The sequence below is a fragment of the Marivivens marinus genome, from assembly GCF_035969385.1.
Taxonomy (GTDB): Bacteria; Pseudomonadota; Alphaproteobacteria; order Rhodobacterales; family Rhodobacteraceae; genus SELP01.
This window is the reverse complement of sequence record NZ_JAYKKJ010000001.1, coordinates 449,206-504,940: the sequence shown is the minus strand read 5'-3', so window position 1 is coordinate 504,940 and position 55,735 is coordinate 449,206. Positions and strand designations below refer to the sequence as shown.

General features: G+C 62.0%; 57 protein-coding genes and 1 tRNA gene (2 of these 58 running past the window's edge). 21 read left to right on the top strand and 37 right to left on the bottom strand.

Annotation, left to right across the window (positions count from 1 at the left end):
* The 5 genes in view from U3648_RS02610 to U3648_RS02590 are tightly spaced (at most 5 nt apart) and all read right to left on the bottom strand, a layout consistent with a single transcriptional unit that may run on beyond the window.
* Positions 1 to 880: the start of a prohead protease/major capsid protein fusion protein gene (locus tag U3648_RS02610; RefSeq protein WP_420857668.1), read on the bottom strand. Its footprint begins 1,175 nt before the window's first position; the window shows 880 of its 2,055 coding nt (coding positions 1-880); its start codon is at positions 878 to 880; its stop codon lies off the left edge, out of view.
* A 5-nt stretch (positions 881 to 885) separates the two neighbouring features.
* On the bottom strand, positions 886 to 2,442 hold the full coding sequence (locus U3648_RS02605) for a phage portal protein (protein WP_420857667.1): 1,557 nt from the start codon (positions 2,440 to 2,442) through the stop codon (positions 886 to 888).
* Positions 2,442 to 2,651 (bottom strand): phage head-tail joining protein, encoded by a 210-nt coding sequence (locus tag U3648_RS02600; RefSeq protein ID WP_037207673.1) that lies wholly within the window; start codon positions 2,649 to 2,651, stop codon positions 2,442 to 2,444. Before U3648_RS02600 ends, U3648_RS02605 begins: the two co-directional genes overlap by 1 nt.
* A gap of 2 nt (positions 2,652 to 2,653) precedes the next feature.
* Positions 2,654 to 4,657, bottom strand: coding sequence for a phage terminase large subunit family protein (locus U3648_RS02595; protein WP_420857666.1), 2,004 nt, complete (start codon positions 4,655 to 4,657; stop codon positions 2,654 to 2,656).
* The gene (locus tag U3648_RS02590; RefSeq protein ID WP_420857665.1) at positions 4,605 to 5,165 is read right to left on the bottom strand and encodes a hypothetical protein; all 561 of its coding nucleotides are present in this window, start codon (positions 5,163 to 5,165) and stop codon (positions 4,605 to 4,607) included. The genes U3648_RS02595 and U3648_RS02590 overlap by 53 nt, the downstream gene beginning before the upstream one ends.
* A gap of 146 nt (positions 5,166 to 5,311) precedes the next feature.
* Here U3648_RS02590 and U3648_RS02585 point away from each other — a divergent pair, with 146 nt between their 5' ends.
* The 3 genes from U3648_RS02585 to U3648_RS02575 all read left to right on the top strand — a co-directional run bounded on the left by U3648_RS02585 (position 5,312) and on the right by U3648_RS02575 (position 6,138).
* On the top strand, positions 5,312 to 5,581 hold the full coding sequence (locus U3648_RS02585) for a hypothetical protein (protein WP_420857664.1): 270 nt from the start codon (positions 5,312 to 5,314) through the stop codon (positions 5,579 to 5,581).
* A gap of 5 nt (positions 5,582 to 5,586) precedes the next feature.
* A complete protein-coding gene (locus tag U3648_RS02580; RefSeq protein ID WP_420857663.1) occupies positions 5,587 to 5,805 on the top strand; it encodes a hypothetical protein in 219 nt (72 codons plus the stop codon).
* Positions 5,806 to 5,895: 90 nt separating this feature from the next.
* Positions 5,896 to 6,138, top strand: a complete 243-nt coding sequence (locus U3648_RS02575) for a DUF3489 domain-containing protein (protein WP_116904122.1) — start codon at positions 5,896 to 5,898, stop codon at positions 6,136 to 6,138.
* Here U3648_RS02575 and U3648_RS02570 read toward each other — a convergent pair.
* The 16 genes from U3648_RS02570 to U3648_RS16305 all read right to left on the bottom strand — a co-directional run bounded on the left by U3648_RS02570 (position 6,120) and on the right by U3648_RS16305 (position 19,647).
* The gene (locus U3648_RS02570) at positions 6,120 to 6,440 is read right to left on the bottom strand and encodes a DUF7220 family protein (protein WP_420857662.1); all 321 of its coding nucleotides are present in this window, start codon (positions 6,438 to 6,440) and stop codon (positions 6,120 to 6,122) included. The genes U3648_RS02575 and U3648_RS02570 overlap by 19 nt on opposite strands.
* Complete coding sequence (locus U3648_RS02565) at positions 6,437 to 7,696, bottom strand: site-specific DNA-methyltransferase (RefSeq protein ID WP_420857661.1); 1,260 nt, start codon at positions 7,694 to 7,696, stop codon at positions 6,437 to 6,439. The genes U3648_RS02570 and U3648_RS02565 overlap by 4 nt, the downstream gene beginning before the upstream one ends.
* 595 nt (positions 7,697 to 8,291) lie before the next feature.
* The gene (locus U3648_RS02560) at positions 8,292 to 8,672 is read right to left on the bottom strand and encodes a DUF6362 family protein (RefSeq protein ID WP_420857660.1); all 381 of its coding nucleotides are present in this window, start codon (positions 8,670 to 8,672) and stop codon (positions 8,292 to 8,294) included.
* Complete coding sequence (locus tag U3648_RS02555) at positions 8,665 to 8,862, bottom strand: hypothetical protein (RefSeq protein WP_173485024.1); 198 nt, start codon at positions 8,860 to 8,862, stop codon at positions 8,665 to 8,667. The genes U3648_RS02560 and U3648_RS02555 overlap by 8 nt, the downstream gene beginning before the upstream one ends.
* A complete protein-coding gene (locus U3648_RS02550) occupies positions 8,859 to 9,347 on the bottom strand; it encodes a crossover junction endodeoxyribonuclease RuvC (protein WP_420857659.1) in 489 nt (162 codons plus the stop codon). Before U3648_RS02550 ends, U3648_RS02555 begins: the two co-directional genes overlap by 4 nt.
* A 390-nt stretch (positions 9,348 to 9,737) precedes the next feature.
* Positions 9,738 to 12,017, bottom strand: a complete 2,280-nt coding sequence (locus U3648_RS02545) for a DUF3987 domain-containing protein (RefSeq protein ID WP_420857658.1) — start codon at positions 12,015 to 12,017, stop codon at positions 9,738 to 9,740.
* Complete coding sequence (locus tag U3648_RS02540) at positions 12,017 to 12,241, bottom strand: DUF6511 domain-containing protein (RefSeq protein WP_058243102.1); 225 nt, start codon at positions 12,239 to 12,241, stop codon at positions 12,017 to 12,019. Before U3648_RS02540 ends, U3648_RS02545 begins: the two co-directional genes overlap by 1 nt.
* Positions 12,238 to 13,974, bottom strand: coding sequence for a DEAD/DEAH box helicase (locus U3648_RS02535; RefSeq protein WP_420857657.1), 1,737 nt, complete (start codon positions 13,972 to 13,974; stop codon positions 12,238 to 12,240). Before U3648_RS02535 ends, U3648_RS02540 begins: the two co-directional genes overlap by 4 nt.
* The gene (locus U3648_RS02530) at positions 13,968 to 14,912 is read right to left on the bottom strand and encodes a hypothetical protein (RefSeq protein WP_420857656.1); all 945 of its coding nucleotides are present in this window, start codon (positions 14,910 to 14,912) and stop codon (positions 13,968 to 13,970) included. The genes U3648_RS02535 and U3648_RS02530 overlap by 7 nt, the downstream gene beginning before the upstream one ends.
* Complete coding sequence (locus U3648_RS02525) at positions 14,912 to 15,274, bottom strand: hypothetical protein (protein WP_420857655.1); 363 nt, start codon at positions 15,272 to 15,274, stop codon at positions 14,912 to 14,914. The genes U3648_RS02530 and U3648_RS02525 overlap by 1 nt, the downstream gene beginning before the upstream one ends.
* Positions 15,275 to 15,339: 65 nt before the next feature.
* A complete protein-coding gene (locus U3648_RS02520) occupies positions 15,340 to 15,855 on the bottom strand; it encodes a DUF669 domain-containing protein (RefSeq protein WP_420857654.1) in 516 nt (171 codons plus the stop codon).
* Positions 15,856 to 15,876: 21 nt separating this feature from the next.
* On the bottom strand, positions 15,877 to 16,623 hold the full coding sequence (locus tag U3648_RS02515; protein WP_420857653.1) for an ATP-binding protein: 747 nt from the start codon (positions 16,621 to 16,623) through the stop codon (positions 15,877 to 15,879).
* Entirely contained in the window at positions 16,623 to 17,108 is a 486-nt protein-coding gene (locus tag U3648_RS02510; RefSeq protein WP_420857652.1) for a hypothetical protein, read from the bottom strand. Before U3648_RS02510 ends, U3648_RS02515 begins: the two co-directional genes overlap by 1 nt.
* An 11-nt stretch (positions 17,109 to 17,119) precedes the next feature.
* Positions 17,120 to 17,329 (bottom strand): helix-turn-helix transcriptional regulator, encoded by a 210-nt coding sequence (locus U3648_RS02505; protein WP_027261246.1) that lies wholly within the window; start codon positions 17,327 to 17,329, stop codon positions 17,120 to 17,122.
* A 172-nt stretch (positions 17,330 to 17,501) separates the two neighbouring features.
* A complete protein-coding gene (locus tag U3648_RS02500; protein WP_420857651.1) occupies positions 17,502 to 18,410 on the bottom strand; it encodes a hypothetical protein in 909 nt (302 codons plus the stop codon).
* 13 nt (positions 18,411 to 18,423) lie between these two features.
* Positions 18,424 to 19,647 (bottom strand): hypothetical protein, encoded by a 1,224-nt coding sequence (locus tag U3648_RS16305; protein ID WP_425474823.1) that lies wholly within the window; start codon positions 19,645 to 19,647, stop codon positions 18,424 to 18,426.
* Between the two features lie 158 nt (positions 19,648 to 19,805).
* Between U3648_RS16305 and U3648_RS02485 the strand changes: the two genes are divergently transcribed.
* The 6 genes from U3648_RS02485 to U3648_RS02460 all read left to right on the top strand — a co-directional run bounded on the left by U3648_RS02485 (position 19,806) and on the right by U3648_RS02460 (position 23,667).
* Positions 19,806 to 20,126 carry a helix-turn-helix domain-containing protein gene (locus U3648_RS02485; RefSeq protein WP_420857649.1) on the top strand — a complete coding sequence of 107 codons (321 nt, stop codon included), beginning with the start codon at positions 19,806 to 19,808 and terminating at the stop codon, positions 20,124 to 20,126.
* 2 nt (positions 20,127 to 20,128) lie between these two features.
* On the top strand, positions 20,129 to 21,043 hold the full coding sequence (locus tag U3648_RS02480) for an ImmA/IrrE family metallo-endopeptidase (RefSeq protein ID WP_420857648.1): 915 nt from the start codon (positions 20,129 to 20,131) through the stop codon (positions 21,041 to 21,043).
* Between the two features lie 222 nt (positions 21,044 to 21,265).
* Entirely contained in the window at positions 21,266 to 21,457 is a 192-nt protein-coding gene (locus U3648_RS02475) for a hypothetical protein (RefSeq protein ID WP_420857647.1), read from the top strand.
* A 58-nt stretch (positions 21,458 to 21,515) separates the two neighbouring features.
* Positions 21,516 to 21,941, top strand: a complete 426-nt coding sequence (locus U3648_RS02470) for a DUF2924 domain-containing protein (protein ID WP_420857703.1) — start codon at positions 21,516 to 21,518, stop codon at positions 21,939 to 21,941.
* The gene (locus U3648_RS02465; RefSeq protein WP_420857702.1) at positions 21,941 to 23,266 is read left to right on the top strand and encodes a recombinase family protein; all 1,326 of its coding nucleotides are present in this window, start codon (positions 21,941 to 21,943) and stop codon (positions 23,264 to 23,266) included. The genes U3648_RS02470 and U3648_RS02465 overlap by 1 nt, the downstream gene beginning before the upstream one ends.
* Positions 23,263 to 23,667 carry a hypothetical protein gene (locus U3648_RS02460; RefSeq protein WP_420857646.1) on the top strand — a complete coding sequence of 135 codons (405 nt, stop codon included), beginning with the start codon at positions 23,263 to 23,265 and terminating at the stop codon, positions 23,665 to 23,667. Before U3648_RS02465 ends, U3648_RS02460 begins: the two co-directional genes overlap by 4 nt.
* Positions 23,668 to 24,041: 374 nt before the next feature.
* On the opposite strand, the gene U3648_RS02455 is transcribed toward U3648_RS02460, so the two are convergent.
* Entirely contained in the window at positions 24,042 to 25,055 is a 1,014-nt protein-coding gene (locus U3648_RS02455; protein ID WP_420857645.1) for a hypothetical protein, read from the bottom strand.
* Between the two features lie 517 nt (positions 25,056 to 25,572).
* On the opposite strand from U3648_RS02455, the gene U3648_RS02450 reads away from it, so the two are divergent.
* A complete protein-coding gene (locus U3648_RS02450; RefSeq protein WP_420857644.1) occupies positions 25,573 to 26,415 on the top strand; it encodes a hypothetical protein in 843 nt (280 codons plus the stop codon).
* A gap of 500 nt (positions 26,416 to 26,915) precedes the next feature.
* On the opposite strand, the gene U3648_RS02445 is transcribed toward U3648_RS02450, so the two are convergent.
* The 8 genes from U3648_RS02445 to U3648_RS02410 form a co-directional block, all read right to left on the bottom strand.
* Positions 26,916 to 27,005, bottom strand: a tRNA-Ser gene (locus U3648_RS02445).
* Positions 27,006 to 27,072: 67 nt separating this feature from the next.
* The gene (ychF, locus tag U3648_RS02440; protein ID WP_420857643.1) at positions 27,073 to 28,170 is read right to left on the bottom strand and encodes a redox-regulated ATPase YchF; all 1,098 of its coding nucleotides are present in this window, start codon (positions 28,168 to 28,170) and stop codon (positions 27,073 to 27,075) included.
* Between the two features lie 71 nt (positions 28,171 to 28,241).
* Positions 28,242 to 29,162 (bottom strand): prephenate/arogenate dehydrogenase family protein, encoded by a 921-nt coding sequence (locus U3648_RS02435; protein ID WP_420857642.1) that lies wholly within the window; start codon positions 29,160 to 29,162, stop codon positions 28,242 to 28,244.
* Positions 29,162 to 30,247 (bottom strand): histidinol-phosphate transaminase, encoded by a 1,086-nt coding sequence (gene hisC / locus U3648_RS02430; RefSeq protein WP_420857641.1) that lies wholly within the window; start codon positions 30,245 to 30,247, stop codon positions 29,162 to 29,164. The genes U3648_RS02435 and hisC overlap by 1 nt, the downstream gene beginning before the upstream one ends.
* 159 nt (positions 30,248 to 30,406) lie before the next feature.
* Positions 30,407 to 31,027, bottom strand: coding sequence for a 30S ribosomal protein S4 (gene rpsD, locus U3648_RS02425; RefSeq protein ID WP_420857640.1), 621 nt, complete (start codon positions 31,025 to 31,027; stop codon positions 30,407 to 30,409).
* Positions 31,028 to 31,218: 191 nt separating this feature from the next.
* A complete protein-coding gene (locus tag U3648_RS02420; protein ID WP_420857639.1) occupies positions 31,219 to 32,298 on the bottom strand; it encodes a Hint domain-containing protein in 1,080 nt (359 codons plus the stop codon).
* A 118-nt stretch (positions 32,299 to 32,416) separates the two neighbouring features.
* A complete protein-coding gene (locus U3648_RS02415) occupies positions 32,417 to 33,355 on the bottom strand; it encodes a lipid A-modifier LpxR family protein (protein WP_420857638.1) in 939 nt (312 codons plus the stop codon).
* A 98-nt stretch (positions 33,356 to 33,453) separates the two neighbouring features.
* Positions 33,454 to 35,724, bottom strand: coding sequence for an adenosylcobalamin-dependent ribonucleoside-diphosphate reductase (locus U3648_RS02410; RefSeq protein ID WP_420857637.1), 2,271 nt, complete (start codon positions 35,722 to 35,724; stop codon positions 33,454 to 33,456).
* Between the two features lie 150 nt (positions 35,725 to 35,874).
* Between U3648_RS02410 and U3648_RS02405 the strand changes: the two genes are divergently transcribed.
* Positions 35,875 to 36,306 (top strand): DUF1489 family protein, encoded by a 432-nt coding sequence (locus U3648_RS02405; protein WP_420857636.1) that lies wholly within the window; start codon positions 35,875 to 35,877, stop codon positions 36,304 to 36,306.
* On the opposite strand, the gene hisG is transcribed toward U3648_RS02405, so the two are convergent.
* The 3 genes from hisG to hisS are packed head-to-tail and all read right to left on the bottom strand — an operon-like array spanning position 36,301 to position 39,568.
* Positions 36,301 to 36,993, bottom strand: a complete 693-nt coding sequence (gene hisG, locus U3648_RS02400; protein ID WP_420857635.1) for an ATP phosphoribosyltransferase — start codon at positions 36,991 to 36,993, stop codon at positions 36,301 to 36,303. The genes U3648_RS02405 and hisG overlap by 6 nt on opposite strands.
* Positions 36,990 to 38,078 (bottom strand): ATP phosphoribosyltransferase regulatory subunit, encoded by a 1,089-nt coding sequence (locus U3648_RS02395; protein WP_420857634.1) that lies wholly within the window; start codon positions 38,076 to 38,078, stop codon positions 36,990 to 36,992. The genes hisG and U3648_RS02395 overlap by 4 nt, the downstream gene beginning before the upstream one ends.
* A complete protein-coding gene (gene hisS, locus U3648_RS02390; protein WP_420857633.1) occupies positions 38,075 to 39,568 on the bottom strand; it encodes a histidine--tRNA ligase in 1,494 nt (497 codons plus the stop codon). The genes U3648_RS02395 and hisS overlap by 4 nt, the downstream gene beginning before the upstream one ends.
* A 113-nt stretch (positions 39,569 to 39,681) precedes the next feature.
* On the opposite strand from hisS, the gene U3648_RS02385 reads away from it, so the two are divergent.
* Complete coding sequence (locus tag U3648_RS02385) at positions 39,682 to 39,885, top strand: SlyX family protein (protein ID WP_420857632.1); 204 nt, start codon at positions 39,682 to 39,684, stop codon at positions 39,883 to 39,885.
* Positions 39,886 to 40,070: 185 nt separating this feature from the next.
* Here the strand turns inward: U3648_RS02385 and dnaE are convergent, their stop codons facing one another.
* Positions 40,071 to 43,571 carry a DNA polymerase III subunit alpha gene (dnaE, locus tag U3648_RS02380; protein ID WP_420857631.1) on the bottom strand — a complete coding sequence of 1,167 codons (3,501 nt, stop codon included), beginning with the start codon at positions 43,569 to 43,571 and terminating at the stop codon, positions 40,071 to 40,073.
* Between the two features lie 83 nt (positions 43,572 to 43,654).
* Between dnaE and U3648_RS02375 the strand changes: the two genes are divergently transcribed.
* The 8 genes from U3648_RS02375 (at position 43,655) to U3648_RS02340 (ending at position 53,127) form a co-directional block, all read left to right on the top strand.
* Positions 43,655 to 43,858: a hypothetical protein gene (locus U3648_RS02375; RefSeq protein WP_420857630.1), complete on the top strand. Its 204-nt coding sequence runs from the start codon at positions 43,655 to 43,657 to the stop codon at positions 43,856 to 43,858.
* On the top strand, positions 43,855 to 45,219 hold the full coding sequence (gene xdhA, locus U3648_RS02370) for a xanthine dehydrogenase small subunit (protein WP_420857629.1): 1,365 nt from the start codon (positions 43,855 to 43,857) through the stop codon (positions 45,217 to 45,219). The genes U3648_RS02375 and xdhA overlap by 4 nt, the downstream gene beginning before the upstream one ends.
* The gene (xdhB, locus tag U3648_RS02365) at positions 45,216 to 47,516 is read left to right on the top strand and encodes a xanthine dehydrogenase molybdopterin binding subunit (RefSeq protein WP_420857628.1); all 2,301 of its coding nucleotides are present in this window, start codon (positions 45,216 to 45,218) and stop codon (positions 47,514 to 47,516) included. The genes xdhA and xdhB overlap by 4 nt, the downstream gene beginning before the upstream one ends.
* Positions 47,513 to 48,463, top strand: a complete 951-nt coding sequence (xdhC, locus tag U3648_RS02360; protein ID WP_420857627.1) for a xanthine dehydrogenase accessory protein XdhC — start codon at positions 47,513 to 47,515, stop codon at positions 48,461 to 48,463. The genes xdhB and xdhC overlap by 4 nt, the downstream gene beginning before the upstream one ends.
* Entirely contained in the window at positions 48,444 to 49,973 is a 1,530-nt protein-coding gene (locus tag U3648_RS02355; RefSeq protein ID WP_420857626.1) for an ABC transporter ATP-binding protein, read from the top strand. Before xdhC ends, U3648_RS02355 begins: the two co-directional genes overlap by 20 nt.
* On the top strand, positions 49,960 to 51,045 hold the full coding sequence (locus U3648_RS02350; RefSeq protein WP_420857625.1) for an ABC transporter permease: 1,086 nt from the start codon (positions 49,960 to 49,962) through the stop codon (positions 51,043 to 51,045). Before U3648_RS02355 ends, U3648_RS02350 begins: the two co-directional genes overlap by 14 nt.
* Entirely contained in the window at positions 51,045 to 51,959 is a 915-nt protein-coding gene (locus tag U3648_RS02345) for an ABC transporter permease (RefSeq protein WP_420857624.1), read from the top strand. Before U3648_RS02350 ends, U3648_RS02345 begins: the two co-directional genes overlap by 1 nt.
* An 85-nt stretch (positions 51,960 to 52,044) precedes the next feature.
* The gene (locus tag U3648_RS02340; RefSeq protein WP_420857623.1) at positions 52,045 to 53,127 is read left to right on the top strand and encodes a BMP family ABC transporter substrate-binding protein; all 1,083 of its coding nucleotides are present in this window, start codon (positions 52,045 to 52,047) and stop codon (positions 53,125 to 53,127) included.
* 56 nt (positions 53,128 to 53,183) lie between these two features.
* Here U3648_RS02340 and U3648_RS02335 read toward each other — a convergent pair whose 3' ends face one another.
* Genes U3648_RS02335 through U3648_RS02325 form a run of 3 tightly spaced genes read right to left on the bottom strand, consistent with a single transcriptional unit; the run spans position 53,184 to position 54,556 of the window.
* Positions 53,184 to 53,837, bottom strand: coding sequence for a DUF2306 domain-containing protein (locus U3648_RS02335; protein WP_420857622.1), 654 nt, complete (start codon positions 53,835 to 53,837; stop codon positions 53,184 to 53,186).
* Between the two features lie 46 nt (positions 53,838 to 53,883).
* Positions 53,884 to 54,105, bottom strand: a complete 222-nt coding sequence (locus U3648_RS02330; RefSeq protein WP_420857621.1) for a helix-turn-helix transcriptional regulator — start codon at positions 54,103 to 54,105, stop codon at positions 53,884 to 53,886.
* Between the two features lies 1 nt (position 54,106).
* A complete protein-coding gene (locus U3648_RS02325; RefSeq protein WP_420857620.1) occupies positions 54,107 to 54,556 on the bottom strand; it encodes a hypothetical protein in 450 nt (149 codons plus the stop codon).
* Between the two features lie 189 nt (positions 54,557 to 54,745).
* Here U3648_RS02325 and U3648_RS02320 point away from each other — a divergent pair, with 189 nt between their 5' ends.
* Positions 54,746 to 55,735 carry the 5' portion of an NAD(P)/FAD-dependent oxidoreductase gene (locus tag U3648_RS02320; RefSeq protein WP_420857619.1) on the top strand. 84 nt of this gene lie beyond the right edge of the window, so only the first 990 of its 1,074 coding nucleotides appear in the window; its start codon is at positions 54,746 to 54,748; the stop codon falls past the right edge of the window.

Sequence of the window (55,735 nt, the reverse complement as noted above, 5' to 3'; positions counted from 1 at the left end):
CCCGTTTCACCAGGTCCTCGGCAAAGCTGCGCTCGAGGTTCAGGCGACCCGCAAGATCGTAGATCGTGGAGACGCGGTCACGTTCGGTTTCCCGGGCGCGGGATGCGACAGCTTCGGTATCGAGTGCAGCAGCGGCGTCGGGTTTCTGGGGCTTGGGCTGGGTTCGGGTTTCAACTGCGGCACCCTTCGGATCGGGCGCAGCCGGTTTCGCTTCGGTCATTGTGGTGTCCTCAGTCGCGACTGTGTCGCTGAGCGTTTCATTGGCCGCATCGGCCGGGGCGTTGGATTTCTCCGTCATCGGGATGGCTCCTGTGTTGGTTGGTGGGACGTCCCGGCGATGGAGGACGCAGTCGTGAAGGGGGGATTTGGCGCGAAAGCCCGCGGCGGGGTCCGCGCCGACGGGCACGGCGGACACCTCAAAGGGCGTCCAGTCCACCGCGCGCCAGAGCTCACGGGCCGCTTCGGGTTTTGAGACCTCGAAGCGGTGAACCTGGTAACCGATGGAGACCGCACGGATGTGCCCTGCCTGGATATCGCGCCAGATCGGTTCGACATCGGCGCGCTCACTGATCCGGACCTGTGCGATGCCGCGGCCGTTTTCGATGCGCGCCGAGCCTGGGACGACGGAGCCGATCACGGCATCCAGCGTGTCCACCTCATGCACCTTCAGAAACGGCGCGCCCGCATTCAGCCGATCGAGCCGCACATGGTCCGGATCGAGGCTGAGCTCTTCGTCATAGGGCTCGCCAAACAAGGTCGAGCGGCGGACCCGCGCGCCCGCCGACCAGATCACCTCGACGGTGCGGGCGTCGGTATCTGCTGAGTTCGGCGCAAGCTCCGCCATCCGGCGCAAGGCCGGGATTTCGATCATCGTGTCCATATTGCTCAATCCTGTTGGTCGGCCTGCGCCGGGTCGGTGTCCGTGTCGGCGGCGGGCTCGTCGGCATCCGGATCATCGGCGGCAGGATCGCCGACCCCGTTATTGTATTGGGCGCTACCGGTCTTGGTGACGCGGCGCGGGTCGCTGTCCAGCACCAGCCCAAGATCATCGAGCTTGGCGTTGGTGGCAGCGATCTCCGCCAGCACCGCGTCTGGGTTGCGCCCCTGCCGTGCAATCACCTCCGCCAGGGTCATGGTGCCAGAGCGGATCGACAAGAGGTTCGCCATCGCGTCCTTCTGTGGATCGACCGCCTCGAACTTCGGCGGCGACCATTCGACCGGCACGTCCGGTGTCGGGATCTGCCCCGTCGCCCATGCAGCCTCGGTGAACCAGCGCCAGACAGGGGCGCAGAACATCGGAATGAACAGCTGCCACTGCACGGCATCGATCTGGCGGCGGAACTCCACGAGCCCCGCGCGGATAGAGGAATAGTTGACCTGTGACAGGTCCCCGGTCAGCAGCTCGTAGGGCACCCGGAACCCGGCCGAGATCGTGTGCAGGCTTGCCCGCTTGTATTCGGCATATCCGCCCGTCGCTGAGGGCTGGTTGAAACGGATGTCCTTGCCGCCGCGGGCATAGGCGATCAGCCCCGGCTCGAACTGCTCGACCCTGTTGCCGTCAGCATCCACCACGGAGGGCGCGATACCCTGCTGCGCCTCGTCATCGCCGAAGACGATGGCGGTGACGCAGGCCTCGGTCTTCTTGCGAACCAGTTCGGCCACTTCGTAGTCGTCAAGATCGCGCAAGCTGCGGATCACTGGTGCGCCCCACGGTACGCCGCGCGCCTGACTGCGCTGCTTCTCGTAGACATGGGCGATCTCGGTCGCCGGAACCGGGCGGCTCTGCAACCCGTTCTGCAACGCGCCATAGGCGTCGCCGGGGTGTTCGGCATGCAGCCAATAGGCGCGGCGCTTCCCAACCGGATCGAACTCGATCCCTTGGACGAGGCGACCAGCACCGAGCGCACCGGATTTCGTGGCGTCGAGGAAGTCTGCCTCCAGCACCTGCACTTGCAGCGGCACGGACAGACCGTCGCTCGCGCGCCGCAGACGCCGGCGCACCAGCACCTCGCCCGCCTCGACCATTTCGCGGCAGATCAACGTCTGCAGACCATAGAAGTCGAGCTGGCCGTCGGCATCGGCCGTGTCCGACCATTGCGCGAAGAGCGCATCGACCTTTCGATCCAGTTTGTCATTGCCGCTGGCGGCGCGCGGCATGATGCCCGCGCCGACAATGTTGTTGACCAGCACCGCCACGGCCTTCGCCGCATGCGGGTTGTTGCGCACCAGATCGCGCATCCGGTCGCGCAAGAGCGCCCCGGCCGCGCTGACTTCTGTGTCAGCAGAGGTGCCCGGCGCGCGCCAGCCTTCGGTCCGCCGCCCTTTGGCCGCGCCGTCATAGCCGCGCGTCAGGGTTTCGAACGCCTGCCTGGCAAGAACGCGGCGGGCCGCAGCGCGCGGAGCCACGGTGGCAATCGCATGGTCAAACCAGTTCACCGACATCAGCGATCTCCACGCGAGAAGCCCGCGAGCCCGGCGATCGGCAGTGGCCGTGTCGTCCCCGCAATAGCGCGCTCAATGGTACGAATACGCGCCAGCAGATCTTCAGCCGACCCGTAGTCCACGGATTTGCCATCATAGCTGACTCGGGTCGTGCCGCTCGCATAGGCCCGGCGCAGCGCTGACAGCTCTGTTTCCGTCCAATCGGTCATGTTCAGAACCATCCTCCACGACGCCCGAGCCAGTCGGATTGGCGTTTGGCCTGCGACGTCTGCGCTTGCCTGTTGATCTGCCCCGCGGGATCCGCAGAGGTGTCGGCAACCCCAAGCTGATCCTCGAGGTCGCGCCATTTTTCGTCCGTCCAACGATCCGCGCCCGCGATCCAGGCTGCGGCGCGGGCATAGACGCGGCAGTCCAGCGCCTCGTTGCGTTCGCGCAGCTTCTGCCATTCCAGCCGGGCGAAGCCGCGCTTCGTGCGCACCGTGACCAACTGCTCGGCCACGAACTGCTTCAGCCATTCGTTCTCGACCCAATGCGGCAGATGAACCGTGCCGGGTGAGAACACCGCACCGTCAGCCCGTTCCTCGTCGGTGGGCCGTTCCAGTCGCAGAAAGCGATAGGTCTCGGCCTTGAAGGTCGAGACAGCCACGGTCCAGAGCCGCGCCCCGCGCCGCAGGCGTTTCCCGCCCTCGGTCGCGTCGACGAAGGTCGGACCCGAGACCGGGCTTGCCCGGTTGAACCCTTCGACGCCCTTGACCGGCGATACCTGCGCCAAGCCTTGCGCCCGCGACCAGGAATAGACCGCTGGCGCCTCGTAGCCCGTGTCGATGGCAATCCGCGCAATATGCAGATGCGCGCCGCGTTCATGCGGCCATGTACGTTTCAGCAGCGCCGTCAGGTCGCTCCAAGCCTCATGCCGGTCGGGGCCGCCTTCGATCACGATGTGATCGACGAGCCAGCTTTCCAACCCGCGACCCCAGGCCCAAACGTCGACCTCGATCCGGTCCTTTTGGACATCGGCCCCGGCGGTCAGGAACAACCCACCTGCGGGGACATTGCCCGGCTTCCAGCGTTCGCGCTGGTCATAGAGCCGCTGCCAGTCCGGCGCTTCGCCGGTCTCGACCCATGTCTCGCCGAGGATCGTGTTGCGAAACGCCTTGATCGCCTCATCCGACCCTTGAGCCGCGTCCCAGGCCCGCACGATCCGCTCCCAGCTGAGCCAGCCGATGGGCGAATAAAGCGCCGAGAGGTGGTAGCCGACGGTGTTGGGATCCGCCGCCGTGGCGGTCGGCCGCCATTCGCCTGCCTCCAGCATCGCCGTTTTGTGGTGTTCGGCGATGGGCGTGTCGCAGCCCTCGCAGTGATATTCCGCTGTTTCCGGCTGTCCCTTTTCCCAACGCAGCCGTTCGAACTTCAGCCACTGCTTCGCGCCGCAATGCGGACATGGCACGAAGAACCGGCGTTGATCGCTGGCCTCGTAGTCCCGTTCGATCCGGCTCATCCCCCGTATGGTCGGTGTCGAGACCAGGAACACCTTGCGCCGGTGCGCGAAGGTCAGCGAGCGCGCTTCCGCCAGCGTGACCGGGTCGCCTTCCTCATCGGCCGAGGCTGGATAAGCATCGACCTCGTCGAGGAAGATGTAGCGCGCCGGAGTGGAGCGCAGCCCAACCGCCGAATTCGCCCCGGTCATGATGAGGATGCCGCCCGCGAATTCCTTGGACAGCATTGTATTGCCCGCATCACGCGAGCGCGCCGGTTTGACCCGCTCCCGCAGTTCCGGGCTTTCGTCGATCAGCGGATCAATCCGCTGCCTCGAGTTCCGCTTGGCCAGTTCCACCGTCGGCTGCACCGCGAGCATTGGCCCCGGCGCCTGGTGGATCGCGAAGCCTATCCAGTTGTTCCCGGCCTCGGTTGCGCCGACCTGCGCCGCCTTCATGAACACGATCCGCTGTGTGGGGTCGCCGGGCGAAAGCCTGTCCATGATCTCGGCCATGTAAGGCGTGCGGGCCGTTCGATACCGACCAGGTTCTGCCGACGCGCGCCCCGACAGCATCCGGTGTCGGTCTGCCCATTGGGAGACGGTCAGGTCCGCATCCGGCGTGAGACCCGCGCCCCAGGCACGCAGGATTTCTGCCGCGCCATCGAAATCCGGCATATCGTCCGCATCATCGGAGATCAGGTTTGACCTCGGCAAGATCGTCGAGCTGGGCACGGACATGTTTTTCCAAAACTTTCTGCATTGCGGCGGGCTCAACGCCCAAATCTGCCGCCATCAACGCGGCCGCCCGCGCGGGCCAGTTGACCCAGACATCACGCTCCTGCCGCGCCAGCCGAAAAACCAGCGACAGTGCGCGAGCCCGATCGATCAACTCGCCTTTCAGCTTTTGCAGACGCAGACGACGTTCCTGCGCCTTCAGCACTTCATTGGCCGTCTTGGCCTGCAAAAAGGTGGTGCCACCGCTATTTGCCGGAGCCTCAAGCCCCTGTTCCTTCAGAGTGTCACCGACTGCCGAGACAGCCGCCTCCGGCACAGGCTTGCGTCTTGGCTGCGGCTTCTTGCGGGTTTTGGATGGGTCGGTTGCCTCAGCACGCAGGGCATCGCTTGCGACCGCATCGATGCTGCCATCGTCGTACAGCACCAGCCGTCCTGTCGCCTTGGCCTTCTGGATCGCACCGCGTGAAAGACCAACGCGGGTGGCGTATTGGCGCTCGCTCAAACCCTCCATTGCGCGCTCCGATTATCATTCAAAATCATGTGCTTATGTCGTTGATAAGCCTCCGCAGTAGAGCGAACGTGATCTCACGAAAACGATGCAACTCACCACCGCGCTCAAGCAGCGCAGCGGTCGCGCAAAACCAAGGAGCCGCCACGATGACCCGATTGAACCCGATCACCACGCCTCGCCACCAACTGCGCGCCGAGAAGGCCGCGCGGAACAAGGAGGCAGCATTGAACGCATTCCTTGGCAAGAAAGCTGAGATCGACAACATGCTCGCCCGGCTTCAGAGCCTCAGCGACGAGCATTTCAACTGCCACCCCGATGAAATCGACTGGGGCCATGTTGGCACCCTTGAGCATTACGCCAGCTTCCTGAAGCGCATCACCGACAGCGCCTTCAGTGAAGGCGAGCACGCGGAGTAAGCGCCATGGAAACCAGCACAATTCGTATCGCAATTCGTAAACTGCCCGATCAATTCGATCGCAGCCGCATCACCACAGTCCTTGACGAGATCGAATGCGCCATGATGGACGACGGTGGCGTTTATGTTCGCGCCTTCGCCGACAGCATGACGATCACTATCGAGGTGCCCACCAATCAACTGATTGATGCAGCCGCCTGTCTGAAAGACATCGGTCTGGTCTGAACTGCACAGACCTCAAGATATGCCCCGCGCTCGCGGGGCCTGTCTCGGTAGAAGGACGCATGTCGCGATCCTCAAATACTGGAGACACTTATGGCTCAGAAATCCACACCGAAAACAACCGCTACGGCCTCGCACCAGACGAAGCAGCAGATCGTGATTGACCTCCTACGTCGGCCTGAAGGCGCGACCATCGAAGAGATCGCCAATGCCACCGAGTGGCAATCGCATACGGTGCGCGGCGCCATGTCCGGCGCGCTCAAGAAAAAGCTAGGCCTCGCAATCACCTCGGAAAAGGTGGAGGAGCGCGGACGCGTCTATCGTATCGAAGACTGATCCCGCGCCGCTGTACCGCTGAAGTCGCGGCGGTAAGGGAGCCTTGCGCGAACGGAGCCGTCGCTTGTCTGGAGCGGCGGCTTTGTCGTTCGGACCCGAATGGCCTCGAACACCCGCCGCAGCACATAGGAACGCACGATGCTGACGACGGTAAAGACCGCCCCCATTTGCAGGTTCTGCGCCAGCGTCGTGTTCAGCCCAAACATCGGGAAGATCATGGTCTGCGTCAGCACAGCGACGCTGTATCCCACCGCAACATTCGCAATCGCTTCACAAAATGACATCAGACGGGATTGCCTCATTGGCCGCTCCGCTCTGAGCGCAGGTCATCAAAACTGGTCCCGGCGCCTTCAAGAACAGCGTGCTTGCCAGTAAACTGCTGCCACCGTTGAACAGCCACATCGACATACGCCGGATTAAGCTCAATCCCGTAGCAGACCCGGCCAGTCGTATCGGCCGCGATTAGCGTAGTGCCCGAGCCCATAAAAGGCTCGTAGACAGCTTGGCCCGGGCTGGAATTATTCAGGATCGGACGGCGCATACATTCGACGGGTTTCTGCGTCCCATGCACGGTTTCAGCGTCCTGATCCTTGTTCGCGATCTGCCATAGCGTCGTTTGTTTGCGGTCGCCCGCCCAGTGTCCCTTGCCGGATTTCTTCACCGCATAAAGGCACGGCTCGTGCTGCCAGTGATAATCGCCGCGGCTCAGCACCAGGCGATCCTTGGCCCAGATGATCTGCGACCGGATATTGAAACCGGAGGCCTCTAAGCTCTCGGCAACGGTGGTCGCATGCAACGCGCCATGCCAGACATAGGCCACATCGCCAGGGAAGAGCACCCAGGCCTCACGCCAATCAGCCCGGTCATCATTTAGTACCGTGCCGGTACGTTTTGTTGCGGCGGCTCCTGCCTTGTTACGCCAGCCGGGATCGTATTCGACGCCGTAAGGCGGATCGGTCACCATCAGCTGCGGTTTCACACCACCGAGCAGACGATCGACATCGGTGGCCACGGTCGCGTCACCGCAGAGCAGCCGATGTTTGCCGAGCACCCAAAGATCGCCCGGACGGCTGATTGGGGTCTCGGGGGCCTCGGGAACATCGTCCTCGCCCTCGCGAGAGGCTGTTTCAGGGTCGACCTCACCGGCCAGCAACACCTCAAGCTCGGCATCGTCGAATCCGATGAGCGACAGGTCATAGTCCTCGGCCAGCAGGTCATTCAACTCAGCCAATAGCAACGCTTCATCCCAGGACCCTAGTTCCGTCAGTTTGTTGTCCGCAATCCGGTAGGCCCGACGCTGTGCTTCGGTCAGATGTCCCAGCACGATCACGGGGGCCTCAAGCAGCCCCAGCTGTGTGGCTGCAAGCACACGTCCGTGGCCTGCGATCAATTCTCCGTCGTCCGCGACAAGGCAAGGAACGGTCCAGCCAAACTCGGCCATGCTGGCCGCGATCTTTGCGACCTGATCCGCGCCGTGCATCTTTGCGTTCTTCGCATAAGGCTGGAGCTTGGCAAGCGACCAAGTCTCGATTGCGTCGGGGGCAAAGCTCAGGGTCATTTTTTTCGGGCCTATCTATTGAGCATTTTGGTTTGGCAGCCAGCCGTGGTAGTTGGCACGATCGCGCTTTATCCTCGGGTCATCGCGATGGGAGGGGGATGCGGCTGTGCAAAATGCTCCAGTCGACGTCATTACGCTCGATGATGAGCGGGTTCGACGGCGCTGCTGGGAGGAGGTGTCGTCGAACTGGGCAGTCAAACTTGGACTCCGGACACCAGCAATAAGCTTGGACTCCACGAAGGGTCCAGCGGCGACCAAGGCATCCAGCTCCAAGGGTTTGTTTAATTGTGGTTTTTGTCAGATCACAGGTGGATACCCGCTGGGGTGGCTTCCCAAAAAACGGGCCCTGTCGCTAGCGATATTGCGCGCCTTGCCCCCCCGTATACGTTTGGGGCCAGGAAGGACCCGCGAATTCAGAGGGTTAGTGCGCTGGATGCCAGCTGGAACCCTGGTTGGACGCCAGGAGCCAGCGGAGTAACCACCAACAAAAACGGGGAGAGCCGTCTTCCAACGCACTCTCCCCATTATGCCCTACGGATAGCACGAAACTGTTGCATGTGTCGAACACAAAAGTGTTGCAACATATTGGAGTCGTTCAGACATTCAGGCGCGACGCGATCTTGGTCAGTGCGAGCTTGTGCTTGCGCCATGCCGTCGTGCGGTCAACGCCAAGTTCACCGCTGATCTGCTTCCAAGGCACACGCGCCGCCCGAGACCAGATCAGCTTGCGCTCGGCCTCATCAATCCAAAGCACCCAATCGAAGGTCTGCTCAAGCCGTGTGATCGACGCCGCCGACGGCCAGACTCGCATAGGCTGCGGCTCCATCGCAGCGATCTCACGGCTGGTCCGCGCGATGTCGGGCCAAGCATTGAAGTACCCCTTTGCCTTGACCGATGGCAGCTTGCGCAGCGTGCGGAACGCTTCTTCGAAATGATCCGCGACTTCGTCGGCGGTCCAGGTCTTTTTCTCACCCATGGCGCACCTCCCCAACGGGGCGTGGCCCGTAGAGTTTTGTGCCCAATTGCTCGACCAATTCACGTTCCGGCCAGGTCAGGCGTTGATCGTCGACGCTGACAGCCAGCACACCCTGTTCGTGCCAACCGTCCCGTTTGACCTGATCGGGATCACGGCGGTGTCCGCCATAGCCTCTGGGTGTAAACCTCATGCCACACCTCCCCGGGTCTCGATGGCCCAATGCAGGATGGCGATAGCGTCCGCCTCATTGTCATCAGCGGGGCTGAACCCACGCGTCCGTGCGGCGGCGATCATGGCGTCCTTGTTGGCGTTGCCCTTGCCGGTGGCGTGATGCTTGATGGTGCCGACGGGCACGCCCTCATACGGAATGCCCCTTAGCTCGCCCCAGCTTGTCAGTGACGCCATCAGGCCTCCATAGACATGGGCGGCGTCAGTACCGGCATGACGACGGACTTCCTCGAACCAGATCGTTGCAATCGGTCCAGACAGCCGATCGAGTTCCGATAGCCAGTTGGTGAAGCGCAGATAACGCATGCCACCGCCGTCGTAGCGCCCGGGTTTAAAGCTGGCCGTGCCGCTGGTGATCAGGCCATCAAAGCCGCGCAGGGCCCAGCCGGTGGTGGTGCCGAGATCGAGCGCAAGTATACAGCGCGGGGTTTCTGTGGGTTGGGTCATGTAGACCTCCTCTTCGATTTGATGAGCGAGGCGAGAGGGCTGGCCGGTGAAGGGTGCGGTCTCGCCAGGCCCCGAAGGGTGGTCTGGTCAGGTCAGGCGCGGGGCGACGAGGTCGCCCGGCAGATCTTTCAAAACATTCAGGGAGGGCTCTTGAAAGATTTCCGCCCCTAAGTCGTTGTCCTGTATGTATAATATATAATCTTTCAATTATTCAATATTTCAATAGGTACCTCTCTCCTAATATTTAAACGCGCGCGTACACGCATAGGGATAAGGGGTCCTCTTGAAAGATTGAAGGATTTGAAAGATTTCTTTTGTCCGTTTTAAATCATGGCTTTATCCCCAATACCTGCTTCAAAATCAGCTTCAGTGGGTTTGAAGGATCTCCCGTCACCCGCCAAACCGCGCGAGCCTGTACACCATGGCCTGCTTGGTCGATGAGCCGCGCATGCCCGTCGTGACATCCCCGCTTTCGATCAAGGTCAGCAGGATCTCATCACGGTCACGCGACTTGAGCCATTGTGAGGCGCGCGTGATTTCGGATTTGGCGATGCCTTTCGCACCTGCCGCTCGAATGATCTCCTTCAACCGCTTGAGATGCGCTTCCGTCTCGGTGTCCGCGACATGGCGTTCAACAGCCTCCATGGTCCGCCACGCATAATGGCGCACAAAATCGATCGCCCAGTCTGCTGCCGACAGATTGATCTCAGGGTTTGTCGGATCGCGCCCAACCGCCACAATCAGCGCCAGTTTCAACGCGTTCTCCCCAATTCGGGCCAGGATCGCCGTGAAGGCTGTTCCGCTTGCCGCGCGCAACTCACCCGTCAGCTCTGCGCTGAGCAGCCGAAACCGGGCCCGTGCCTCCTCGGTCATGGGCACGATAGTCGGGTTCACAGCAGTGTTCTGATCGGCCGTCTTGCCCGCAAGATTGCCTTTCTGGTGCCCACCACCAGAGGCCACGCTTTGCAACCCGGCGATCAGCGCGGGATCAGCCTGGCGCATGCCCACGGCGATATTTTCGTCCGGATAATCCTCATCACTCGGCAAGATCAGAAAGCGGGCCAGCGAGCCGTCGACGACGTTTGCGCCCTGCAATGCACCCCAGAAGTGCAAAGGCGTCGTAGTGCCATAGACACTCAAGCAGGGTTGATTGATATCCCGCCGCTCGTTTGAGCCATCACGGTTGGCATATTCCGCACCAAGAAATATCCCGCCCGCGGCCGTGTAAAGCTCGGTCATGTTGTCGAGGATTTCGGTGATATGGCGTGGACTGCGCCGCCGGTCGGCCGCCGCTGCCAAGAACATACCAAACTCATCGATCTGGAAGAGGATCGCAGGCTGGCGGTGCAGCGCGGTCAAAAGCCCCGCGCCGGAGGCGATCTTGTTGCCACCGAGATGATGGGCCAGCCCCGCCTCGAAAAAGACCTCGTTGATGATCTCGCGGGCGTGGTTCTTGCCTGATCCGCTATCCGCAATGCCCACGACATACAGGTTCGAGCGCAGGTTGCTCTCGGTGCGATACTGCCGCCCCATGAGCGCACCAATCGCGCAAAGGCTCGCACCGAGTGACAACAACGGCTGAGGACGCCGGGCTGTCGACAGCATGTAATCGGTCAGATCCCCCACCAATCCATCGGGCATGATCAGCGTGAATGGCGAGGTGGCCAAAGATTCCTCATCACCCTCAGCATGTTCTCCCAGCTTCGACAAGAGATCCGCCGCAGGATGCTGTTCATCGCGGGCTGTCGATCCATCAAAGCGCAGTGAAGCATCAGGTTGCCAGCCGCGCTCCATGGCAAGGTGGTAGATCGTGCCGGCGCCAATGCGATCGGGTTTGAAGCTGGCCCAGGCTTTGATCGTGGCTGCAGGCACATCCTTTGCCGCCTGCGCTGACCAGCCGGCAAAGATATCGCCCCCAGCCTCGCCAAGCGCGCCCTTCAGCGCCATACCAATCCGCACCCAGCTGTCATAATCCAACTCCGCATTGGGCAGCCATTTCAGCGCGGCCTCAATGGCAGGCAATGTCCCCATCTGGCTATGGGCCTGCAGGTGCTCCGTGGCAGGTGATGCTGTCGCAAGGCCACGTTGCCGCAGATGTTCGGGCAACAGCGCATAGGCCTCATCCAGAAAGGCGCGCGCCATCTCTGCGGTGATTTCAGGCAGCTCCGTGATATCGAGATCAGCCAGCCCTTCCTCTGGCCAGGCATAGGGCGCGCCAGTGTCCGGGTGGTTGGCGTAGGCCACGAACTGTTGCCCGAGGCAAAGCACCTCCAGCGGATGACGTTTGATGCCCCGGAAAGGGGTTTGTGTGCGATAAATCAGCATCCGCTTTGGCGCCTTGCCGATGCGCAGCGCCGGGGTATCCCCCAAACGTTCACGCGCCAATTGCTCAATGTGGAGCGCCAGTTCCGCATCCTCAACGACGTCAATATCGACAGCCGCAACCGCGCCGCCAACAAGCCCGATGCCACACTCGGGCCAGGTCGCCCATGTCGTCACCTCAACCTCCGTGGTCGGGCGTTCGGTGTGCCGGTTCCACTCGGGGTAGTCTACCCATGCTCCACGCTTAAACTGGCCAGGCTTTTTGGTGCCCGGACCGATCGGCAGGATGCCATAGCCATTGGTGACCAGCCGTGCGCCGAAGCGCGCCATATACGATGTTTCAGCCATCAGAACGGCACCTCCGGTGTCATAGCGTCGAGCCGAGTGCGGTCTTGTCCCGCCAGCGCGCGCAGTTGATCGCAATATCCGGTAATGACCGCATCAAGGAAGCGATCCCACTCGGTCTCAGTCAGGGTGGCGAGATCCGATTTGCCGATACTCTCGAGGTATTCGCCACCATATTGGCCGCCAACGCTCATTGCCTGCATTTCATTTGGGGTGGGATCGATCATGCCTGACCTCCAGTGACAGATGTTCTGGCAGATGCGAGAACAGAGGTTTTTGCGGCTTTGGTCCCGCCGCTTGTCCGAGACTGTGAATATCGGGTTGAACCAACCAAACCCGCGAGGTTCCCGGTGGCAGACGGCGCAGAGGCCGGAGTTGATGTGGCGCATGGATCAAACCTGTAGCCGGAGATTTCAAGAAAGCGGCCAGACGGGCGCACCGAGATCGCAGTTGGCCGGGTCAGCTGCCCAGCCTGCGCAATGGCATCGTCGACAGTGCGCGGCATCGGGAAGCCCGGCGCGCGCTTGCGCCACCACTCGAGCGCCTTCTGGCGCGCATAGCCCTGATGCTCGACACAGACCCATTCGTTGTAAGACTTGAGCCCGCAGCTATAGGTGACCTTCATTGAGGGCAGGCCGCCGCGCTTGTCATGACGGCTGTAGGACACACCATGCACTGGCAGCCATTGGACCTTCGGAGACAAAACCGGGAGCGTGGCCGCTGTAGAGGCGATCTTCACCTCACGTGCTGGAAAGACATAGCCACAATCAGGGCATTCCGTCGCCGAGAGCGCCATGATGCTGTCGCACTCGGGGCAGACCTTTGTGGGGGCCTCGCCACCGCCCGCCTCACCGGGCCGCCGGGGCCGCACCAGATCGATCGGCCCGTGGCGGCGGACATTGCCCGCAAAATCCAGAACCAGGCAGTTTTCCTTGTCCGGAGCCAAGCGCGTGCCGCGACCGACCATTTGGACATAAAGCCCTGCGGATTTGGTGGGACGCAGCAGCGCGATGAGATCGACGCCAGGCGCGTTGAAACCGGTGGTCAACACGCCCATCGAGGCCAGTGCGCGGATTTCACCGCGCTTGAAGGCCGCGATGATGGCATCGCGCTCCTCCTTTGGCGTGTCCCCGAAGATCGTGCGGCAGGTGATACCTTGACGCGCGAACTCTTCGACCACATGGCGTGCGTGATCCACGCCTGAGCAGAACGCCAGCCAGGATTTGCGGTCTTTTCCGTGGGTGATGATCTCGGTAACGGCCGCACGCGTCGTCGCGTCCTGATCGACTGCGGCTGCCAGATCACGGGCAATGAAGTCCCCTGCACGTGTACCAACCTTCGAGACGTCGAGCCGCGTATTGGGCTGTTTCGACACCAGTGGGCTGAGATAGCCGGCATCAATGAGATCACGTACCGGCGCCTCATAGGCAATGTCAGTGAAGAGTGCGTCCTTGCCCTCATGCAGCATGCCGCTGCCCGTTCGGAACGGCGTGGCGGTGAGGCCAATCACCTTCAGCGCAGGATTGATCGCCTGCAGAGCGTCCAGAAAGCGCCGATACATCGTGCTGGAATTGCCCGGGATCAGATGGGCCTCATCAATCAACACCAGATCGGTGTGGCCGATCTCATGGGCGCGGCGATGGATGGATTGGATGCCAGCAAACAGGACGCGGGCCTGCGCCTCACGTTTCCCCAAGCCCGCCGAATAGATGCCTGCCGGTGCCTCAGGCCAAAGCCCGATCATCTCGGCATGGTTTTGGGCGATCAATTCGCGCACATGGGTCACGATCAGGATGCGCTGATCCGGCCACGCCTTGAGCACCCCTTCGATGAAGGACGCCATGACGAGCGACTTGCCGCCGGCTGTTGGAATGACAACCAGAGGGTTACCTTTGTTGGTCTTGAAATAGCCGTAGATCGAAGAGATCGCAGCGTTTTGGTATGGGCGCAGGGTCAGCATGGCGCGGCCTCCGTGACACGGGCGTCATTTGACCAGGAGGAGCCATCAGCCATGCGGTAGGTGACGATATCCTCCCCCGCATCGATGACCTCACCCGGCACGAGATCGGGGATGAAGAGATGCTTGCCGCAGGCGGCGCGCTGCTCAGCGGGCGACAGCATTCTGTCGTGCCGCGCGCAGTGCCATCCACCATCAACGGCCGTAGAATGCAGACAAGACCGACAGGTCACAGCGGCCCCACCGCCCTCATGACAGGCAGCATGGTGATCGCAAAAACGGCATTCAAACCAAGCCGGATCTTCGCTGATACGCGCAGGCGGGTGCTGAGCGAAGATAACCCGGCCAGCCTTTTCCAGAAGGCGTTCTGCCATGGCAGAATCAACCTCAACCCGTTCGATATGCAGCGCGTCCGTGTTCTTGCAGACCGCCATGTAAAGTGCCCGAGTGATACCGGTCAGGTGCATGTAGATCTGCATCTGCGCGGCATGCTGCGGCTTGGACAGCACGACGCCCTTGGCGGTCAAATCGGCAAAGCTTTTTACGCCATGCGTTTTGAATTCCAGCACATGCCAGGTTTTCGGGGCCTCAAGCAAACCGAGGGCGACGCCATCCAGCGAGCCGCCAAAATGACCGCCATGGGCCTCCACGCGGATTTGCCGTCCTGTTTCGGGGTCTAGTTCCAAAACAGTGGCCCCTGTGGCGCGCAGGTTGCGCACCATACGGTCCTCTTCCAGCTGGCCGGTCTCAAACAGACGCAGCAGGCGGCCGGAAAAGCGTGACGGCGTCACCCAGCGGAAATCATACCAGAGCGCGCGTGCGCAAGATTTACCGATGATGGATGCGCCGAGATGGTCACGGAAGCCATCGCCCTGGCGGGCCTCATAATCGGCGTAGATCGCCGTCAGCGTTGGCGTGGGTGGTGCGGGAAGATTAGCCATCACAAGCCCTCCCGTTCGCTACGGGCTTGGGCCTCGGCCAGAATGCCGCTCCAAGTGTCCGGGTCATGGCGCTCGCGCAGGACGCCGATCAGAGCATCTTTCAGCTTTTCGCGGCGACGACGGCCGGTACCTTTGGCAAGCAACTCGGACCGTTCGCGGCACAGGTGGCGCAGCGCGGTGCGCGCCCGGTGAAACCAGTCAGGGTCGATGGGCTTTTGCCCCCGTTGGCGCGCCAGATCAGCAGTCGCAATCTGCGTGCGGATCTTGGCAATATCGTCGTCGAGTTCGATCAACCGGCGCTGGTCATCAGGCAAGCCGGAGCTGATCACGGCCCGAGGGGCCGCGTTATGCAGGTCAGTCATGGAAATATCCTTAGATGGGGTTGGGCGCTGCCCCGTCAGTCAGGGATGCGGAGCAGCGCGATTGATCAGCCCTTCTTGTTCCAGGGCGCAGAGGCCATCTTGGGCGGGGCGGCAGCGGCTTGCGTTGAGGGCGGTGATGCTGGGGTTGCAGCAGGCTTTGCCGCAGCGGCCGTGGCGCCCCCACCTTCAGGCGGCAAATAAGCAATGGCATTGCTCTCGCCGTAGCCGTTCTTCGGCGGCTTGATCTTCACCTGGATCGTCATCGGGATCAGGTGCAGCTCCTCGCTGTCGCTGACATGCATCCGGTCCGTCGCATGGCAGATGGCCGACAGCGTCCGCTGTGCAATCTCGACCGTGGTCGGGTTCGGGTTCACAAGGTTCAGCTGATCAAAGATCTTCCGGCCCTTATGCTGGCCGTCCAAAATATCCAGCATCAGCCAGAGAAACTGCCCCATACCGTTGCGGGTCACGCGCATTTCACTCTCGACGATCTGAGCACGGTATTTGCCTGCGGGCAGCAGCTCATAGGGGGTGGTGGGTTCAACGCTGGTGGCGTCAAAGGACGTATCAAAACGTGCCATGGTCATATCCTTTCAAGGCAATCATTGGGATTGGGGCATGGCTGCGAGGAACTCTGACCACGAAAGCGGCAGAGTGTCCGGCAGGCCGTAACGGTTTTTGGCGAGGAAGGCGGGGCGCTCCTCGGTGTGCATGACGCGCGCACCGGACCCGAGCGCCCGGGTCACCTTCTTGTTGAAGCCGACATCGGATTTGGCAACCGAGATCTGGTAGTTGGCAAAAAGCACCACATCCGAGTGCTCCTGCAGCAGCGCCGAGGCGCGGGTCTGCAGCTTGATCACATAGCGGTCGTAGGGTTCATGCTCGGGGCTGTCGAAACGCTTGATGTCGGTATGGGCGATCTGGATGACCACCATGCCCTTCCGGTCGCGCAGCGCGTTCAGCTTATCGAGGTATTCGCGCCAAATGGTCAGAGCCTCGGCGTAGCCCTTGCCAAAGCCCGGGGTTTCGATCGACTGCCAGCCATTGCGTTTGCACGCCTCAGCCCAGATCAGCGGCTCGAGCCAGTCGACGCTGTCAACGACGACCGTGCCGTAGTCGTGATCTTCCTCCAGCAAGGCGTCGAGCGATTCCGCCACTTCGGCATAACTCGTCGCCAACGGAAAATGCGGGACCTGCAGTTTGCCAAGCCCATCCTCGGTCATGATGAACACCGGCGCGCCCGCGTCAGCGGCAAAAGTGGATTTACCCACCCCCGCCACGCCGTGGATCAGAATACGCGGTGGTTGGAGCACCGAACTGGTGCGCAGAGATGCAAGAGAAATAGCCATCAGCGCACCTCCTCGCCCAGCACCAAGCGGAACTTGGGTTTGCCGGTCCGGACCGTACGCGCAGGCTCAAAACCCTTGCGCCAGCTTTCTGGCAGCGCCGTGTATTTGCGCTCGGACACCTTCAACGTGGTATCGATGAACTCGGACGGGTCCTCGCCAGCCGAGGCGATGTTTTCTGCGATCTGGGCGAGTTGCGCCTGATCCCAAGCGATCCGCTTGGTCAGGTCCGAAATCACTGTGACGCCACCATCTTCGAAGCGGATCGTGCCGGTGTCCTTGCCTGCCTCAGAGCGGCATTCGGCAGCACGCTCGGCGTATTTCAGTGAGATGGCACCATCGAGCCAATCCGAGACCGTCTTGGCCTGGGTGAGCTGCTGATCAGCCGCATCCCGCAGCATTGCTAGCTGATCAGCGGGCAGTGCCGCGATTTGGCCGATCGGCATGCGGTGGATATCGGCCAGTGTGATGTGGTTAGAAATTGTCATATTCGTCCCCCTTATGCCGACATTGGGCGGTGGGGCTCGTGGTCCGAGCCGCGGATTTGCTCGACCTCAAAAGCCTCGACGTCTTCGAGCCGGTAAATGACCCGACCGCCAAGCTTGATGAATTTCGGGCCTTCGCCCGTCCACCGCCAACGCTCCAGCGTGCGATGTGAAATGTTCCAGCGAGCCGCCAGCTCGATCTGGGAAAGGTGTCTTAGCGCCATGTGAACCTCCTTGGGGTTTTTGCGAACACTTGCGGGATCACCATGGCGGAGGGGCTGGGAGGCACCGTGGAGGCAACCGGGAGGCAAACTGGGAGGCAGCGAAGTTTGACGCCTGAAAATGAAAAAAGCCGCCCCGAAGGACGGCCTTTTCATAGAAACACGAGGGGCAGGATCAGGGATCGATCCAGCAGTTTCCGTTCTCGACCTTGACGAAACGCCATTTGTCGATGCCGCGGCCAAAAGCCTTTTTCAGCGTATTCACCTGACCACCATAGCCAGCCTCTTCAAGAACAGCGGCAAGACGCAGGACTTTTGACTTTGACCAATAGGCCGAAAACAGAATTTCCAAGAAACGCCGCTGTTTGTCCCCGCTGAACGTGAGAGTTTCACCCCGATACCAGACGATCCCGCAATTTTCAGAATGATCAATCGGAAACCGATGCTGCGCCTCGCCCGGGAAGACCCTTGCGCCGACGGCCTGCGGTGAGATGGCCAGCTTTCCAGGTGCTTTGGCCACATCGTTCACGCTGATGACGATGTCCTTCTTTCTCGCAGCAACAGGAAGGCGATCGCCTGGTGTGGACGTCAGGATGACACGAACCTCGTCAGGCGGCCTGCGTTCCAGGAGAGCACCAACCTTTTTCCACACCGCAGGATCTGAAAGCCGACGTGCAAACCAGACCGGCACGGGCGATTTCGCGCCCTTGAGCTGGATGGTGCCAATGTCCCACGCGACACTTTCGATCAACGAGATCGGGCGCGCCGGGGCAGCGCGTTCGAAATCTACCAACATCTTCGCGAAGAGCAGCGGGTAATCAACTGCAAGAGCTACGATCTCCTCGGCATCAACCGCAACCCACCGACCGATGCTGTTGTTGTATCCATACTGCCTGCGGTCGGCGCACCACTCTGCAGGGATGGGCTCGTCTTCGTAGTTATCCATCGCGGTGACGACCGGGATATGTCCGGACGCGACCATTAGCTTGGCCTCGAGCAACTGATCCGTTGCCCGAGGTGAAACTTGCCGCAGGACCGATGCCTGCACCTTGGCGGGGCGGGTCTCCATGACCTGCAGCAGCATATCGACCGCCCGCTTAGTCAATGAGGTCACCGATGTCGGCGCTGTCGGTCAGAATGCCCCAACGGCGAAGATACTTGTCGCCGATCAGGCGCTCATGCGGGGTCATGTCCTTCAAGTTGCAGCCATGTGGCATGGTCACCGTCAGCGTCAACGATTTGCCCCGCCCGCCGCTCGGGCCGGGCTGAAACTTGATTGTGAACCGCGCGCGCGTGACGATCCATTCAGGCGCTTCAGATGCAACGGACAGGACATGCCCCGAACTGCCAATGTCGAGCCCAATTCTTTCTTCTGCCATTTCCCACACCGTGCGGTCGGCGCCCGACATGGATTCGAGGATGATCCGCTCGTTAGGCTGGCCAACCTCCATAAGACGCAATTCTTTCACGGTGACGTCCGCGATGCCGTCATCAACGTCAGTCGGGAAGTCAAAGGGCTTCAACAGCATCCCAAGATCGTATTCCCGCAGCGGTATATGCTTTTCTTCGAAGTCGATCCCAAGCAGGTCCCGCGCCATGTAGGCAGTGAGATCCCTCCGGTCTGCAACTGTATTGGCCACCACCTCTATGACGCCGGTATCCGCCTCGTAAGTCAGCGCAGCCTCAAAAACCGGCTTCACGATGCGGCAGGACAATGTGCTGTTCGCGTCGAACCCAAGCATGTCCTCCGGCCGCCCTTCGCGATAGACAGCGACCTGAACGAGATCGCATTCCTGATCATCGAGGATGACGCGGTGCCGGTCGAAAACATCGACATGAACATGCGGCGTGTCGAAACGCTCGCGGATTGCCTTGGTGAAGTCAGCTACCGATACAGCATCCCGGCGGACCACACGGTCCTTTTCTACTTCAAAGCCACTCCATGACCGGCCACGGCGCCGTTCATCATTGTAGCGGACCTCTTCAGCCTTACGAAACTGGTCTGGTTCATTCAAAAACACCCACAGCGAACGATTATTAGCCCCCTCCAGCGTGTCGAACACCTGCCGGTTGATGACGACATTCTGCAGCGCATTCTGGCCCGGTTCGTCCGCGAGAGCAGCGACCTGACTGGCATTCATGACAACGCGTTGTTTTTCATGATCGTCCATGTCGTCGACTGCTTTGATCAGCGGTTCGACGAGCTCCGCCTCAGGCTTGGTCCAATCGACAGGTGGAAGGGATGTGAACCCGGAGCCGGTAAAATAGTCATGCAAACGGGTGACGGGGGTCTTGCGGAGGAAGGAGGCGATAGCAGTCATGGGAGCCCTTTCTGGCGAGGAGGATGAGGGAATCGGCGCAAAGCGATACGATGTTGTTCGATATATACCGAACAAACTGCCAAGTCTACTTGCGCGGCACGTTTTTGTTCGGCATACCGAACAAGCTTCCTACAGCCAAGGAAAACAAGGATGATACTATGACCACGTCCCTCGGCGCTAAGATCAAGCGCCACCGCCAGGAGAAGGGATACTCCCTCGACAAGCTCGCGGAATTGACCGACTCGAGCAAGAGCTACATTTGGGAGTTGGAAAACCGCGACGCACGCAAGCCGTCGGGAGAAAAATTGACCCGGATTGCTCAGGCCCTAGAGGTCACGACTGATTACCTCCTCGACGAAAGCGCAGAACCCGGTGATGAGGTGTTAAAGGAAGCCTTCTTCCGCAAGTTCAGCAAGCTCGCCCCAGACGACCAGGCGAAGATCAATCAGATGATCGATATGTGGGGAAAGAAGGATTGAGCTTGCCCACGACGCCACAGGGTTGGGCAATCCGCCTGACCAAGATCCTGTCGCTGCATCAGGCAGCCCATGGGCTGCCGCGGTTTCCAATTGATGTGGCTGCGCTAGCACAGGATGTCTCACGACAGGTATTTCCAGATGCACCGATAACTATGGTCGGCGGCCTTGACCTGTCTAAAGGCGTCGAGGGCATGTTGATGCCGAGCCCTGATGGTTCCGGAGAGTGGGGCATCATTTACAACGACACGATCCGTTCGCCGGGGCGGCGGAACTTCACTTTGGCCCATGAACTGGGCCATTACCTGCTGCACCGGCAGACCAATCCCAACGGTCTCGAATGCACCAATCGCAACATGGCTGACTGGGATGAGGGGCGGAATAAGATCGAAGGTGAGGCCAATACCTTCGCCTCCTACCTGTTGATGCCGCTCGACGATTTCCGTGAGCAGATCAAGGGACGCGTCATCGATATCGATGTGATGACTGATTTGTCTGACCGCTATGCCGTGTCGCTCACGGCGGCGATCCTGAAATGGATGACCATCACCGACAAGCGGGCGATGATCGTGGTTGGCAAGGAGGGATTCATCGACTGGGCATGGTCCAGCGAGCCGTTGCTGAAATCCGGTATCTTTTACCGGGCACGCCAAACAGTAACGGAACTGCCAGCCGCCTCCTTGGCCGCGCAGGAAGTGGACTGGGACACTGGTCGCCATGGTCACCTCCACCCCGCAGGTGTCTGGTTGGGGTCTGAGCCCGTCCATGAAATGACAGTGTTCTCGCCCAGTAACGACCAGATGACGATCTCGCTGCTGCTTTATCCTGACCGCGCGCCCTCACGGTGGGAGGTGGCCGAGCTGGAAGAAGAGCAGACCGTCGATACGTTCGACAAATTCATGGACGGTCGGACAGGCTGATTCGGCTCAGCGACAACGATCGGCACTCCGCGCACTCGCATATTCATTACGCAGAGATACGAGGATCTACGCGCAGGGCGAAGATGTCCGTAAAATATTGAATTACTTGTGTTTTCTGGATTTTGGGATACCTTTTGGGCATCATCACAATCGCGAAAAGTCGCCATGCCCAAAAACACATCAGGCCCGATTTCGGGTCCCAATCCCCTATGTCCTGAGCGCATGTCAGCGGACGCGCGCCTCGAAGAAATTGGCCGCATCCTCGCTGCAGCCGTGGTTCGGCTGAACGCCGAACAGTCCAGCGATTTATCTTCTGAGAACGGAGACAGTTTTGTGGACTTCTCGCCCCGAAAGAGCGGTGGTCGTCGTGCAAAACGTATCCGCATCGGAGGAATTAATGAAGCATCACAATAAGATAACCCCAGCATTACCAGGAAGCGATCCAAACCTGGACCAGACGGTGCTGTCGCGCATGGCCGCCCTGAAAGCGATGTCGGTCAAGGAACTCAAAGCCCAATGGGAGAAGCTGATTGGCACTTCGGCGCCGAACAACAGCCGGGCATTTCTTGAACTTCGGATCGCCTATCGGATCCAGGAGCTGACCTACGGCGGCCCAGATCGGGAAACCCGCCGCATGCTGGATCTGCTGGCAGACGAGGTTGAAGGCCATGCCCGCCGCAAACATCAGATCGCCGATCCCCGCAATCCTGTGGCCGGAACGAAACTCCTGCGTGAATGGGACGGCGCCGAGCATACGGTCACAGTGCTGAAGGACGGCTTCGACTGGCAGGGCAGCAAATACAAATCACTCTCGGCGGTGGCCCGCGCAATCACCGGAACACGCTGGAATGGGTATCGCTTTTTCGGGCTGCGTGAACGCAAGCAGGAGGAAGCATGATGGACATTAACGCCCGCCCCAACCGTCGCCTGCGCTGCGCGATCTACACCCGTAAGTCGACGGAAGAAGGGCTCGACATGGAGTTCAATACCCTCGACGCCCAGCGAGAGGCCTGCGAGGCCTATATCGCCAGTCAGAAGTCCGAGGGATGGGTGGCCACCCGCGACCGCTATGACGATGGTGGGTTTTCTGGCGGCAACCTTGAACGCCCCGGCCTGAAGCAATTGCTAGCCGACATCGACGATGGTCTGGTCGATGTCGTGGTCGTTTACAAAATCGACCGGCTGTCGCGCTCGCTGATGGATTTCTCCAAGCTGGTCGAGGTCTTCGACCGCAACGGTGTCACCTTCGTGTCGGTGACGCAGTCGTTCAACACCACAACCTCAATGGGGCGGCTGACGCTGAATATCCTGCTCAGCTTTGCCCAGTTCGAACGTGAGGTCATCGGTGAGCGCATCCGCGATAAGGTGGCAGCATCGCGCAAGCGAGGGATCTGGATGGGGGGCTATGTGCCGCTTGGCTACGATGTGCAGGATCGCAAACTTTTGGTGAACGAGGCCGAGGCCGCATCAGTCCGTCGCATCTTTGGGCGGTTTGTGGAACTCGGCTCCGCCACGGTTTTGGCGCGCGAGCTTCGCCGCGACGGCTTCCGCAACAAGCAGGGCACGCTGATAGACAAAGGCTACCTCTACCGGCTCCTGAACAACCGTGTTTATCGCGGTGAGGCCGTCCACAAGGGCAAGGCCTACCCCGGCGAGCATGACGCAATCATCGACGAGGCACTCTGGGATCAAGTCCACGCAATCCTCAAGGAAAGCCCCCGCAAACGGGCCAACAACAGCCGGTCGCGGACATCCGCGCTCCTGAAAGGGCTGATCTTCAGCGACACCGGCGCTGCCATGACGCCCACCAGCACGAAGAAAGGCGCGAAGCTTTATCGCTACTATGTGTCGATGGACGTGATCCGGAACCGCGAGACCGGCGAAGAGACCGCCCCGATGCGGCTGGCGGCAGGAATGGTCGAGGATGCGGTCGTGAGCGAGGTTCGGCGCATTCTGCAGACGCCGGAGGTGGTATCGCAGGTGCTCGTGGCCTTGAAAAAGGAACAGGGCGCAGTTTCGGAAGCCGACGCCATCGCGGCATTGCATGAGTTCAGCGCGCTCTGGGCGCAATTGTTCCCGGCTGAGCAGGCAAGGATCATCCAGCTTCTGGTGCGGCGCGTCACCGTCACCGCAGCAGGGCTTGAGGTCGATATTCGCCGAGAGGGAATAGCGGGCGTCATCCGCGAGATGGTCGCACCACGTAAACTTGAGGCCGCCGAATGACCCATGCCGATGACACAATTCGCGTCCTGATCCCGTTGAAAGTCCGTAGAAAGAACGGACGGCCAAAAATCCTGCCGCCTGCCGACTATTTACCGAGCGAAGACCAGACGCAGGACCCGCATGTCCTGCGCGCCATAGGACGGGCTTGGGCTTGGCGACGGCGAATGGAGGCCGGTGAGTTCGGCACGATCCAGGAACTGGCCGAAGCCGTCGGTTTGGCTGAACGGCACGTAAGCCGTCAGTTGCGGTTGGCTTATCTCGCGCCCGGGGTGTTGAAGCGGTTAGTCTGCAAGCGGGAGGCCATGGCGGTCAGCCTCTATGACCTGTGTTTTCTGGCCGGGGAGCCTTGGGGGGAGCAGGTGGGGCGAGCAGTTGGCGACTGCGCAGCCAATTCGACTTGATCGGTCCTGAGCGGACGGTCGGTTTTTTCAGCAGACCGAAGTGCGCCCCCCCCACAGCGGCCGTATGTGCGTTGCGCAGCAATTCCTGGCGGACCAACGATGTTGAGGGGACGAAGCGGACCTTTGCAGGTGCGGCGACGACGTCGCGAACCCGGCCCAAGCCCAGAAAAGATCGGCCCTTAGCTTCCTTGGCACTGGATAGGGCGCGGCGCGCCTTCCCTCTCGCAGGGCGCACAGGAAAAAGAACTCTATTTTCGGAGAAAGGCCCCATGCGATTGTAATTTTTGCGTCTCGGCATTGATGCGAGTCATCAGGCAATGGAACCCGAAGAGCCCTCGAATTTGGCAGCTGCAGCTCTGTCGAACCGTCTGATCTCAATAATCGTCCGGGAAGACAATTGTGTTGGCTACCGCATCACACACTGACGTCATGCGACCGTAATCAGGGGGAAGCTCATCCACAGACGGCTTCGTCGGGTCCGCGAAGGCCATGCACTGCAGGATCACGAGGTTGGTCCCTTGCGGCACCATGTAGCTTCGCATAGCCGTAGGCAGGGTTACATCGAGCCGCTGCATATTCGCCGTCTGGTCGATCCGGATCGCGCTCCGGTTCTCGATAACGACAGGCTTCGCTTCAATCAGTTCACCACCACCGACCATGAAAGCGTCCCAGTCGGGCTGGTCGAACGCTTCCTTGATATCCGCGTCGGTAATGGGGGCAGGACCGACGTCCCGGATCATGAGCGCGATGAAGATCCCGCCGGTGCCATTCTGGTTGGTCCAACTCTGTACGATGTGCGGCCGGTCGCCATCCTTACCAAGCCAGCTCACCGGAACCTTCAGATTGACAGTGGACCCGAGCGACTTCGGCAGGCCCTCCGAGCTAAACTCGCGGTAGCGGCGCTCGGCGATCTCCGCGCCGGGCTGTTCAGCGTACTTAAGCCAAAGGATACCTTCCAGAACGGGCGAGGCGATCTGCCCCTGGATGCGGGCCTGGACTTCCTGAAGGAAGGCGATGCTCTCATCGCGGGAGTAGGACCGACGCAGCGTGCCATCGAGCTGCGCGACCATCTGGCTCAGCATGCTGTCGCGCTGCTCAGCGCCAGGAATAGCGGCTGCAAGAACTGCGTAGGCACGAGCGGAGGGATCGCCGTAGGCGGCTGAAAAGAGGACCTTCAGGCGCTCAGTGTCCCGCGCAAGGTCGGGGTGTTGCTCGGCAATCAGATCAAGGACTAGGGTCTGGCCAGAAACGTAGCCGTAGACTGACGAAGCCAGTGCGACGGACTGACGGTTCAGCACCACGACGGAAGGATCAAGAGTGCTTTGTGCGAACGAAGGACCGCTGAGCATGGCAAAGGCGGAAAGCAAAAATCCGAAAAATGTCTTCATGGTAAATCCTGCCGGTCAATGAGGGTCACTTGCGCCAAGTAAGACTAACGGCTGAAGCGGACTGCGAAAAGTTGGATTTTCGCCGATAACAAATGAGCTCCTCACCGAAATTCGGACAGTGACGGAATCTACGATCTGACGTCTGCTGGTCTCTACCCGCACGCCTGAGATACCGGATCGCAGGCTAGAACCGGCATCGGGCTCTGGATCACCTTCCACAACCACCAGCGGCCCCACTTCGCCCATGGCGGACGCCCGCCGCGGTTCACTTCAACACCATCGAAATCGATCAGCAGGCGCAGGCAGTAACTTAACTTGGCCGTAAATCTGTCCAAGTATACGGGAGGAGCTTACTTGTGACGCACGCGTTGGTCACGCTCGTGATCCGATCGATCGATCGATCAAGCCCGAAGCGGGAATGAGCGATCTACAAGGTCTTGCAAGATTTTCCCTACACGGGTTTAATGTTAATCTGAGACTGCGGCAAAGGCAGTCAATTCAAAAAACCGAGGTGTTTATGACCGAAATCATTCTTGGCATGACGAGTAACTACTTCGGCCGCTTCATTTTCGTTCTTTTCCTTTTCGTAGTCGGCCTTGCCGTCTCGTCGACGTTCGACCGCGAGCCCAAAGCAATGGGCCGCCTCGTCTACGGTCTGATTGTGGTATTCACCGCGGCCATCTGGAATGGCGCGCCGGGCCTCTGGGCGGCCGTCTCAGCGACCAACGTCGACACAGCTAGCTGGGTGTACCTTGCAGTTATGGCCGCGGTCGGGCTTCTCCTAGCTTTCGCGTCACGACGCCGCTCGGTCGATGTATACGGAAACGCCGGGAACGCCTACATGGCCGCCATCCCGCTGGTAAACCTTGTCCTGATCTTCAAGGGCCCTGAGAACAAGCGGACAGCAGCGCGTCCGATCTGGGTCTCGCTCATTCGCACCGTCGTGTTCATCGCGCTTGCTGTGGTTGCCATGTTGCCGGGGGTGTTTCTTCAGGTCATCGGCAAAGAGGGAAATATCCAACCCAACCTTGCAGACCTCGCACCTGCTCGAGCAGTCAAGATCACGGCGATGATCAACGACGCGGCGGCACCGGCCGTCATCGACAAGAACACCATGCTGATGGGCGCAAAAAGCGAAGGCATGACGCTGGTGCTGCAGTATCAGGTGTTTGGCGATGTCTTCGACAACGCTTCACCCGAGACCTTCCAGTTGGCGATGACCGGCACGCTCAGCAATGCAGCATGCGCCGACCCGAACTTCAGCCATCTGATCGAGGTTGGAGGTGCCGTCCGCTTCCAGTACGACATCCTGAAGAAGGGTGGGATGGAAAAGGCAGCGGTGACGGTTTCGTCGTGCTGAGCTGAGCGCCCGAAAGGGTCATCGCGAAATTTCCTGCGGAGCGCGTTCTTCCCACGCCGCAGGCAACCCATTTGGGCTCTTCGTGTCGACAGGTTCCCCGCCCCTCTTGAACTAGCAGAGCGTCCAAACTGCGTGCTTCCGAAGATCAGCGCTGAGAGCTTCATCCGTCCACTCCCCGCCCCGAGCGACCTCGGGCCCCTTGACCCACCGCTGATACCCGCACAACCACGCCGCCTTCGGGTGTCTCTGACAGTTTCGACAGCGGTCGAACCCACCTCAACTGCGGCGTAATCCATTTTTGGCAAGCACTTGAAAAGGCGTGCCTTTTTGAATGCGTCTCGATTTGAGTGAAGGGCGGGTGAAAGGAGACACGGGTCGTTCAGAGACCGGTTCTGGTCAAAACGCCAGTCTCCGAAAGTCGGATGGCCTCGCTAAACCCCTTTGAAAAAAAAGAAAAAAGGCCCGCTCTGGGGCCTCGTCTCGGGTTCGCGAATGGTTTGTGGCGGAGCCGAAGGGATTCGAACCCTCGAGACGGTTTCCCGCCTACTCCCTTAGCAGGGGAGCGCCTTCGACCACTCGGCCACAGCTCCGCTGACCCGTCTAATGAAACACGTGCAGGGGGGCAAGAGGGCGAATGCGGGAAAATGACGATCCGGATCAGGTGTTGAACAGGAAGTGCAGAACGTCGCCGTCCTTGACGGTGTAGCCCTTTCCTTCGGCCCGCATCTTGCCGGCTTCCTTGGCGCCCTGTTCCCCACCCAGCGCCACGAAATCATCATAGGCGATGGTTTCGGCCCGGATGAACCCGCGTTCGAAATCCCCGTGGATCACCCCGGCGGCCTGCGGCGCAAGCGTACCCTGGCGGATCGTCCAGGCGCGGGCCTCTTTCGGGCCGACGGTGAAGTAGGTTTCAAGGTGCAATAGCTCGTAGCCCGCCCGGATCAACCGGTCCAGACCGGCCTCATCCAGCCCCATTTCGCCAAGGAACATCTCGGCCTCTTCCGCATCCAGCTGGCTGATCTCTTCCTCGATCTTGGCCGAGATGACGACGGCCCCTGCGCCCTGCGCCGCGGCCATTTCAGCGACCGCCTTGGAGTGGGCATTGCTGGTGGCGGCGTTCTCTTCCTCGACGTTGCAGACGTAGAGGATGGGTTTCTGCGTCAGTAGTTGCAGCATCTTCCACGCCTTGGCGTCCTCGGCGTCCACCTGAACCGAACGGGCGGGACGGTCGTTTTCCAGCGCCTCTTGCGCGGCGGCGAGCAGCCGGTCCTGCTGCTGTGCCTCCTTGTCGTTGCCCTTCAGCTTGCGGACGAGGTTGGCGCGGCGCTTTTCGATACTTTCCAGATCGGCGAACATCAGTTCCAGCTCGATCACCTGCGCGTCGTCGACCGGATCAACCCGGCCCTCGACATGGGTCACGTCGCCGTCTTCGAAACAGCGGACCACATGGGCGATGGCATCGCATTCGCGGATATTGGCCAGAAACTGGTTGCCGAGGCCCTCGCCCTTGGAGGCGCCTTTCACGAGGCCCGCGATATCGACAAAGGTCATCCGGGTCGGGATAATCTGCTTGGACCCGGCGATTTCCGCCAGCTTGTCCAGTCGCGGATCGGGCACCGCGACCTCGCCCACGTTGGGTTCGATCGTGCAGAAGGGGAAGTTCGCGGCCTGCGCCGCGGCGGTCTTGGTCAGCGCGTTGAAAAGGGTCGACTTGCCGACGTTCGGCAGACCCACGATGCCCATCTTGAAACCCATGTCCCGGTCCTTTGCGCGAAGAATGTTCCGGGCGCTTCTACGGCCCCCGAAGGGGCCATGCAAGCAAGGCGTCAGCCTTTCTTCGCAGGGGTCCGGCCAAAGTTCGGGGCATCGGTGTCCTGCCCGGCCTCGATGATCCCGCGGCGGATGGCGCGGGTCCGGGTGAAATAGGCGTGCAGGTGGTCGCCATCGCCGGTGCGGATCGCCCGTTGCAAGGCGAACAGCTCTTCGGTGAAACGGCCAAGGATCTCCAGCGTCGCCTCCTTGTTGGTCAGGAAGACATCGCGCCACATGGTCGGATCACTGGCCGCGATCCGGGTAAAATCCCGAAAACCGGCGGCGGAATACTTGATTACTTCACTGTCGGTCACGCGGCGCAGGTCATCGGCGACGCCGACCATCGTATAGGCAATCAGGTGCGGCGTATGGCTGGTGACCGCAAGGACAAGATCGTGGTGTTCGGCATCCATTTCCTCGACGTTGGACCCCATCCCTTCCCACAGCGCCCGCAGGCGGGCCGTTGCCGCCGCGTCCGCGCCTTCGGGCACGAGAATGCACCAGCGGTTGTCGAACAGCTCGGCAAAGCCCGAGCGGGGGCCGGAATGTTCGGTCCCCGCAAGCGGGTGGGCCGGGATGAAATGCACGCCCTCGGGGATATGCGGCCCGACCGCCTCGATCACCGATTTCTTGACCGATCCGACATCCGACACGGTCGCGCCCGGCTTTAGCACCGGCGCGATTTCGGCGGCGACCGCCCCCATCGCACCCACGGGCACGCAAAGCACAACAAGATCGGCACCTTCGGCCGCCTCCGCCGCGCTGTCGCACACCCGGTCGCATAGGCCAATGTCGCGGGCCGTGGCGCGGGTCTCGGCGGACCGGGCAAAGCCCGTCACCTCGCCCGCCAGCCCGGCGCGCTTGATCGCCCAGAACATCGACGAGGCGATCAGCCCCAGACCGATCAGGGCCACCCGATCATAGACCTGCGCCATCAGCGAACCCCTTTGAACTGGCCAATCACGTGGACAACGCGGCGACAGGCGGATTCCTCGCCCACCGTGATCCGCAGCCCCTGCGGAAAGCCGTAGCCCCCCACCCGGCGCACGATAATCCCATCGGCCCGCAACGCGGCGTCACATCCCGCGGCCTCTTCTTCAGAATTGAACCGCGCAAGGACGAAATTCGCGTGGCTTTCGTCGGCTGCGACACCGATATCGTTCAGCGCCTCGACCAGCCAGGCGCGGTTACGGGCGTTGTCGGTCACGACCTTGGTCAGCCAGTCCTGATCGCGCACCGCCGCTTCGGCCGTGGCCAATTGGGTCGGGGACAGGTTGAACGGCTGGCGGATACGGTTCAGCACCTCGATGATCTCGACCGGGGCATAGCCCCAGCCAATCCGCAACCCACCCAGCCCATAGGCCTTGGAAAAGGTGCGGGTCATGATGACGTTTTCGCGGGCCTCCACCAGGGATGCGCCACCGTCCGACCCATCGGCAAATTCGGTATAAGCCCCGTCAAGCACCAGAAGCGCCTTTTCGGGGATACCATTGGCCAACCGGGCCAGATCCTTCTTGGACAGGATCGTCCCCGTCGGATTGCCGGGGTTGGTGATAAAGACGATCCGTGTTTTGGGTGTGCAGGCCGACAGGACCGCATCGACGTCCACGCGACGGTTCTTTTCCGGCACGCAAACCGGTTTCGCCCCGACCGCATGGGCCAGGATCGGATACATGGCAAAGCCGTGCTCGGTGTGAATGACCTCATCGCCCTTGCCGGCATAGGCCTGCGCCACGAATTGCAGCACCTCGTCCGAGCCGACGCCGCAGATGATCCGCGCGGGGTCCAGACCGTGCACCTCGGCAATAGCGGACCGAAGGTCGGCATGATCGGTGCCGGGATAGCGATGAAGGGTTGCGGCGGTTTTGGCGAAAGCGGCTTTCGCCTTGTCCGACGGTCCATAGGGGCTTTCGTTGGCAGAAAGCTTCAACACCTCGGTCTTGCCCGCAATCGTGGCTTCGCCGCTTTTGTAAAGCGCGATTTCCATGATCCCCGGTTGCGGTTTGATCTTGCTGGCCATGGCCGTATTCCCTGACATCCCAGGCCCTTCCTTAGCGGCGGGGCGACTGGCTTTCCAGAGTCAAGACCGCGCATCTGCCGGTTACCCCAACCCTGTGGCAAAAAGGAAAAGGCCGCGGCGGTTTCCCGTCGCGGCCCCTCGAATGGATCGGCGCGAACCTTAGTTCTGCGCGTAGTATTCGATAACGAGGTTCGGTTCCATCTGCACCGCGTAGGGCACATCCGACAGACCCGGGGTCCGCACGAAGGTTGCGACCATCTTGGAATGGTCAACTTCGATATAATCGGGAACGTCACGCTCCGGCAGTTGCGAGGCTTCCAGAACCAGCGCCATCTGCTTGGACTTCTGACGGACCTCGATCACGTCGCCTTCTTTCACACGGTAGGAAGGAATGTTCACCTTCTTGCCGTTCACGGTCACGTGGCCGTGGTTCACGAACTGGCGGGCAGCAAAGACGGTCGGCACGAACTTGGCGCGGTAGACGACGGCGTCCAGACGGCGCTCCAGCAGGCCGATCAGGTTCTCGCCGGTGTCGCCCTTCACCCGTTCGGCTTCGGCGTAGATGCGGCGGAACTGCTTTTCGGTCAGGTCGCCGTAGTGGCCCTTCAGCTTCTGCTTGGCGCGCAGCTGCAGACCGAAGTCGGACAGCTTGGCCTTGCGGCGCTGGCCGTGCTGGCCGGGGCCGTATTCGCGGCGGTTGACCGGGGATTTCGGACGACCCCAGATGTTTTCGCCCATCCGGCGGTCAATTTTATACTTGGCAGAGGTGCGTTTGGTCACCGTCTGATCTCCTTCGAGTTATGCGAGGCCCCGGGGGGCCACTATGAAGGGCGTTGTCCTTACGGGCGGACCCGTGACAGGCATCCCCTTGCGGGGGCCACCAACACCAATGAACGCGCGGCTTATATAGCGGGGGCGGGGAGAGTCAACGCCCTTCCCCGCCCCACTGAAGAAAACTTGTCGAATGCGGTCTAGGACGCCCGCTGGCGCCCGTCATGCCGCAGAAGCGCGGCCTCGGATTTCGACAGAACACGGCGCGCATAACTGCCATAAGCCTGCGGGTCGCCGCGCAGCACGGGCAACAGATCGTAAAGCCGGGTCTGCTCTTCCAGACCCAGATTGTCCAGCGCGGCACTAGCCGGATGGAAACTTTCGGTTTCGACCGAGTTGGCAAAGACCACTTCGTGGCATTCCAAGAGCAGGTGGATATAGGTCACCTCGCGCACGGAATGGTCCACAAGGATCGTTTCGTCATTCACAAGATCGCGGGCCGTGGCCAGCACCTCGTCGCAATTGAACAGCGCCCGTGCCTTGGCGCCGCGCACCATGACCCGGTGATCCGGCGACACCAGCAGGCCCGCGTCTGGCACGCCTTTGTCCAGCGCCCCTTCGCGCAGCCGGATCGGCGACAGATGCGGCATGGCATATAGACGCGCGCCGGTGATCCGCCGCTGGCCGATCCAAAGCAGTTCCTGACAGCCATTGTCCTTGGTCTGGATCATGTCACCTTCGGACAGGTGTTCCACCAGCCGCGGGCCACGTTCCGTCAGTATTTCCGTGCCGGGAGTGAAACAGATGACCCCGCCCGGCAGGTCGGCGGACTGGTCGCGCTGATCAAGGTCGATGTTGTGGGACACGATCCACAGTTCCGCGTGGCGCGGCGGCAATTCCCCGGTGAACATCAAAAGTGGCGGTCGCCCGGAACCGGCATCGATCAGGGTAACGGTCCAAGTGGACCGCCCATCCGTGACGTTGAAACTGCGTTCGAACGCTGGGGCCGCGATTTCGCCATCCAGGTGCAGCCCCGCCGCCGACGCATCAACCGCGCGCAGCAACCGGCGGACGCTCATCGCTGCCCGCCTGCGAAGATCTGCCTCTCCGGCCGCTTCACCCAACGTCAGGACCGTCGCGGGTCCATCAACCCGAACGGGCTCTCCGGACCAGACCCAAACGGCTCCGACCCTCAGGTTTTCGAACGGGGCGGACCATCTTCCGTCCAGTTCGGTTTGCGACCAGGAAATGACGAACGTGCCATGAAAGCCCGTCTTCATGCCTGTATTCTGCCTCATGCTGTGCCCGCGTCATTTGTCGCGCGGTGCTACGGGGCGAACCTAACAAGCCTGATTCGGACGAATCAAGATACTTTAAGGACAGGCGTTAACTTTTTGGTCAGAAGTTGAAATTCAGCTTCACCGATCCGACGAACTGCCCCTCGGGCTGGCCTTCGAATTCCTCTGACAGGTAGGTCAGTCCGTATCCCCAGCTGACCTCGGGCCCCAATTGCCAATGCGCCATCGCCCGAACCCGCAGCCGGTCCGGCAGGGCGGTGACACCCGCATCTTCAGGCAGGTATCGGCTTTGGCCGACAATGGCATAGTCCATGCCAAGGACGTAGGTCGCGCCCTGCGCAAGGGGTGTAATACCCGGATACAGCTGTCCGGTCGGAACGTCGCGCAGCCACAGACCGCCCTGCCCTGCCTCTCCCAGCATGATATCGCCACCGATCCGCACCATGTCTTCGACCCCGGCCTGCGCTTCGACAAAGGGGCGCAGTACGGTGGTTTCCGACAGGTGCAGCGGCCAGGAAAGCTCGGCAGTGCCGCTGAAATAGAAGGCGTCGGCGATCTGGTTGTCGACGACCGCGTTGGACAGGCTCGGCAGGCTGAACATATCGTGGAAGGCTGCTTGCAGGTCCGACACGCGGGTCTGCGGCCCGACGGCGGTCAGGTCGGCCCCGATGCTCGCCTCGGCCTGACCCAGCGTGAAATGAGTATGCGCCCCGACAGACAGCGCACCGACATATGGGCGGTCATCCGATCCCGGTCCATTCAGGCGGGACGGAGCGATGATTTCGGACCGGAAGCGATATTCGATGATTTCGCCGGGCGCCCCAGGCAGGTCACCCGACCAATCCGGCCCGCGCACCAACGAAAATACATAGGACCCGGTCCGCCAGCGGTCATAGGTGTCGCCGAACTGGTCATTGTTGAACAGGCGCCCGACGCCAAGTGTCTCACGCTCGAGCCCGAACGACAGGTCAAGCGTCGTGGCGGGATGGGCGCCCCCAAGGGCAATTCCGACAGCCCCGATCAGCCAATAAAACCGCATGGCGTGTTCAACCTTTCAATTTCCGACATACCCTGTTCAGAACGGCCCGTATGACCGCCCGGAATGTCATTTTTATGGCGATCGCTGATCCCGGCGGATCAACCGCATTTCGAATAGCCGCAAGAGGCGCAGGTCATGCACCCTTCGACCATCCGCATCTCGTAGGACCCACAGGACGAACAGGCCTTGCCACGTGGCGCGCCGTTCACCTGCATCACTTCGGCTTGCGGATCGGCCTTCAGCCCCAGGCCTTCGCCCGCAAGAAACCCGGTCGAGATCATGTGCTTTTCAATCACCCCGCCGATGGCGGCAAGAATCGACGGGACGTACTTCCCTTTCATCCAGGCGCCTCCGCGCGGGTCAAAGACCGCCTTCAGCTCTTCCACGACAAAGGACACGTCCCCGCCACGCCGGAACACCGCCGAAATCATCCGGGTCAGGGCCACGGTCCATGCGAAATGCTCCATGTTCTTGGAATTGATGAAAATCTCGAACGGGCGGCGATGGCCGCCGACGACCAGATCGTTGATGGTGATATAAATCGCGTGTTCGCTGTCGGGCCATTTGACCTTGTAGGTCGCGCCTTCCAGTTCCGCCGGACGATCCAGCGGTTCGGACAGATAGACGACCTCTCCCCCATCGACGGCGGCCGGGCTATCTGCCGGGGCTTTCTCTTCAGACACACTCAGCACCGATCCGGTCACATCGTTGGGGCGATAGGTGGTGCAACCTTTGCAGCCGGTCTCGAACGCCTCCATATAGACGTCCTTGAAGGCCTCAAAGCTGATGTCCTCGGGGCAGTTGATCGTTTTAGAAATGCTCGAGTCGATCCATTTCTGGGCCGCCGCCTGCATCCGCACGTGGTCCAGCGGCGCCAGCGTCTGGGCGTTCACAAAGTAATCGGGCAGCGGCGCATCGCCGAACTTGTCACGCCACATCTGCACGGCATAGTCCACGACCTCTTCCTCGGTCCGCGATCCGTCTTTTTGCAGGACCTTGCGGGTGTAGGCATAGGCAAAAACCGGTTCGATCCCAGAACTGACGTTCCCGGCATAAAGCGAAATCGTCCCGGTCGGCGCGATGGACGTCAGAAGCGCGTTGCGGATGCCATGTTCGGCGATTGCCGTTTTCACATCTTCATCCATCTCGCGCAGCGATCCAGAGGCCAGATACTTGTCTTTATCGAACAGGGGAAAAGCGCCCTTCTCTTTCGCAAGATCGACGCTGGCCAGATAGGAGGCACGCGCGATGGCCTTCATCCATTCCTCGGTCTTGGCCGCCGCCTCCTCCGAGCCATAACGCAGACCGCACATCAATAGCGCATCGGCAAGGCCCGTAACCCCCAGCCCGATCCGCCGTTTGGCCTGTGCCTCTTGCGCCTGCGCCTCCAGCGGAAAGCGCGACGCATCCACCACGTTATCCATCATCCGCACGGCGGTCGCGACCAGCTCTTTCAACTCGGTCAGGCAGACATGGGCGGCGTCTTCGAACGGGCTGTGGACCAGCCGGGCAAGGTTGATCGACCCCAGCAGACAGGCGCCATAGGGCGGCAGGGGCTGTTCTCCACAGGGGTTCGTCGCCGCGATATCCTCGCAATAAGCAAGGTTGTTCATCTGGTTTATGCGGTCGATGAAGATCACGCCCGGTTCGGCATAGTCATAGGTCGACCGCATGATCCGGTCCCACAGATCGCGGGCCTCGACCGTCTTGTAGACGCGGTCGCCGAATTTCAGCTCCCAGCTACCATCCGCCTTGACAGCTTCCATGAAGGCATCGGTCACCAGCACCGACATGTTGAACATGCGCAGACGGGCCGGATCGGATTTCGCGGTGATGAAATCCTCGATATCCGGATGGTCGCAGCGCATCGTTGCCATCATTGCGCCCCGGCGCGACCCGGCGGACATGATCGTGCGGCACATGGCGTCCCAGACGTCCATGAACGACAAGGGGCCAGAGGCATCCGCCGCCACCCCGTGCACCGCCGCGCCCTTGGGCCGGATGGTCGAAAAATCATAGCCGATCCCGCCGCCCTGCTGCATGGTCAGCGCGGCCTCTTTCAGCATGTCGAAAATGCCGCCCATGCTGTCGGGGATCGTGCCCATGACAAAGCAGTTGAACAGAGTTACCTGTCGCGCGGTTCCGGCGCCTGCGGTGATCCGACCGGCGGGCAGGTATTTGAAATCCTCCAGCGCGGCATAAAACCTGTCTTCCCAGTCACTTGGGTTTTTTTCGACCGCTGCCAGCGCCCGCGCGATCCGGCGCCAGCTGTCCTCGACTGTCGCATCAATAGGCGTCCCGTCCGCCTGCTTGAAGCGGTATTTCATGTCCCAGATCTGTTCGGCGATGGGGGCAGCAAAACGGGTCATCGGCAGGGGGCATCCTTTGGCAGAAGTCGCAGTGAGAGGGCACACAATAGGGCGGGTCCCCCGATTTGACTAGCGCCCAGCGGCACTAAATACCCGGGCACTGGCAGAATCGTTGGCAGGGGCCTACCCTACCACATCTAGGGGGAACACGTGAAGAACACCGTCCATCTCGTCAAGCTATCGGTCGGCACCGAAGATATCGCCAATCTGGCCCATTGGCAGACCATGCGGCAGGCACAGACCTCCGACGGGCTGCCGCGCCACGTCACCCGGATGTGGCCCAAGCGCGAGGCAGAAGTGCTGAACGGCGGGTCGATTTATTGGGTGATCAAGGGGCAAATCCTGTGCCGCCAACGCATCCTGCGGCTGGACGAGGTCGAGGGCAGCGATGGTATCCGCCGATGCGCCATCGTGCTCGACCCCGAGTTGATCCGCACCGCGCCCACGCAGAAGCGCCCGTTCCAAGGCTGGCGCTACCTGAAACCCGAGGACGCCCCCATCGACCTTGGCACAGCCCGCGCCGACGATGACGCCCTGCCCGCAGACCTTTCTGCCCAGTTGGCCGAGATTGGGGTGCTATAGCCCGAGGATGAACTCCAGCCGGTCGAGGGTGGCCCGGTTTTCCGGTCCCCAATCAGCGCTGCGGCTTTTGAACAGGGTCGCCTGCGAGGAATGGATCAACCCGTCCGACAGGATCTTCAGCCCGTTGGCCCGCAGGGTCTCACCGGTCGAGGTGATATCGGCAATCGCCTCGGCGGTTTCGTTCTTTACCGTGCCTTCAGTCGCGCCCTGGCTATCGACCAGACGATAGTCCGCCACCCCGTTGTCGCGCAGGAAATCGCGGGTCAGCCGGTGGTATTTCGTAGCAATACGCAGGCGGAATCCGTGGTTGCGCCGGAACTGCGCCGCCGCCGCGTCCAGATCGTCGAGCGTGTCCACATCGACCCAGGCCTGCGGCACGGCGATGATCAGGTCGGCCCCGCCAAAGCCCATCGGCTGCAGTTCCCGCACGCGGCTTTCCCAGCCGGCCAGCTTTTCGCGAACCAGATCGGACCCGGTCACGCCCAGATGGATCCGGCCCGCGGCCAGTTCGCGCGGAATCTCGCCCGCGCTGAGCAGCACCAGTTCCAGCCCGTCGATCCCTTCGACCGTTGCGGAATATTCCCGGTCGGACCCGGTCTTGACCAGCTTGACGCCACGCGCGCCGAACCAGTCAAAGGTCTTTTCCATAAGCCGCCCTTTGGACGGCACGCCCAGTTTCACCGTCATTGGCCCGTCCCCCGCAGATCGACCACCAATTCGGGGCGGATAACCGCGCCGACGGCAGGAATGGCCCGGCCCTGCCCCAGCACCCGCGTCAGCGCGTCATAGCGCCCGCCGGTGGCGACAGGTGGCAGATCGGGGCGGCCGGCGGCGTAGAACCCAAAGACGAAGCCGTCGTAATATTCCATCGACGTGCGGCCGTAATTCCCTTCGAAATCAAGCGCATCCACCTCGACGCCCCGGTTGAACAGCGCGGTGATCCGTGCGTCCAGCCGGGTGACAGCGGCGCTGATCGCTGGCAGGTCCACGGCGATGTCACGCAGGTTCGACAGGACGTTGGGGCAGGTTTCCCGCAAAGACAGGATCGCATCCAGAAGTGCGATTTCCTCGGCCGAGATCGGCGGCAGGGCGGCATCTTCACGCAACGCGTCGATCCGGGCCGACACCTCGTCCCAGCCGCGCAGCCCCATATCCGGGCCTGCCTTGGCGCGGGGGTCGGGTTCGGCCAGAAGGGCGATGCGGCTGGCCGGCACAGGCGTCTTGCCGCCAAAGCGGTCCAGGAGGGCGCGGAACCGGCGCGGCCGCCAGATATGCCGCATCAGCGCGGCCTTGCGGGCCTCGGACGTCTTCAGTCCCGAGACCGCGGCCATCAGCACACCGATATCGCCGGTCGAGGCACGCACCGGCAGCCCATCCAGCGCCTGCGCCACCAACGCGAAGACCTCTGCGTCAGCCTCTGCCGGGGCCTTTCCGTCAAAGACCTCGTATCCGACTTGAAGGTATTCGCTGGCCCGGCCAGTGTCCTCTTCCTGCCGCCGGAACACCTCGCCCGCATAGGTATAGCGGGCGGGTTCGGCGCGGCTTTCCATATGCATCTGCACCACCGGAACCGTGAAGTCCGGACGCAACATCATTTCCCCGCGCAGCGGGTCGGCGGTGACATAGGCGCGGGCGCGGATATCTTCGCCATAAAGGTCCAGCAGGGTTTCGGCCGGCTGCAGGATGTCAGCCTCGACCGGCAGCCCCCCGGCGGCACGGAACAGATCCGACAGGCGCGCGGCCTCGGCACGGGCGGATGCGGCGGCGGTCACTGGCCCTGGCTTTCCAGAATCTCGCGGACCTTGGCGACAAGATCGGCGCGCGGAACTTCGTACTGGCTGGGCCGGTCTTTCCATTCTTCCAGCGTGGCGTTCTTGGCGATCTCGGCCCCTAGGATCAGGTCCTTGATCTGCACAACGCCCGCGTCCTTTTCCGCCCCGCCTTCGATCACGGCGATGGGGGAATTGCGCTTGTCCGCGTATTTCAACTGGTTGCCGAAGTTCTTGGGGTTGCCAAGGTAGACCTCGGCCCGGATGCCGGCACCCCGCAGTTCCGCCACCATCGCCTGATAATCGGCCATACGGTCGCGGTCCATGACGGTCACAACGACCGGCCCCTGCGCCGTGCCGCCCATGCGCCCCTTGGCCCGCAGTGCGGCCAGCAATCGGTCCACCCCGATGGAGACACCGGTTGCGGGCACTTCCTGCCCGGTGAAGCGCTTGACCAGATCGTCATAGCGCCCGCCCCCGGCGACCGAACCGAACTGACGCGGGCGGCCCTTTTCATCAAGGATTTCAAAGGTCAGCTCTGCCTCGAACACCGGGCCGGTGTAATAGCCAAGGCCACGGACGACGGAAGGGTCGATGACAATGCGGTCAGGCCCATAGCCACCGGCGGCCAGAAGGTCCGCGATCTCGCGCAGTTCGGCAACACCTTGCGCCCCGACCTCGGAGGCGCCAACAGCGTCCGACAGGTTGGCCAGCGTTTCGGCATTGTCCGCGCCTTTCGACGTCAGGAAGGCGACAACCGGCGCGGCCTGTTCATCCGAAAGCCCCACCCCGTCGATATAGGCGCCCGAGGCATCCAGCCGCCCCTTGCCCAGAAGCTGGCGCACGCCTTCCTCGCCGACCTTGTCGAACTTGTCGATGGTGCGCAGGACGGCATCCTTGCGGTCCTGATCGTCGCCAAGGCCCATCGCCTCCAGCACCCCGTTCAGAACCTTCCGGTTGTTCACCCGCACCACATAGTCGCCGCGCGGGATGCCGACCTCTTCCAGCGTGTCGGACAGCATCGCGCAAATCTCGGCATCCGCCGCGACCGACCCGGACCCGACCGTATCGGCATCGCATTGATAGAACTGGCGGAACCGGCCCGGGCCGGGCTTTTCATTGCGCCAGACCGGACCCATCGCGAAGCGGCGGTAGGGGGTTGGCAGGTCGTTGCGGTGCTGCGCATAAACCCGGGCCAAAGGCGCGGTCAGGTCATAGCGCAACGCCAGCCAGTCGCCGGGTTTGTCACCCTCGGCGTCCTCTTGCCAGGCGAACACGCCCTCGTTCGGGCGATCAACGTCGGGCAGGAACTTGCCCAGCGCCTCGACCGTCTCGACCGCACTCGATTCCAGCGCCTCGAATCCATAGCGATGATAGACCCCGGCGATCTTTTGCAGCATCTCGCTGCGCTCGGTGACTTCGGCACCGAAATAGTCGCGGAAGCCCTTGGGCGTTTCCGCCTTGGGGCGCGGGGTTTTCTTGACCTTGGCCATGGTGTCCTCGGGCGGTATCGTTCGGGGCCGCGTTTATCGCGGCTTGGGTCAAAGGGCAACGGCTGCGGCGCTTCCCCTCTCGCGCCCCGGCGCGGGCCGTGGTAAATGGCGCCATGACCGACACAACCCGCATCGAAGAAGATATCGCGCACCTGCTGCGTACCGTCGACGACCTGTCTGACGTGGTCGCTCGTCAGGAAAAGGACATCGACCTGCTGAAACGGCGGCTGAACATCCTGATGGAGCGTGAGGCAGAGCGGGAAATGGATGCAGGCGGCACCGTGCCGTTGGCCGATCAACGCCCACCGCATTGGTAGGCAGGGCGGTCGTCGGCGCATTGCCTGCCCGTGGGGTGGCGATGCAACGCCCAAGCAGGGCGGTTTATCGTTCAATTTTCGCGTGACCTGACCGGGGCAGAGCGTTGGTTGCCAATCGCCAGCCCGCCGGGGCGGGCAGGCGATGCGCGGGCGGCCTGCGGCCTTGCTCCCGCGACAACAGCGCCCTAGATTTCCTCGACCTCCAGAACGCCCTCAAGGCTGCGCAGCGCGCCCTTGATCTGCGGCGTCACCGGGTAGGATTGGCCAAGGTCCAGTTCCACCTCTCCCGGCAGGCTGGGGTCCATCAGGCAGAAATAGATCGGACCCTTGCCGCCCCGCACCCCGTCGGCCAGTGCACGATCCAGCACCGATTGCACCACCGGCACCGCCTGCGCCTCTTCTAGGTAAATCTTCAACCCCGTCGCCCCGGCATCGGCCACCGCCACGTCAATCGGCGACGCGCTCCGGCCCAGCAGCTTCAACTGGTCCGACTCCATCGTCGCCTCGGCCTGAATGACCACCTGCGCCCCGGTCTCAAGGAAATCCCGGCAGGCCTCCAGCGTGTCGGAAAACAGGGTCACTTCGAAACTGCCCGTCGGGTCCGACATCTGGACAAAGGCAAAGCGGTTGCCGCGCGCAGATTTCCGCTCCTGCCGCCCGGCAACGGTTCCGGCCATCTTGACGATGCAGGCGCCGCGTTCGGCCTTGGCCGTCACCTCGTCCAGCGTCAGGACGCCCTTGCGCTTCAGCGGGGCAAGGTAGTCGTCCAACGGGTGGCCCGACAGGTAGAACCCCACGGCCTTAAATTCTTCGGCCAACCGTTCGGCGGGCAGCCAATCGGCACAGCCCGACAGGCGCGGTTCGGGCAGGTCATCCCCAGCCTCGCCAAACAGGGACACCTGATTTGAATTCTTCTGATCGTGGACCGCCGCCGAATAGGCGACCAGCGCATCCAGACTTTCAAAAACACGCCTGCGGTTGGGATCAAGCTGATCAAAGGCCCCGGCGCGGGCCAGCATTTCCATCGGTCGCTTGCCGACCCGTTTCAGGTCGACCCGGCGGGCAAGGTCAAAAAGCGTGGCAAAGGGTTTTTCGCCCCGCCCCTCGACGATCAGGCCCATCGCATCGGCGCCGACGTTCTTGAGCGCGCCGAGGGCATAGACCAGCTTGCCGTCCTTCACGTCGAAGGTGGCGAGCGACCGGTTCACGCAGGGCGGGATATAGTCGATCCCAAGGCCCTTCTTCACCTCTTGGAAATAGACGGCCAGCTTGTCAGTCAGGTGGATATCGCAGTTCATGACGCCCGCCATGAACTCCACCGGGTGGTTCGCCTTCAGCCACGCGGTCTGGTAGCTGACGACCGCATAGGCGGCGGCGTGGGATTTGTTGAACCCGTAGTTTGCGAATTTCTCCAGAAGGTCGAAAACCTCGCTCGCCTTCTTCTTGTCCACACCATTGGCGGCGGCCCCGGATTCGAACTTGGGGCGCTCGGCGTCCATCGCCTCCTTTATCTTCTTGCCCATCGCGCGGCGCAGCAGGTCGGCGCCGCCAAGGCTGTACCCCGCCATGACCTGCGCAATCTGCATCACCTGTTCCTGATAGACGATGATGCCTTGGGTTTCTTCAAGGATATGGTCGATCAGCGGATGGACCGATTCCAACTCGCGCTGGCCGTTCTTCACCTCGCAATAGGTGGGAATGTTCTCCATCGGGCCGGGACGATACAGCGCCACAAGCGCCACGATGTCTTCGATGCAGGTGGGTTTCATGCGCTTGAGCGCATCCATCATGCCCGAACTTTCCACCTGGAACACCGCCACCGTCTTGGCGCGGGCGTAAAGATCATAGGTCTTTTCGTCGTCCAACGGGATCGCGTTGATCTGGTTCTCGGCCCCTTCGGCGGGCTGATAGATCTGGCTGCCGTCCGCGGCTTCGTGCAACTGCCGCCCGGATTTGTGGATCAGGTCGATGGCGTTTTGCACCACGGTCAGGGTCTTGAGGCCCAGAAAGTCGAACTTTACCAGACCGGCCTGTTCCACCCATTTCATGTTGAACTGGGTCGCGGGCATGTCGGACCGCGGGTCGCGATAGAGCGGCACAAGCTGATCCAGCGGACGGTCCCCGATCACCACCCCGGCGGCGTGGGTCGAGGCATTCCGCAGCAACCCTTCGATCTTTTGCCCGTAGGTGAGAAGCCGGTTTACGACCTCTTCGGAATTGGCCGCCTCGCGCAGGCGCGGTTCGTCGGCGAGCGCCTTTTCGATGCTGACGGGTTTGACCCCCTCCACGGGGATCATCTTGGAAAGTTTATCAACCTGCCCATAAGGCATTTGCAGAACACGGCCCACGTCGCGGACCGCCGCCTTGGACAGAAGCGCACCGAAGGTGATGATCTGGGCCACCTTGTCGCGCCCGTATTTTTCCTGGACGTAGCGGATCACCTCTTCGCGGCGGTCCATGCAAAAGTCGATGTCGAAGTCCGGCATCGACACCCGTTCAGGGTTCAGGAAGCGCTCGAACAGCAGGCTGTAACGCAGCGGATCAAGGTCGGTGATGGTCAGCGCATAGGCCACAAGGCTGCCCGCGCCCGACCCCCGGCCCGGCCCGACCGGGATATCGTGGTCCTTGGCCCATTTGATGAAGTCGGCAACGATCAGGAAGTAGCCGGGGAACCCCATGCCTTCGATGATGCCCAATTCAAACTCCAGCCGGGCCTCGTAGTCCGCAACGGGGGCAGCATGGGGGATCACCGCCAGCCGGTCCTTGAGCCCCTGTTCCGCCTGACGACGCAGTTCCTGCACCTCGTCATCCGCGAACTTCGGCAGGATCGGCGCGCGTTTATAGGCTTTGAAAGCGCAGCGGCGTGCGATCTCGACCGTGTTTTCCAACGCCTCGGGCAGGTCCGCAAACAGGGTCGCCATTTCCTCGGGCGATTTGAAATAGTGCTGCGGGGTCAGCCTGCGGCGCGGTTCCTGCTGGTCCACATAGGCGCCCTCGGCGATACAGATCAGCGCATCATGTGCCTCGTAGATGTCGCTGGCCGGAAAGTAGACATCATTCGTCGCGACCAGCGGCAGGTCCATGGCATAGGCCATTTCCACATGGCCCTGCTCGGTCAGCCGCTCGGCCTCGGGCAGGCCGCCGTCGGTCGGGTGGCGCTGCAATTCGACATAAAGCCTGTCGCCGAAAATATCCTTCAGCCGGGCCATCAGCGATTCCGCCTTGGCGTGCTGCCCGGCCCGCAGCAATCGACCAACCGGTCCGTCGGGCCCGCCGGTCAGGCAGATCACGTCACCCGCGTTTGCGGCAAGATCCTCTATCGTGACATGGGGAAGCTGCCCATCCGTGCGCAGATAAAGGCAGGAATTCAGCTTCATCAGATGTTCATAGCCCGCCTCGGACTGGGCCAGCAGGACCAGCGGTGCGGGGGCGTCGGGACGCTTGCCCGGCTCTGGCGCCACATATTCCAGATCGATCTGACAGCCGATGATCGGCTGCACCCCGGCGCCACTGGAATATTCCGAAAATTCCAGCGCACAGAACATGTTATTGGTATCTGTGACCGCCACGGCAGGCATGTTCGCCTTGGCCGCCATCGCGGCAAGTTTCTTGACCGGAACCGCCCCTTCAAGAAGCGAATATTCCGTGTGAACGCGCAGGTGGATGAACTTTGGATTGGCCGACATGGCCGCAAGCTAGCCCAGTGCCGTGGCCGGTGAAAGAGCGCAGTTGCCTTGCCGCGGATCATGCGGCAAAACTCAAGTGATTTTTGACAATCAGAGCGATTTTCAAGAATTCCCAAAAGGTCTTTCTGCGGCGATTGGCCCCGCACCCCTTGCCCGAATCCGCAATCAAGGTTTTGTTGAAGTTACCAACAGGGAGCGCTGGTTTTACGCCGCATCGGATCAGCGCCGAGCGAAAAATGGCCGAAAAGGCCTACGCAAAACAGAAGGCGGCCGAGAAAATGGCATGACCGAGATCACGTTTCTTCTGAACGGAGAGACCGTGCGGGTTGCAGCCGATCCGACCCGAACCTTGCTTGACTGGTTGCGGGAGGATCAGGGACTCACAGGAACCAAGGAAGGGTGCAACGAAGGCGATTGCGGCGCGTGCAGCGTTGTCGTCACTGACGAAAAGGGCGTGCGCGCCCGGAACGCCTGCATCCTGTTCCTGCCCCAGTTGCACGGCAAGGCAGTTCGCACCGTCGAAGGCATGGCGGGGCCTGATGGCACCCTCCACCCGGTTCAACAGGCGATGGTGGACCTGCACGGGTCGCAATGCGGCTTCTGCACGCCGGGGTTCATTTCCTCGATGGTGGCGGGTCACATGCAGGGCCGGACAGATCACGACGTGGTTTTGGCCGGCAACCTGTGCCGCTGCACCGGCTATGCCCCGATCATCCGCGCGGCCGAAGCGGCCGAGGCGGAGGATGCCCCGGACTGGTTGAACGATGACGCGGCAGAATTGGAGGTATCGCCCCTGTCCATCGCCCCGGAAACGGTCGATGAACTGGCTGCCTGGTATGCCGATAACCCGGACGCGACCCTGATCGGTGGTGCCACGGATGTTGGCCTTTGGGTCACGAAACAGATGCGCGACCTGCCCAAGGTGGCGTTTCTGAACCGCTGTGCGGACCTGAAAGGGTTTGATCTGTCGGGTGACGTGATCCGCGCCGGCGCGGGTGTGACCATGACCGACATGTATGAAACCATGCAGGTCTATCACCCGTCCTATGCCGACATGATCCGCCGCTATGCCTCGGAACAGGTGCGCAACGCGGCCACGCTTGGCGGCAACATCGCCAACGGGTCGCCGATTGGGGACAACCCGCCGGTACTGATCGCCCTTGGCGCCACCCTGCACCTGCGCAAGGGCAGCACCCGCCGTGATATCCTGCTGGAAGATTTCTTTATCGACTATGGCAAGCAGGACCGCGCGCCCGGCGAATTCGTCGAGGCGGTCAGCTTCCCGAAATCCGCGCCTGCCTTGCGGGTTTACAAGATTTCCAAAAGGTTCGATCAGGACATTTCCGCGGCCCTTGGCGCCTTCAACGTGACCGTCGCGGATGGAAAAGTGACAGATGCCCGGATCGCCTTTGGCGGGATGGCGGGCATTCCCAAGCGGGCCAAGGCGGTCGAAGACGCGCTGATCGGCCAAGATTGGACCGAGGCGACGATCGACGCCGCCCTACCCGCCTTCGCAGCAGATTTCACACCGCTCACGGACATGCGCGCCTCGGCCGATTACCGGCTTGAGGCCGCGCGGAACCTGCTGCGCCGCTATTTCGCGGAACTGTCAGGGCAAGCGACCAATGTGCTGGAGGTGCGGGCATGAGCGTGACGAAACCCCTTCCCCACGACAGCAGCCCGCTGCACGTCACCGGTCAGGCCCGCTATGTGGATGACATCCCGACCCCTGCGAACTGCCTGCATCTGGCGTTCGGCACCTCGTCCATTGCGCGCGGCACCATCACCGCGATGGACTTTGACCCGGTTCGGACGGCCCCCGGTGTCGTCGCGGTTCTGACCGCCGATGACCTGCCCTTTGCCAATGACGTCAGCCCGTCGATCCATGACGAACCGCTGTTGTCGGATGGCACGGTACACTATGTCGGCCAGCCGATTTTTGTGGTCGCGGCGACCAGCCACCATGCGGCCCGCCGCGCGGCAGCAAAGGCGCGGATCACCTATGCCGAAGAGGCGCCGATCCTGACCGTGGATCAGGCGGTCGCGGCAGGCCAGTATTTCGACGACGGCCCGCGCGTTTGGCAAAAAGGCGATACCGACACCGCATTGGCCACGGCCCCACACCGTCTGCAAGGACGGCTGGAAATGGGCGGGCAGGAACATTTCTATCTGGAAAGCCACGCCGCCATGGTCGCGCCGCAAGAAGGCGGCGATGTGGTCGTCTATTCCTCGACCCAGCACCCGACCGAGATTCAGCACAAGGTGGCCGAGGCACTGGGCGTGCCGATGAACGCCGTCCGGGTCGAGGCCCGACGGATGGGCGGCGGCTTTGGTGGTAAGGAAAGCCAGGGCAATGCGCTGGCCTGTGCCTGCGCCGTGGTTGCGGTGAAAACCGGCCGCCCGGTCAAGATGCGCTATGACCGCGACGACGACATGACCATCACTGGCAAGCGGCATGATTTCCGGATCGACTATGACGTGGGCTTTGACGACACGGGCCGAATCAAGGGGATTGATTTTCAGCAATACACCCGCGGCGGCTGGGCGCTGGACCTGACCATCCCAGTCGCAGACCGGGCGATGCTGCATGCCGACAACGCCTATCTTCTGGACCACGCGCGGATCACATCCCACCGGTTGCGGACCAATACCCAATCGGCCACGGCCTATCGCGGGTTCGGCGGACCGCAGGGGATATTCGGGATCGAACGGGTGATGGACCACATCGCCCATACCCTTGGCCTTGATCCCATCGCGGTCCGGCAAACCAACTACTACCACAACATGGGGCCGGTTCGCGCGGGCAAGGTCAGCGGCAACACCACCCCCTATGGGATGGAGGTGCGGGATTTCATCCTTGATGAAATGACCGAGAAACTGCTGGCGGACGCAGACTATGCCGACCGCAAGGCTGCGATTGCCGATTGGAACGCCAGGAACCCGATCCTGAAACGCGGGATCGGCTTTAGCCCGGTGAAATTCGGGATCAGCTTTACCCTCACCCACCTCAATCAGGCCGGGGCGCTGGTGCATGTCTATCAGGACGGGTCGATCCACCTGAACCATGGCGGCACCGAAATGGGACAGGGGCTGTTCCAGAAGGTCGCCCAGGTCGCGGCCAGCCGGTTTGGCGTCGACGTGTCGCTGGTCAAGATCACCGCGACTGACACCGGCAAGGTGCCCAACACCTCGGCCACGGCGGCCTCCAGCGGGTCGGACCTGAACGGGATGGCCGCCAAGGCTGCCTGCGACACGATCCGCGACCGGATGGCCGACTGCCTTGCTGAATTGCATCAATGCCCAGTCGAGCGGGTCCGTTTCGAAGACGGCAAGGTGCGGGTCGGCGACAACGAAATGACCTTCGAACAGGCCGCTGCCACCTGCTACCAGAACCGGGTCAGCCTGTCGGCCACGGGCTTCTACAAGACGCCCGACCTGTCCTGGGACAGGGCCAAGGGACAGGGCCGCCCGTTCTTCTACTTCTCGCATGGCGCGGCTTTGACCGAAGTGGTGATCGACACGCTGACCGGGGAAAACCGCATCCTGCGGACGGATATCATTCACGATGTCGGCCGGTCCCTGAACCCGGCGCTGGACAAGGGGCAGGTCGAAGGGGCTTTCGTGCAGGGCGCGGGCTGGCTCACGACCGAGGAACTGGTCTGGGACGACAAGGGGCGGCTGCGCACCCACGCGCCGTCGACCTACAAGATCCCGGCCTGTTCGGACCGGCCCGAAGTTTTCAACGTCGAACTATGGGACGGCGAAAACCCCGAGGCGACGATCTACCGATCCAAGGCCGTGGGCGAACCGCCGTTCAACCTTGGCATGTCGGCCTTCTTTGCGCTGTCGAATGCGGCGGCGGCCTGTGGCCCGAACTATCCGATGCTGGATGCCCCGGCGACCGCCGAACGTGTCCTGCAAGCGGTCAAGAGGGCACGGGGATGAGCCTGAACCTGGCCATACTGCGGGAGGCGGTTGCCGAACACGGCAGCGTCGTCCGGGTATTGGTCACCGCCGATGCAGGGTCCGCCCCGCGTGGCGCGGGCACCTCCATGCTGGTCTGGGCACACGGCCAAGACGGCACCATCGGCGGCGGAGAGTTGGAATACCGGGCGACCCAAGACGCCCTTGCCATGCTTTCCGCCAAAGACCCAATCCGGCACCGGACCCTGCCGCTTGGCCCATCGCTGGGCCAATGCTGCGGCGGCTCCGTCACGCTGGTCTGGGAACGGTTTGACCAGACCTACCTACCGTCCTCCCTGCCTTTCGCGCGGCCGTTGCCCGGCACGTCCGGTCCAGTCCCTGCATCGGTCGCGCGAAAACTGACCAATCTGCGCCCCGGCTCCCCGCCCGTCGCTCAGGACGGTTGGCTGATCGAGGTGGCCGAGGCTCAGCCGGAAAAGCTCTGGATCTGGGGGGCGGGTCATGTCGGGCGCGAGATCGTCGATATTCTGGCCCCGATGCCGGGTTATGCGATCACTTGGGTCGACACCGGGCAAGACCGGTTCCCAGCCAATGTCGCAGAGTGCGTCACCGCCCTGCCCGCCGCCGATCCTGTCCTGCTGGCCGCCCATGCGCCGCAGGACGCACAGCACATCATCCTGACCTACAGCCACGACCTTGACCTGAAACTCTGCGACGCCCTGCTGCGGCGCGGGTTCGGCAGTTGCGGGGTCATCGGCTCTGCCACCAAATGGGCGCGGTTTCGCAGCCGCCTTGGGGCCTTGGGCCATGCCGCTGCACAGATTTCCCGGATCGCTTGCCCAATCGGCGACCCGGCACTAGGAAAGCACCCCCGCGCCATCGCGCTGGGGGTCGCAACGAGCCTGATGAAACAGGCCGAAACCCATAACAACAGGGGGACCGCAGGCTGTGACAGACACACTGCTTGAACTATCCGGCCTGACCAAGGCCTACCCCGGCGTCGTCGCCAACAGCGATGTCAGTTTTTCGATCAAGAAGGGCGAAGTGCACGCCCTTCTGGGGGAAAACGGGGCCGGGAAATCAACACTGGTGAAAACCATCTACGGGTTGGTCAAACCGGACACGGGGACCATGACGCTGGAAGGGGATTCGTTCCAACCCAGCGAACCACGCGCCGCGCGGGCATCCGGTATTGCCATGGTGTTCCAGCATTTTTCGCTGTTCGACGCGCTGAACGTGGCCGAAAACATCGCCCTTGGGATGGAAAATCCGCCGAAGATGGGCGATCTGGCCCGCCGCATCCGCGAGGTGTCGGAAACCTATGGCCTGCCGCTGGACCCCGACCGGGTCGTCGGCGACCTGTCGGCCGGGGAACGCCAGCGGGTCGAGATCATCCGCTGCCTGCTGCAAGATCCGAAACTTTTGATCATGGACGAACCGACCAGCGTTCTGACCCCGCAAGAGGTTGAAATCCTGTTCGAAACCCTGCGCAAGCTGCGGTCGGAAGGCACCTCGATCCTCTATATCTCGCACAAGCTGGAAGAGATTCGGGCGCTTTGTGAACACGCGACGATCCTGCGTCTGGGCAAGGTCGTGGGCACATGCGACCCACGCGAAACATCGGCCCGCGACATGGCCGAAATGATGGTCGGCGCCACGCTGCATGTCCCCGAAAAGGCCGACAAGGCGCAGGAAGGCGATGTGGTTCTGGCGATCAGCGGCCTGTCGGCCCCGGCCCCTCACCAATTCGGCACCGCGCTGAAGGACATCAGCGTTGAGGTCCGCGCGGGCGAGGTTCTGGGCATCGGCGGTGTCGCCGGCAACGGTCAGGACGAGTTGGTCGCCGCCCTGTCGGGCGAGATGAGGACCAAGCCCGGCATGATCAGCTTCAAGGGCAATTCGGTGGGGCACCTGTCCCCCAATGCCCGCCGCAAGGCTGGTATCTCGGCCGCGCCGGAAGAACGCAACGGCCATGCCGCCGCCCCAGATATGAGCCTCATCGAAAACGCGGTTCTGACAGGCGCGGTCCGGATGGAACTGACCGACGATCGGGGCTTTGTCCGCTGGTCCAAGGCCAAGGACTTCGCTGAAGAGGTGATTGCAACCTTCGATGTGCGAACCCCGGGCAGCCATGTTGCCGCCCGCGCCTTGTCGGGCGGCAACCTGCAGAAATTCGTCATTGGGCGAGAAATCATGCAGCGCCCCGAGGTTCTGATCATCAATCAGCCCACTTGGGGCGTGGACGCGGCCGCGGCCGCCTCGATCCGGCAGGCGATCCTTGACGAGGCCGCCGAAGGCGCGGCGGTGATCGTGATCAGCCAGGATCTGGACGAGCTTATGGAAATCTCGGACCGCTTTGCGGCCCTGAACGAAGGCCGCCTGTCGGCCCCGCGCCCGGCCAAGGGGCTGACGATCAACGAGATCGGCCTGATGCTGGGCGGCGCACACGATATGGAGGTGGCCCATGTTGACGCTTGAGAAACGCCCGCAGCCGTCGCAGGCATGGACCTACCTTGCGCCCCTTGTGGCGGTGGTGGTCACCATGATCGTCGGCGGCGCGGTTTTTGCCATGCTGGGCAAGCCGCCGCTTGAATCGATCCGCACGATTTTCTGGGATCCGCTGTTCGGCGAATTCGCGGCCTTCGACCGGCCCGAACTGGTCAAGAAGGCAGGTCCGCTGATCCTGATTGCATTGGGCCTGTCCTTTGGGTTCCGGGCTGGTATCTGGAATATCGGGGCCGAAGGGCAATACATCATGGGCGCGATTTTCGGCGCCGGTGTTGGCCTTGCCTTCTACCCGATGGAGGCCCGCTGGCTGATCTTCCCGCTGATGATCATCGCGGGCATGGTCGGCGGTATGCTTTGGGCGATGATCCCGGGGCTTTTGAAGGTCAAGTTCAAGACCAATGAAATCCTCGTCTCGCTCATGCTTGTCTATGTCGCGGATTTCATGCTCGACTCCATGTCGTTGGGGCTGTTGCGCAACCCCGAAGGCCACGGGTTCCCGGGCAGCCGCAACCTGCAACAATATGCATCGGCCTATAACGGCGACCTGATCGCGGGGACCGGGCTGCACTGGGGTGTCATCGCGGCGCTCTTCGCGGTGGTCGTGTCCTACATCGCCCTGTCGCGGCATATCTTCGGGTTCAACGTCCGGCTGGCCGGGCAAAGCCCCCGTGCGGCGGCCTTTTCCGGGGTCAATGCAAACCGGCTGGTTCTGGTCTGCATGGGGATCTCGGGCGCGCTCGCCGGGGCCGCCGGCATGTTCGAGGTGGCCGGCCCTTCGGGTCAGATCCTGTCGAGCTTCAACGTGGGCTACGGGTTCACCGCGATCATCGTTGCCTTCCTTGGCCGGTTGCACCCGGTTGGAATCCTGCTGGCGGGGGCGTTGATGGCGCTGACCTATATCGGCGGGGAAACCGCGCAGCTTACGCTCGGCTTGCCCCGGTCGGCGGTGCAGCTGTTCCAGGGGATGCTTCTGTTCTTCCTTCTGGCCGTTGACCTTATGACCAACTACCGCATTCGTCTGACCGCGAAGGAGGCCGCGTAATGGATCTTTCAGCAATCAATCCGATCCTCCTTCTGGCATCGCTCATGGTGGCGGCAACGCCGATCATGCTGGCCGCGATAGGGGAACTTGTCGTCGAACGGGCCGGGGTGCTGAACCTTGGGGTCGAAGGGATGATGATCACCGGGGCCGCCTGCGGCATGATCTTTGCCTATAACACCGGCAATCCGTGGGTCGGCTTCGCGGGCGCGGCGGTGGGCGGAATGGCCCTGTCGTTCCTCTTCGCGATCCTGACCCAGTATTTCCTGTCCAATCAGGTGGCGACCGGGCTTGCTCTTACCCTGTTCGGGCTGGGCCTGTCCGCCCTTCTGGGCCAGAACTATGCCGAGGCGCGCCCCCCCGCCTTTCCAAAGCTGGATATTCCGGTCCTGTCGGATATCCCCGTGCTTGGGCCCATCGTCTTCAACCATGACCCGATGGTCTATGTTGGGCTGATCCTTGTCGCAGCGGTCTGGGCCTTCCTGAAATACAGCCGCGCCGGGCTGGTCCTGCGGGCCGTGGGGGAAAACCACGAAGCGGCCCATGCGCTGGGCTATCACGTGATCCGCATCCGTATCCTTGCCATCCTGTTCGGCGGGGCCTGCGCCGGGCTGGGCGGGGCCTATATCAGCCTTGTCCGGGTGCCGCAGTGGACCGAAGGGATGACCGCCGGTGCGGGTTGGATCGCGCTGGCCATTGTTGTCTTTGCGGGCTGGAAGCCGGTCCGGCTGCTGCTGGGTGCCTATCTTTTCGGCGGTGTCACGGTTCTTCAGTTGAACCTTCAGGCGGCAGGGCTTGCGATTCCCGTCGAATACCTCTCAATGTCGCCTTACATCGCGACGATCCTTGTGCTTGTCATCCTGTCCGCCGGCCGCGCGCCCGGATCGCTTGGCAAGACATTCCACGCCTCTCGCTGAGGCATCGACCCGCCCCGCGCCCGGCTGCCGGGACGGGGCAACAATGACGGGGCGGGAAACGCCCCACCAACTGGGAGACTGAAAAGTGAAAAGAAGAACACTGCTTGCAACTGGCACCACCGCCGCCATGGCCGCCGTTCTGGGTGCGCCGCTGCGCGCGCAGGAACCGCTGAAGGTCGGCTTTGTCTACGTGGGCCCGATCAACGATGGCGGCTGGACCCAGCACCACCACCATTCGGCCAAGGAAATGGAAGAACACTTCGGCGGCGCTGTCGAATTGCTCTATCAGGAATCGGTGCCGGAAGGCCCGGACGCCGAACGCGTGATGACCCAGATGGTCCGTCAGGGCTGCAAACTGATCTTCACGACCTCCTTCGGCTACATGGACCCGACGATCAACGTCGCCGCCCGTTTCCCCGATGTGAAGTTTGAACACGCGACCGGCTACAAGACCGCCGAAAACGTGTCGGCCTATTCCGCCCGCTTCTACGAAGGCCGCGCCATTCAGGGCACCCTTGCCGGCCGCATGACCAAGTCGAACAAGGTGGGCTACATCGGGTCGGTTCCGATCCCGGAAGTCGTGCGCGGCATCAACTCGGCCTTCATCCACGCCCGCAAGGTGAACCCGGATGTGGAATTCAAGATCGTCTGGATCTTCGAATGGCTGAACCCCGCCAAGGAAGCGGACGCCGCCAAGGTCCTGATCGAACAGGGCTGCGACGTGATCCTGCAGCACACCGACTCCACCGCGCCGCATGCCGCCGCGAAAGAGGCCGGGAACGTCTACACCTTCGGTCAGGCCGCCGACATGGCCGAGTTTGGCCCGATGCCGCGCATCTCGTCGATCATCGACAACTGGGCGCCCTACTACATCGAACGCACGCAGGCTGTGCTGGATGGCACCTGGACCAGCGTCAACACCTGGGACGGCATCGGCGCGGGCATGGTTGGCATCGGCGAAATCTCCTCGGCCGTGCCGGAGGAATACAAGGCCGAAGCCGAAGCGATGCGCGACGCAATCGCGGCGGGCGAGTATCACCCGTTCACCGGCCCGATCAACAAGCAGGACGGCAGCCCATGGCTGGCCGAAGGCGAAGTGGCGGATGACGGCACGCTTGCCGGTCTGAGCTTCTACGTTGAAGGGATCGAAGGCGATATTCCGTCCTGATCCATTGCACCTGACACGGAAGGCCCGCCAACTGGCGGGCCTTTTTCGTTGCAGGGTCAGGCGAGGGCCGGTCGCGCAGCCTGCGCCCGCCGCCGCCGAAACCGGGCAATCAGCAACTCGGCGATCCCGATATTGATCCCCCAGGCCAGGATGAAGATGGCATCGGACACCAGCGGGGCAGGTTCTTCGATCCCAAGGATCATCAGGGGAATGAAGAAGAACACCACGGTCGAAGACCCCATCCCGACGGCATAGGCGCGGATCATCCAGACCATATGCCTGTCCCGGTCCCGCCCACGAATGGCCCGAACCGCGATCCATAGCGCCGCCAACACGACGACCGCCGCCAAGAGCCGTGCCCCATCCAGTAAGGGCGTAGCCGTTTCCGGGTAAGACCACAACAGGCGGAAGGCGGACAGTGACAGGACCGCCCCGGCCAGGACGAATATTCGTCCCATCACCCGGTGCCGCCGCCCGTAGCGCCCCGAAATGACCGCCCCGAATTGCAGCGGCCCGATGATACCAAACGTCGCACCCGCCGCCGCGTGAAGGTAGTGCGAAACCGGGGTCGTGGTCAGGTGCTGGGCGATGTCGGGCAAGGTTCCCGTTGGGATTTGGACCATGCGCACAAGCGCCGCGATGATCGGGACAGCGGTGAGAAAGAACAGAAGTGCAGGCACAGCTCGGCTGGCCGGAAAAAGCCGGGTCATTGGATTGCTCCTTTGTAAAGGTGTGGTTTGGGGGGCCTCAGCGGCCCTATTTGGGGTCGCCGTCGAACTGGAAGACCTCTTCCAGTGGTCTTCCGAAAACGGCCGCAATCTGGAACGCCAGTTCAAGCGTCGGGGAATACTTTGCGTTTTCGATGGCGATGATCGTCTGTCGGGTGACGCCGACGCGTTCGGCCAGCGCCTTTTGCGTCATCTCGTCTGCTTCGAACCGAAGCTTGCGAATGGAATTGCTGATACGAAGTTTCGCCATGTCAGAGCCATGCCCGATAGCGGGCCATGCGTGCAAGGTTTCCGGTCAGATCACCCAGCGCGAAGCCCGCGAGGATCAGGCTGAGCGCGGCGACGGCCGTCCATCCGAAAGCCAGCCCGACAAGCGCCGCGATGAAACCGGCACTGGCCACGACCATCGTGACCCGCATCCCGTAGATGCTGATCTGGTGATCCCTCTCGTCGCTGATCAGCTCGGGCTTTGGGTTGTTCGTGGCGATCGAATAGAGGATTTCGAACAGGATGGTTCCGACGATGGTTGCACCGATCGAGACCGGGATCATCCAAAGCACGGTCTTCGCCCAGACGGCCAGACCATCGGCTGCATCAAAGGCGCCGGTTTCATGCAGGGCCCAAAGTCGGGACCCAAAGACGAAGATGATCCCGAGGTTGATCAGGATCGCGATCAGGGTGTTGCGTTCTGTATGTGTCATGGCGGTTCTCTCGGCATCATGGTGTCAAAAATCTTTTACCTGATGTATGCCTGACGATACTGCGTGTAAAGTATTTTTTACACATTCGCATTAACAGTATGAAATTCCAACGTAATTCTTGGTTTTCATCTTTCGCTGAATTGGCCCGAATGCGATGGTCGCCCCCGAATCCGGGGCTGGAGGTGTGCCATGTTCGACTTCATCGTGATCGGCGGGGGAATCGCCGGGGCCTCGGTCGGCGCCCGCCTGTCCGCGCTGGGATCGGTCATCCTGCTCGAGGCGGAAGACGCGCTGGCCTACCACACGTCGGGCCGGTCGGCGGCGCTGTACGAGCCGAACTACGGCAGCCCGGCGATCCGCGCCCTGACCGCCGCCAGCCGGGATTTTTATACCGCGCCGGATGCCGGATACCTGTCGCCGCGCGGGTTGTTGCTGGTTGCCGGACCCGAGGAGCAGGCCGCCTTTGACGCTGACGTTGCCAGCATGCGGCTTGAGCCTGTGTCGATGGACGACGCATTGGGCATGGTGCCTATCCTGAACCCTGAACGGGTGACCTTCGCAGCGCATAATCCCGGTGCATGGGACATTGATACGGACAAGGTCGTGCAGGATTTCGCCCGGATCATCCGTCAGTCCGGCGAGGTCCGGCAGGGGTTCCGGGTCTGTGCCATTGGCAAGACCGCGACGGGCTGGGCTGTATCCTCTGGTGCCGAGACCGTCGAGGGCCGGACCCTAGTGAACGCCGCCGGAGCATGGGCCGATCAGGTTGCCGCCCTTGCCAATGTCCCGCCCATCGGCCTGACCCCCTACCGCCGGTCCATGGCCCGCATTGCCGCGCCCGAAGGGCAGGACGTATCCCGTTGGCCCATGCTCTTTGGCGTGGGCGAGACTTGGTATGCCAAGCCCGACGCCGGGGCGCTGATCGTCTCTCCGGCCGAGGAAGACCCGACCGAACCGCATGACGCATGGGCCGGTGACATGACCCTTGCCGAAGGGCTGGCCCGGTACGAGGATCACGTCACCGCCCCCGTCACCCGGATGCTGTCCAACTGGGCCGGGCTGCGCAGTTTCGTGGCCGACCGAAACATGGTGCTTGGCCCGGACCCGGCGGACCGATCCTTTGTCTGGTGTGCGGCGCAGGGCGGATACGGGTTTCAATCCGCACCGGGCTACAGTCAG

Bases quoted from the DNA above. Each gene is read 5' to 3' on its own strand.
- U3648_RS02415 (WP_420857638.1), bottom strand. From the start codon at position 33,355: ATGCGGTTTTATTGGCTGATCGGGGCTGTCGGAATTGCCCTTGGGGGC.
- U3648_RS02520 (WP_420857654.1), bottom strand. From the start codon at position 15,855: ATGGCACGTTTTGATACGTCCTTTGACGCCACCAGCGTTGAACCCACC.
- xdhB (WP_420857628.1), top strand. From the start codon at position 45,216: ATGAGCGTGACGAAACCCCTTCCCCACGACAGCAGCCCGCTGCACGTC.
- U3648_RS02530 (WP_420857656.1), bottom strand. From the start codon at position 14,912: ATGGCTAATCTTCCCGCACCACCCACGCCAACGCTGACGGCGATCTAC.
- U3648_RS02560 (WP_420857660.1), bottom strand. From the start codon at position 8,672: ATGGGTGAGAAAAAGACCTGGACCGCCGACGAAGTCGCGGATCATTTC.
- ychF (WP_420857643.1), bottom strand. From the start codon at position 28,170: ATGGGTTTCAAGATGGGCATCGTGGGTCTGCCGAACGTCGGCAAGTCG.
- dnaE (WP_420857631.1), bottom strand. From the start codon at position 43,571: ATGTCGGCCAATCCAAAGTTCATCCACCTGCGCGTTCACACGGAATAT.
- U3648_RS02470 (WP_420857703.1), top strand. From the start codon at position 21,516: ATGGCCGCCCTGAAAGCGATGTCGGTCAAGGAACTCAAAGCCCAATGG.
- U3648_RS02565 (WP_420857661.1), bottom strand. From the start codon at position 7,696: ATGACCCTGAGCTTTGCCCCCGACGCAATCGAGACTTGGTCGCTTGCC.
- hisC (WP_420857641.1), bottom strand. From the start codon at position 30,247: ATGGCCAGCAAGATCAAACCGCAACCGGGGATCATGGAAATCGCGCTT.
- U3648_RS02605 (WP_420857667.1), bottom strand. From the start codon at position 2,442: ATGTCGGTGAACTGGTTTGACCATGCGATTGCCACCGTGGCTCCGCGC.
- U3648_RS02570 (WP_420857662.1), bottom strand. From the start codon at position 6,440: ATGAGGCAATCCCGTCTGATGTCATTTTGTGAAGCGATTGCGAATGTT.
- U3648_RS02510 (WP_420857652.1), bottom strand. From the start codon at position 17,108: ATGACAATTTCTAACCACATCACACTGGCCGATATCCACCGCATGCCG.
- U3648_RS02580 (WP_420857663.1), top strand. From the start codon at position 5,587: ATGGAAACCAGCACAATTCGTATCGCAATTCGTAAACTGCCCGATCAA.
- U3648_RS02330 (WP_420857621.1), bottom strand. From the start codon at position 54,105: ATGGCGAAACTTCGTATCAGCAATTCCATTCGCAAGCTTCGGTTCGAA.
- U3648_RS02465 (WP_420857702.1), top strand. From the start codon at position 21,941: ATGGACATTAACGCCCGCCCCAACCGTCGCCTGCGCTGCGCGATCTAC.
- U3648_RS02515 (WP_420857653.1), bottom strand. From the start codon at position 16,623: ATGGCTATTTCTCTTGCATCTCTGCGCACCAGTTCGGTGCTCCAACCA.
- U3648_RS02590 (WP_420857665.1), bottom strand. From the start codon at position 5,165: ATGGAGGGTTTGAGCGAGCGCCAATACGCCACCCGCGTTGGTCTTTCA.
- U3648_RS02555 (WP_173485024.1), bottom strand. From the start codon at position 8,862: ATGAGGTTTACACCCAGAGGCTATGGCGGACACCGCCGTGATCCCGAT.
- U3648_RS02345 (WP_420857624.1), top strand. From the start codon at position 51,045: ATGGATCTTTCAGCAATCAATCCGATCCTCCTTCTGGCATCGCTCATG.
- U3648_RS02435 (WP_420857642.1), bottom strand. From the start codon at position 29,162: ATGGCGCAGGTCTATGATCGGGTGGCCCTGATCGGTCTGGGGCTGATC.
- U3648_RS02575 (WP_116904122.1), top strand. From the start codon at position 5,896: ATGGCTCAGAAATCCACACCGAAAACAACCGCTACGGCCTCGCACCAG.
- U3648_RS02450 (WP_420857644.1), top strand. From the start codon at position 25,573: ATGACCGAAATCATTCTTGGCATGACGAGTAACTACTTCGGCCGCTTC.
- U3648_RS02550 (WP_420857659.1), bottom strand. From the start codon at position 9,347: ATGACCCAACCCACAGAAACCCCGCGCTGTATACTTGCGCTCGATCTC.
- U3648_RS02350 (WP_420857625.1), top strand. From the start codon at position 49,960: ATGTTGACGCTTGAGAAACGCCCGCAGCCGTCGCAGGCATGGACCTAC.
- U3648_RS02595 (WP_420857666.1), bottom strand. From the start codon at position 4,657: ATGTCCGTGCCCAGCTCGACGATCTTGCCGAGGTCAAACCTGATCTCC.
- U3648_RS02545 (WP_420857658.1), bottom strand. From the start codon at position 12,017: ATGGCTGAAACATCGTATATGGCGCGCTTCGGCGCACGGCTGGTCACC.
- U3648_RS02410 (WP_420857637.1), bottom strand. From the start codon at position 35,724: ATGACCCGTTTTGCTGCCCCCATCGCCGAACAGATCTGGGACATGAAA.
- hisS (WP_420857633.1), bottom strand. From the start codon at position 39,568: ATGGCCAAGGTCAAGAAAACCCCGCGCCCCAAGGCGGAAACGCCCAAG.
- U3648_RS02525 (WP_420857655.1), bottom strand. From the start codon at position 15,274: ATGACTGACCTGCATAACGCGGCCCCTCGGGCCGTGATCAGCTCCGGC.
- U3648_RS02585 (WP_420857664.1), top strand. From the start codon at position 5,312: ATGACCCGATTGAACCCGATCACCACGCCTCGCCACCAACTGCGCGCC.
- U3648_RS02325 (WP_420857620.1), bottom strand. From the start codon at position 54,556: ATGACACATACAGAACGCAACACCCTGATCGCGATCCTGATCAACCTC.
- U3648_RS16305 (WP_425474823.1), bottom strand. From the start codon at position 19,647: ATGACTGCTATCGCCTCCTTCCTCCGCAAGACCCCCGTCACCCGTTTG.
- U3648_RS02455 (WP_420857645.1), bottom strand. From the start codon at position 25,055: ATGAAGACATTTTTCGGATTTTTGCTTTCCGCCTTTGCCATGCTCAGC.
- xdhC (WP_420857627.1), top strand. From the start codon at position 47,513: ATGAGCCTGAACCTGGCCATACTGCGGGAGGCGGTTGCCGAACACGGC.
- U3648_RS02335 (WP_420857622.1), bottom strand. From the start codon at position 53,837: ATGACCCGGCTTTTTCCGGCCAGCCGAGCTGTGCCTGCACTTCTGTTC.
- U3648_RS02420 (WP_420857639.1), bottom strand. From the start codon at position 32,298: ATGAAGACGGGCTTTCATGGCACGTTCGTCATTTCCTGGTCGCAAACC.
- hisG (WP_420857635.1), bottom strand. From the start codon at position 36,993: ATGACGGTGAAACTGGGCGTGCCGTCCAAAGGGCGGCTTATGGAAAAG.
- U3648_RS02385 (WP_420857632.1), top strand. From the start codon at position 39,682: ATGACCGACACAACCCGCATCGAAGAAGATATCGCGCACCTGCTGCGT.
- U3648_RS02535 (WP_420857657.1), bottom strand. From the start codon at position 13,974: ATGCTGACCCTGCGCCCATACCAAAACGCTGCGATCTCTTCGATCTAC.
- U3648_RS02475 (WP_420857647.1), top strand. From the start codon at position 21,266: ATGTCAGCGGACGCGCGCCTCGAAGAAATTGGCCGCATCCTCGCTGCA.
- U3648_RS02500 (WP_420857651.1), bottom strand. From the start codon at position 18,410: ATGCTGCTGCAGGTCATGGAGACCCGCCCCGCCAAGGTGCAGGCATCG.
- U3648_RS02540 (WP_058243102.1), bottom strand. From the start codon at position 12,241: ATGATCGATCCCACCCCAAATGAAATGCAGGCAATGAGCGTTGGCGGC.
- xdhA (WP_420857629.1), top strand. From the start codon at position 43,855: ATGACCGAGATCACGTTTCTTCTGAACGGAGAGACCGTGCGGGTTGCA.
- U3648_RS02485 (WP_420857649.1), top strand. From the start codon at position 19,806: ATGACCACGTCCCTCGGCGCTAAGATCAAGCGCCACCGCCAGGAGAAG.
- U3648_RS02600 (WP_037207673.1), bottom strand. From the start codon at position 2,651: ATGACCGATTGGACGGAAACAGAGCTGTCAGCGCTGCGCCGGGCCTAT.
- U3648_RS02505 (WP_027261246.1), bottom strand. From the start codon at position 17,329: ATGGCGCTAAGACACCTTTCCCAGATCGAGCTGGCGGCTCGCTGGAAC.
- U3648_RS02460 (WP_420857646.1), top strand. From the start codon at position 23,263: ATGACCCATGCCGATGACACAATTCGCGTCCTGATCCCGTTGAAAGTC.